Source organism: Desulfosporosinus sp. Sb-LF (assembly GCF_004766055.1).
Lineage (GTDB): Bacteria > Bacillota > Desulfitobacteriia > Desulfitobacteriales > Desulfitobacteriaceae > Desulfosporosinus.
On the sequence record NZ_SPQR01000010.1, the window covers coordinates 57,672 to 109,318 of the forward strand.

General features: G+C 40.7%; 46 protein-coding genes, 1 rRNA gene, 2 other RNA genes, 4 pseudogenes and 3 riboswitches (1 of these 56 only partly in view). Of the genes and pseudogenes, 38 read left to right on the top strand and 15 right to left on the bottom strand.

Going from position 1 to position 51,647, the window contains the following annotated elements; genetic code table 11:
• Positions 1-353: the 5' portion of a [Fe-Fe] hydrogenase large subunit C-terminal domain-containing protein gene (locus E4K68_RS15390; RefSeq protein WP_135379822.1), read on the bottom strand. 3,031 nt of this gene lie to the left of the window's left edge; the window shows 353 of its 3,384 coding nt (coding positions 1-353); it begins with the start codon at positions 351-353; the stop codon falls past the left edge of the window.
• A gap of 519 nt (positions 354-872) precedes the next feature.
• Between E4K68_RS15390 and E4K68_RS15400 the strand changes: the two genes are divergently transcribed.
• The 7 genes from E4K68_RS15400 to E4K68_RS15430 all read left to right on the top strand — a co-directional run bounded on the left by E4K68_RS15400 (position 873) and on the right by E4K68_RS15430 (position 11,486).
• On the top strand, positions 873-2,609 hold the full coding sequence (locus tag E4K68_RS15400; RefSeq protein ID WP_135379823.1) for an ABC transporter ATP-binding protein: 1,737 nt from the start codon (positions 873-875) through the stop codon (positions 2,607-2,609).
• A complete protein-coding gene (locus E4K68_RS15405; RefSeq protein ID WP_135379824.1) occupies positions 2,602-4,455 on the top strand; it encodes an ABC transporter ATP-binding protein in 1,854 nt (617 codons plus the stop codon). The genes E4K68_RS15400 and E4K68_RS15405 overlap by 8 nt, the downstream gene beginning before the upstream one ends.
• A 100-nt stretch (positions 4,456-4,555) precedes the next feature.
• Positions 4,556-6,646: a sigma 54-interacting transcriptional regulator gene (locus tag E4K68_RS15410; protein ID WP_135379825.1), complete on the top strand. Its 2,091-nt coding sequence runs from the start codon at positions 4,556-4,558 to the stop codon at positions 6,644-6,646.
• Between the two features lie 451 nt (positions 6,647-7,097).
• Positions 7,098-8,456 carry a thiolase family protein gene (locus E4K68_RS15415; RefSeq protein ID WP_135379826.1) on the top strand — a complete coding sequence of 453 codons (1,359 nt, stop codon included), beginning with the start codon at positions 7,098-7,100 and terminating at the stop codon, positions 8,454-8,456.
• Between the two features lie 66 nt (positions 8,457-8,522).
• Positions 8,523-9,671 (top strand): acyl-CoA dehydrogenase family protein, encoded by a 1,149-nt coding sequence (locus tag E4K68_RS15420; RefSeq protein WP_135379827.1) that lies wholly within the window; start codon positions 8,523-8,525, stop codon positions 9,669-9,671.
• Positions 9,672-9,702: 31 nt separating this feature from the next.
• Positions 9,703-10,677, top strand: a complete 975-nt coding sequence (locus E4K68_RS15425) for a CoA transferase (RefSeq protein ID WP_135379828.1) — start codon at positions 9,703-9,705, stop codon at positions 10,675-10,677.
• The gene (locus tag E4K68_RS15430) at positions 10,677-11,486 is read left to right on the top strand and encodes a CoA-transferase (RefSeq protein ID WP_135379829.1); all 810 of its coding nucleotides are present in this window, start codon (positions 10,677-10,679) and stop codon (positions 11,484-11,486) included. Before E4K68_RS15425 ends, E4K68_RS15430 begins: the two co-directional genes overlap by 1 nt.
• Before the next feature lie 220 nt (positions 11,487-11,706).
• Here the strand turns inward: E4K68_RS15430 and E4K68_RS15435 are convergent, their stop codons facing one another.
• Together E4K68_RS15435 and E4K68_RS15440 are read right to left on the bottom strand one after the other, a co-directional pair.
• The gene (locus E4K68_RS15435) at positions 11,707-12,576 is read right to left on the bottom strand and encodes a TIGR03915 family putative DNA repair protein (RefSeq protein WP_135379830.1); all 870 of its coding nucleotides are present in this window, start codon (positions 12,574-12,576) and stop codon (positions 11,707-11,709) included.
• On the bottom strand, positions 12,555-13,856 hold the full coding sequence (locus E4K68_RS15440) for a putative DNA modification/repair radical SAM protein (RefSeq protein WP_135379859.1): 1,302 nt from the start codon (positions 13,854-13,856) through the stop codon (positions 12,555-12,557). The genes E4K68_RS15435 and E4K68_RS15440 overlap by 22 nt, the downstream gene beginning before the upstream one ends.
• Positions 13,857-14,079: 223 nt before the next feature.
• Positions 14,080-14,185, top strand: a riboswitch (TPP riboswitch).
• A 14-nt stretch (positions 14,186-14,199) separates the two neighbouring features.
• Between E4K68_RS15440 and E4K68_RS15445 the strand changes: the two genes are divergently transcribed.
• Positions 14,200-14,454 carry a hypothetical protein gene (locus E4K68_RS15445; protein WP_199241792.1) on the top strand — a complete coding sequence of 85 codons (255 nt, stop codon included), beginning with the start codon at positions 14,200-14,202 and terminating at the stop codon, positions 14,452-14,454.
• Positions 14,455-14,895: 441 nt separating this feature from the next.
• Positions 14,896-16,341 carry a DEAD/DEAH box helicase gene (locus tag E4K68_RS15450; protein WP_135379831.1) on the top strand — a complete coding sequence of 482 codons (1,446 nt, stop codon included), beginning with the start codon at positions 14,896-14,898 and terminating at the stop codon, positions 16,339-16,341.
• A gap of 172 nt (positions 16,342-16,513) precedes the next feature.
• Here the strand turns inward: E4K68_RS15450 and E4K68_RS15455 are convergent, their stop codons facing one another.
• Together E4K68_RS15455 and E4K68_RS15460 are read right to left on the bottom strand one after the other, a co-directional pair.
• Entirely contained in the window at positions 16,514-17,023 is a 510-nt protein-coding gene (locus E4K68_RS15455) for a hypothetical protein (RefSeq protein WP_158291439.1), read from the bottom strand.
• 200 nt (positions 17,024-17,223) lie between these two features.
• Positions 17,224-17,439, bottom strand: a complete 216-nt coding sequence (locus E4K68_RS15460) for a small acid-soluble spore protein Tlp (protein WP_135379833.1) — start codon at positions 17,437-17,439, stop codon at positions 17,224-17,226.
• Positions 17,440-17,718: 279 nt separating this feature from the next.
• Between E4K68_RS15460 and E4K68_RS15465 the strand changes: the two genes are divergently transcribed.
• On the top strand, positions 17,719-18,039 hold the full coding sequence (locus tag E4K68_RS15465) for a DUF1992 domain-containing protein (RefSeq protein ID WP_135379834.1): 321 nt from the start codon (positions 17,719-17,721) through the stop codon (positions 18,037-18,039).
• Between the two features lie 48 nt (positions 18,040-18,087).
• Here the strand turns inward: E4K68_RS15465 and E4K68_RS15470 are convergent, their stop codons facing one another.
• Complete coding sequence (locus E4K68_RS15470; protein ID WP_135379835.1) at positions 18,088-18,906, bottom strand: AAA family ATPase; 819 nt, start codon at positions 18,904-18,906, stop codon at positions 18,088-18,090.
• Between the two features lie 269 nt (positions 18,907-19,175).
• On the opposite strand from E4K68_RS15470, the gene E4K68_RS21480 reads away from it, so the two are divergent.
• The 8 genes and pseudogenes from E4K68_RS21480 to E4K68_RS21150 form a co-directional block, all read left to right on the top strand.
• Complete coding sequence (locus E4K68_RS21480) at positions 19,176-19,310, top strand: hypothetical protein (protein ID WP_282432998.1); 135 nt, start codon at positions 19,176-19,178, stop codon at positions 19,308-19,310.
• 181 nt (positions 19,311-19,491) lie between these two features.
• Positions 19,492-20,592, top strand: coding sequence for an ROK family transcriptional regulator (locus E4K68_RS15475; RefSeq protein ID WP_135379836.1), 1,101 nt, complete (start codon positions 19,492-19,494; stop codon positions 20,590-20,592).
• A gap of 560 nt (positions 20,593-21,152) precedes the next feature.
• A complete protein-coding gene (locus E4K68_RS15480) occupies positions 21,153-22,664 on the top strand; it encodes a sugar ABC transporter ATP-binding protein (protein ID WP_135379837.1) in 1,512 nt (503 codons plus the stop codon).
• A 1-nt stretch (position 22,665) separates the two neighbouring features.
• Positions 22,666-23,661, top strand: coding sequence for an ABC transporter permease (locus E4K68_RS15485; protein ID WP_135379838.1), 996 nt, complete (start codon positions 22,666-22,668; stop codon positions 23,659-23,661).
• Positions 23,662-23,789: 128 nt separating this feature from the next.
• A complete protein-coding gene (locus tag E4K68_RS15490) occupies positions 23,790-24,782 on the top strand; it encodes a sugar ABC transporter substrate-binding protein (protein WP_135379839.1) in 993 nt (330 codons plus the stop codon).
• A 288-nt stretch (positions 24,783-25,070) separates the two neighbouring features.
• Positions 25,071-26,111: an NAD(P)-dependent alcohol dehydrogenase gene (locus E4K68_RS15495; protein WP_135379840.1), complete on the top strand. Its 1,041-nt coding sequence runs from the start codon at positions 25,071-25,073 to the stop codon at positions 26,109-26,111.
• A 49-nt stretch (positions 26,112-26,160) separates the two neighbouring features.
• Positions 26,161-27,690 (top strand): xylulokinase, encoded by a 1,530-nt coding sequence (gene xylB / locus E4K68_RS15500; RefSeq protein ID WP_135379841.1) that lies wholly within the window; start codon positions 26,161-26,163, stop codon positions 27,688-27,690.
• A gap of 112 nt (positions 27,691-27,802) precedes the next feature.
• Positions 27,803-27,942, top strand: a pseudogene (locus tag E4K68_RS21150) (citrate/2-methylcitrate synthase); the annotation flags it as partial.
• Between the two features lie 210 nt (positions 27,943-28,152).
• Here E4K68_RS21150 and E4K68_RS15510 read toward each other — a convergent pair.
• Positions 28,153-29,577, bottom strand: coding sequence for a C40 family peptidase (locus tag E4K68_RS15510; protein WP_243450403.1), 1,425 nt, complete (start codon positions 29,575-29,577; stop codon positions 28,153-28,155).
• A gap of 3 nt (positions 29,578-29,580) precedes the next feature.
• Positions 29,581-29,721, bottom strand: a riboswitch (cyclic di-AMP (ydaO/yuaA leader).
• A gap of 298 nt (positions 29,722-30,019) precedes the next feature.
• Between E4K68_RS15510 and ssrS (E4K68_RS15515) the strand changes: the two genes are divergently transcribed.
• A non-coding RNA gene (gene ssrS, locus E4K68_RS15515) (6S RNA) lies at positions 30,020-30,207 on the top strand.
• 340 nt (positions 30,208-30,547) lie between these two features.
• Positions 30,548-31,099, top strand: coding sequence for a LysM domain-containing protein (locus E4K68_RS15520; RefSeq protein WP_135379842.1), 552 nt, complete (start codon positions 30,548-30,550; stop codon positions 31,097-31,099).
• A 233-nt stretch (positions 31,100-31,332) separates the two neighbouring features.
• On the opposite strand, the gene E4K68_RS15525 is transcribed toward E4K68_RS15520, so the two are convergent.
• Positions 31,333-32,328 carry an NADH:flavin oxidoreductase gene (locus E4K68_RS15525; RefSeq protein WP_135379843.1) on the bottom strand — a complete coding sequence of 332 codons (996 nt, stop codon included), beginning with the start codon at positions 32,326-32,328 and terminating at the stop codon, positions 31,333-31,335.
• Between the two features lie 212 nt (positions 32,329-32,540).
• On the opposite strand from E4K68_RS15525, the gene ssrS (E4K68_RS15530) reads away from it, so the two are divergent.
• Positions 32,541-32,724, top strand: a non-coding RNA gene (gene ssrS / locus E4K68_RS15530) — 6S RNA.
• A gap of 284 nt (positions 32,725-33,008) precedes the next feature.
• Here ssrS (E4K68_RS15530) and E4K68_RS15535 read toward each other — a convergent pair.
• The 7 genes from E4K68_RS15535 to E4K68_RS15565 all read right to left on the bottom strand — a co-directional run bounded on the left by E4K68_RS15535 (position 33,009) and on the right by E4K68_RS15565 (position 39,871).
• A complete protein-coding gene (locus E4K68_RS15535) occupies positions 33,009-34,592 on the bottom strand; it encodes a thiamine-phosphate synthase family protein (protein WP_135379844.1) in 1,584 nt (527 codons plus the stop codon).
• 75 nt (positions 34,593-34,667) lie between these two features.
• Positions 34,668-34,781: riboswitch (TPP riboswitch) on the bottom strand.
• 191 nt (positions 34,782-34,972) lie between these two features.
• The gene (locus tag E4K68_RS15540; protein WP_135379845.1) at positions 34,973-35,398 is read right to left on the bottom strand and encodes a DUF350 domain-containing protein; all 426 of its coding nucleotides are present in this window, start codon (positions 35,396-35,398) and stop codon (positions 34,973-34,975) included.
• Positions 35,389-36,756 carry a glutathionylspermidine synthase family protein gene (locus tag E4K68_RS15545; protein WP_243450404.1) on the bottom strand — a complete coding sequence of 456 codons (1,368 nt, stop codon included), beginning with the start codon at positions 36,754-36,756 and terminating at the stop codon, positions 35,389-35,391. The genes E4K68_RS15540 and E4K68_RS15545 overlap by 10 nt, the downstream gene beginning before the upstream one ends.
• Positions 36,650-37,111 carry a hypothetical protein gene (locus E4K68_RS15550; RefSeq protein ID WP_135379846.1) on the bottom strand — a complete coding sequence of 154 codons (462 nt, stop codon included), beginning with the start codon at positions 37,109-37,111 and terminating at the stop codon, positions 36,650-36,652. Before E4K68_RS15550 ends, E4K68_RS15545 begins: the two co-directional genes overlap by 107 nt.
• Positions 37,112-37,133: 22 nt before the next feature.
• Positions 37,134-37,583, bottom strand: coding sequence for a hypothetical protein (locus tag E4K68_RS15555; RefSeq protein ID WP_135379847.1), 450 nt, complete (start codon positions 37,581-37,583; stop codon positions 37,134-37,136).
• 265 nt (positions 37,584-37,848) lie between these two features.
• Positions 37,849-38,760 (bottom strand): ribonuclease Z, encoded by a 912-nt coding sequence (locus E4K68_RS15560; protein WP_135379862.1) that lies wholly within the window; start codon positions 38,758-38,760, stop codon positions 37,849-37,851.
• Between the two features lie 79 nt (positions 38,761-38,839).
• The gene (locus E4K68_RS15565) at positions 38,840-39,871 is read right to left on the bottom strand and encodes an asparaginase (RefSeq protein ID WP_135379848.1); all 1,032 of its coding nucleotides are present in this window, start codon (positions 39,869-39,871) and stop codon (positions 38,840-38,842) included.
• A gap of 313 nt (positions 39,872-40,184) precedes the next feature.
• Here E4K68_RS15565 and truA point away from each other — a divergent pair, with 313 nt between their 5' ends.
• From truA to E4K68_RS15645, 17 genes and pseudogenes are all read left to right on the top strand, one after another.
• Positions 40,185-40,922: a tRNA pseudouridine(38-40) synthase TruA gene (gene truA, locus E4K68_RS15570; RefSeq protein ID WP_199241798.1), complete on the top strand. Its 738-nt coding sequence runs from the start codon at positions 40,185-40,187 to the stop codon at positions 40,920-40,922.
• Positions 40,923-41,029: 107 nt separating this feature from the next.
• Positions 41,030-41,695, top strand: a complete 666-nt coding sequence (locus tag E4K68_RS15575; RefSeq protein ID WP_135379849.1) for an HD domain-containing protein — start codon at positions 41,030-41,032, stop codon at positions 41,693-41,695.
• 115 nt (positions 41,696-41,810) lie between these two features.
• On the top strand, positions 41,811-42,974 hold the full coding sequence (locus E4K68_RS15580; protein WP_243450405.1) for an SLC13 family permease: 1,164 nt from the start codon (positions 41,811-41,813) through the stop codon (positions 42,972-42,974).
• 186 nt (positions 42,975-43,160) lie between these two features.
• Positions 43,161-44,153 carry a DUF4434 domain-containing protein gene (locus E4K68_RS15585; RefSeq protein WP_135379851.1) on the top strand — a complete coding sequence of 331 codons (993 nt, stop codon included), beginning with the start codon at positions 43,161-43,163 and terminating at the stop codon, positions 44,151-44,153.
• Positions 44,154-44,390: 237 nt separating this feature from the next.
• A pseudogene (locus E4K68_RS15590) lies at positions 44,391-45,114 on the top strand (DUF169 domain-containing protein).
• Positions 45,115-45,207: 93 nt separating this feature from the next.
• Entirely contained in the window at positions 45,208-45,414 is a 207-nt protein-coding gene (locus tag E4K68_RS21155; protein WP_243450406.1) for a helix-turn-helix domain-containing protein, read from the top strand.
• Between the two features lie 20 nt (positions 45,415-45,434).
• Entirely contained in the window at positions 45,435-45,734 is a 300-nt protein-coding gene (locus E4K68_RS21160) for a hypothetical protein (RefSeq protein WP_243450407.1), read from the top strand.
• Positions 45,735-45,796: 62 nt separating this feature from the next.
• Positions 45,797-46,318, top strand: a complete 522-nt coding sequence (mobB, locus tag E4K68_RS15600; protein ID WP_135379864.1) for a molybdopterin-guanine dinucleotide biosynthesis protein B — start codon at positions 45,797-45,799, stop codon at positions 46,316-46,318.
• A gap of 94 nt (positions 46,319-46,412) precedes the next feature.
• Positions 46,413-47,612, top strand: coding sequence for a saccharopine dehydrogenase family protein (locus E4K68_RS15605; RefSeq protein ID WP_135379852.1), 1,200 nt, complete (start codon positions 46,413-46,415; stop codon positions 47,610-47,612).
• Between the two features lie 8 nt (positions 47,613-47,620).
• Positions 47,621-48,760 (top strand): carboxynorspermidine decarboxylase, encoded by a 1,140-nt coding sequence (gene nspC, locus E4K68_RS15610; protein ID WP_199241794.1) that lies wholly within the window; start codon positions 47,621-47,623, stop codon positions 48,758-48,760.
• Positions 48,761-48,806: 46 nt separating this feature from the next.
• Complete coding sequence (locus tag E4K68_RS15615) at positions 48,807-49,061, top strand: hypothetical protein (RefSeq protein WP_135379854.1); 255 nt, start codon at positions 48,807-48,809, stop codon at positions 49,059-49,061.
• 304 nt (positions 49,062-49,365) lie between these two features.
• Positions 49,366-49,512, top strand: a pseudogene (locus E4K68_RS15620) (UDP-N-acetylglucosamine--LPS N-acetylglucosamine transferase); the annotation flags it as partial.
• Positions 49,513-49,531: 19 nt separating this feature from the next.
• Positions 49,532-49,756, top strand: a pseudogene (locus E4K68_RS21165) (hypothetical protein); the annotation flags it as partial.
• Positions 49,689-50,147 (top strand): histidine kinase dimerization/phospho-acceptor domain-containing protein, encoded by a 459-nt coding sequence (locus E4K68_RS15630; protein ID WP_135379855.1) that lies wholly within the window; start codon positions 49,689-49,691, stop codon positions 50,145-50,147. The pseudogene E4K68_RS21165 and the gene E4K68_RS15630, both read left to right, overlap by 68 nt.
• A gap of 95 nt (positions 50,148-50,242) precedes the next feature.
• The gene (locus E4K68_RS15635) at positions 50,243-50,575 is read left to right on the top strand and encodes an ATP-binding protein (RefSeq protein ID WP_158291440.1); all 333 of its coding nucleotides are present in this window, start codon (positions 50,243-50,245) and stop codon (positions 50,573-50,575) included.
• Positions 50,576-50,641: 66 nt separating this feature from the next.
• Positions 50,642-50,902, top strand: a complete 261-nt coding sequence (locus tag E4K68_RS15640; RefSeq protein WP_243450408.1) for a hypothetical protein — start codon at positions 50,642-50,644, stop codon at positions 50,900-50,902.
• A gap of 434 nt (positions 50,903-51,336) precedes the next feature.
• Positions 51,337-51,647 (top strand): 16S ribosomal RNA (locus E4K68_RS15645); the annotation flags it as partial.

Here is a 51,647-nt window from a genome sequence, read left to right on the forward strand (position 1 = left end):
CCAAAACTTACGTCAAAAACATTATAAACGCCTATTTCACGTAAAGCAGTTAGCACGTTAGGCATCAATTCAGCATAATTTACAGCTGCCGCAGGTGCAACTAGTATACCTACAGGAACCCCTGATTCGATATCACTAAGAAATTCCGAAAAATCGTCGATTCCAGAACGAGCATAATGACCTTTTTCTCTGCACGCCTTAATACACTCGCCGCAACCAATGCAAAGATCCGCTTTAACTATAATACCGTCAGGCTCTACAATGTTGCACAATTTTACTGGACAAACTAAAATACAAGCGAGACAGTGTTGACACTTATTTTTATCTACCCGAATTACTTCCGGCAACCCCATTACTCTCCACCTCGTTGATCAGTTTTATAGTTAATTCTACACAATTCAAACTTATCCTTTTTTCGCCACCCCTTTCTTTTTACACCGTTTAAAAGCCTGAATTTGCTGATGAGTTATCGTCTAAACATACTTATGCTCCTGGAGTTGTAGCAATAGCTAATTACGGGCCAAATACGAACTGCAGTCAATTCTATATCGGTTCTTAGTCAAAACGTTGCAAGTTCAAACCAAAACCCTGCTTATACGATTTTCGGTAAGGTAGATGGGGGTATAGATATTGTAGAGAAGATTGCCAGCGTCAGGGTTGGCCCGAACTCATCAGGCGAACAGAGTTCACCTCTCGGGTGGCTTTTCTTTTCATTGTAAGTATGGGTGGCCGTGTTCCAAGTTTTAATTTTTTAAAATCAAAAGCAGTAGGATAAGAATAGAGTGGGAAGTTTTATTCATAAGTTGTAAGATCAAGAGAAACACCCCCCTTATGGTTCTATCAACAGAAAAGGAAGGGATTAACAGAACGCCATGGGTATTTATAAACATTATTTTAATAAGTATAGGTTGTCATTTATTATAGCTGTTAGTTGTGTATTCTTTGAAGCTATCTGTGATCTAATGCAGCCTACGATTATGGCCCACATTATTGACGAGGGTGTGCAGAACGGTCAGGTGGAAACCGTAATGAAGCTAGGCTTGCTGATGCTAATGATAACAGCCATCGGAGCCTGTTTTGCGGCCACTCGAAGTATTCTGGCAAGTAAGGTCTCCCAAAGCTTCGGTGCAGATATAAGGTATGACGTATTTACAAAAATTATTGGTTTTTCTGAGATCAGCGCAGATAAAATAGAAAGCGGTTCGTTGATAACTCGGATGACCAATGACATCTCTCAAGTAACGCAATTCATCAATGGTTTGATGAGGATTTTTTTCAAAGCACCTATTACCTGTTTAGGAAGCCTAATTCTTGCAGTCATGTTAAGCCCCCAAATGAGTTTAATCCTGTTTGTCATTGTGGCAATCATCGGATTCTTCATTGTGATCAGCATGAAAATGAGTTATGTACGTTTTGCTAAGGTGCAGTATGCCATCGATAAAGTCAACTCAGTTGTTCAAGAATACCTGATGGGAATAAGACTCGTAAAAGCGTTCGGACGATATGAAGATGAGGAAGAGAAGTTCGATTATGCCAATTCGGATTTGTCCAATAAAACCGTATCTTCTCAGATTGTCATTGCTTATTTTTCACCCCTTATGTCCTTGACCATCAGCTTGGGAATTGCTTTAATCTTATATATAGGAAGCATTCTATTTGGAAACGGTAATATTGAGGTTGGAAGGGTCGCGGCTTTCATTAATTACATGACGCAGATGTTAGCTTCCTTTATTATGATAACCAACATATTTAATGTTTTTGTAAGGACAAAAGCATCGACTGAAAGAATCAATGAAGTGTTAAATAGTGAAGAGGATTTTAAAGGTTCCGGACAAACGGTAAAGCAAGGTTCATGGCAGCTTGAATTTAGCAATGTGACGTTCGCATATCCGAATGGAAGCGGTATACCGACGATAAAAAATCTTACCTTTAAGATTAATCGAGGTGAAACACTGGCCATTATCGGTCCCACTGGTTCGGGAAAATCAACGCTTGCTTGGCTTTGCCTCCATTTTTACGATGTGGAAGAAGGCATGATTTACTTAAATGGTACTGATATTAAAACCATTGACAGCAATAGCCTGAGAGATAATATCGCCTTAGCTCCCCAAAAGAGCATGCTGTTTACAGGGACTGTCTTTGAAAACATTGCCTGGGGTAATACGAATGCTTCAAAAGAGGAAATTATACAAGCAGCCAGGGTGGCTCAGGCTGATGAATTTATTCAAACTATGCCTTTTCAATATGAAAGTAATCTAGGTCAGGGCGGGGTCAATCTTTCTGGTGGTCAGAAACAACGCATTTCCATCGCTAGGGCGTTGGTTAAAAAGGCACCTTTTTTGATTTTGGACGACTGCACAAGTGCACTTGATGCGGTCACAGAAGCGAAGGTTAGACATGCGTTAAAATCTGTGGATGTCCAAAAGACAGTAATTATGATAACGCAAAGGATAGGGACTGCAATGTTTGCCGATAAGATCCTCGTACTTGACAATGGTGTGAATGTCGGATTTGGGGACCATCAAGAACTGCTTCATTCATGCAAAACTTATCGGGGAATTTTCGATTCGCAAATTGGCGGCGACTTGAAGGGTATTACTTATGGCTAAAGGTATCAATAAAGCTTATGAAAACATGCCCAATTTAGGAAGAATGGGTGGCGGAGGGCCACGACGTTTTGCCCCGACAGCAAAGCCGCAAAATACAAAAGCAAGTCTACTTAGAATTCTTAAAATTTTCATGTTGTGGCGCAAATCGATCCTATTGTCAGTCGTGCTAACGATCATATCCTCCATGGTTTCCCTTTTCACACCCCTGTTATTGGGCAAAGCAATCAATACCTTCAATACAAAAACAAATTCAGTGGATACATCTCTTTTGACAGTCATTATTTTGGCGCTTGTCTCATGCTACCTGGTAAGCTGGTTTATTGATACGTTTAATGGTCTTCTGATGGCAAAGGTCACACAGAAACTAGTCAAACATATAAGATCTGAATTCTTTTCCAAGCTTCAGAGGATTCCACTGAACTTTTATGACACAAGGTCACACGGGGATACAATGAGCAGGGTAACCAATGATGTTGATAATATCAGCAGTACTATTTCTCAGACGACAACGCAGTTAATCGCGAGTATTTTTACAATAACAGGTTCATTTATAATGATGCTAGTTTTAAGCCCGATTTTAACGCTTGTTGCATTGGTGTCTATTCCGTTGTTTCTATTACTGACTAAAACTATTGCTAGCCGAAGTCGGAGGTATTTTTTAGGCCAGCAGCATAAACTGGGCGCTTTAAATGGAGTAATTGAGGAAAACATCGTCGGACTTAAAATGGTAAAGGCGTTCAATCGACAACAGACTGTCTTAGCTGATTTTAACCGTATAAACCAAGAGCTCTGCAACTATTCCACAAAGGCTCAGATCTGGTCTGGTTTTATGATGCCGTTTATGAACGTCATTAATAATATAAGTTTTACGTTTATAGCGTGTGCAGGAGGAATACTATCACTAAAGGGAGCGATATCTGTCGGGGTGGTAGTTAGCTTTCTTACTTATTCGAAACAGTTTGGGATGCCGCTCAATAATCTAGCCGGGATGTTTAATAACATTCAGTCAGCTCTCGCAGGGGCGGAAAGAGTTTTTGAAATCATGGATGAAGAGGAGGAAGCCCCTGATAAAGCCGGTATTAAAAAGCTGATTAACCCTAAAGGAGAAGTCGAATTTTGCAATGTATCGTTTTTCTATAATCCCGGCAGGCCAGTTTTGAAACATGTAAATTTCAAAGTGAGCCCTGGAGAAGTCGTCGCTTTAGTCGGAGAAACCGGAGCGGGGAAAACAACCATTGTAAACCTTCTAACCCGCTTTTATGATTTGGACCAGGGGAAAATTCTGATTGACAAGACAGATATAAAGGACATTTCCAAAAAAAACCTGAGAAGCTGTTTTTCTGTCGTTTTACAGGACACTTGTCTTTTTACAGGTACGATCTATGACAATATAAGATACTCAAGGCCAAGTGCAACGGATATGGAAGTTAAAGAAGCCGCAAAACTGGCTCACGCCGATGACTTTATATCCCGCTTGCCGAAAGGCTATGATACGATGGTAACAGGTAGCACAGATAACCTCAGTCAGGGACAGCGGCAATTGCTGGCCATTGCCCGAGCTATTTTATGTAATGCTCCAATCTTAATTCTAGACGAAGCTACAAGCAGCGTTGATACAAAAACCGAAAAGGAAATTCAGCATGCGCTTCTTACGCTTATGAAAAGTCATACCAGTTTTTTAATCGCGCACCGTCTTTCAACCATTCGCGATGCCGATAAAATAATGGTCATTGGCAGTGGGAAGATATTAGAGAGCGGAACACATGATGAACTCATGAAAGATAAAGGTACTTATTATGAGATGGTAATAAGTCAAATGGGATATAACAATAATTTGCAGATTTAGGCAGCAAGTATGTTAATATGAAGAATAGTAAGAAAATACGAATAAGTTTCTACTGGTCTATGGCAAATGAAACGGTAATAACAAATTGAGGTGAATAAATATGCTTCTTCAAGAAGGTACCAAAACCAAAATTTCATATTTGAACCTCGGTGATAATATAGCTAAAGCTGTGCGCATTTTCATGGATCTAAAGATTCCCATAATCCCGGTGTTAGATGGGGAAGGTGGATTATTGAGTGTTTTTAGTAGGAGCAGCCTTTATCGAGCAATCCTAGACGGTGCAACCTATAAAGACATAGTTGATCCCTACCTAATAAAAGAAGTGATCAGTATTTCGGACGATCTCACTGACGATCAGTTAGCTGATTTCGTGAAAGTGAGTCCTGTTGGGTCGGTGCCCGTTGTAAATAAAGAGGGAAAAGTTTACGGACTCTTATGCAAAGCTAATATGGTTATGACCTTATTTAGACACTCTGAACTACTGAACGTGCAGTTGAAAGCTATTTTAGACTCCATGCACAACGGTGTGATTGCTGTCGACAGTGAGGGAATGGTAACTCATATTAATATAGGAGCAAGCCGAATACTAGGCTTGAAGGTGGATACCTCCCTTGGCCAGCCTTTTAAAGAGTTTTTACCTAATTTAGACTTAAACCCGGCACTAATTCACGGAGAGGTTCAAATAGGGCTAAAGTACAAGCGCCACAACATTACAATGGTCGTAAATATTACTCCCTTAAACATTGGAGGGAACATCGCTGGAGGAATTGTGATCTTTCAAGACCTTACGGACTTGGAGCAAGCCGCCAGAGAGTTAGAAACAGTTAAAGCTTTAAACAAGACCTTCGATACGGTTCTTAATATCATCCATGACGGCATCATTGTGGTGGATGAAAGAGGAAAAACTACTCTTGTTAACCAAGCGATGGCGGATTTTTTAACGTTACGTCCTGAAGAGATTATTGGAAAACATATTACTGATATCATGCAGACAAGCAGGTTACACATTGTGGCCAGAACTGGTATTTCGGAAACAAGTGATGTCCTGACAATTCAGGGCAAGCCGTTAATTGTTTCCCGGCTGCCCATAATAAGAGAAGGGGAGGTATTTGGCGCAGTAGGCAAAGCAGTATTTCCCCAACTCGCCGAAGTCCGGGAACTAGTGGAAAAACTACGATTCTTAGAAAATAAAGTGACGTTTTTCCAGGAAGAATTACAAAAAAACAAGACTGCACAAGATATTATGAAAGGCATCGTTGCCGAAAGTACTGAAATGAAAAAACTAAAGGAAGAGATATCGATTGTTGCCTCAAGTAGTTCTACTGTGTTAATTACCGGAGAAAGCGGTACTGGAAAAGAAGGAGTGGCCCACGCCGTTCATCTCTGTAGTGACAGATGCAAAGGACCATTTATTAAAGTGAACTGTGCCGCTATTCCAGAAAACCTAATGGAAGCGGAAATGTTTGGTTATGTTGGGGGCGCGTTTACTGGTGCAGCAAAGGCCGGTAAACCAGGACGCCTAGAGATGGCCGATGGTGGAACACTATTTTTAGATGAAATCGGGGACATGCCCCTGGCTCTACAATCCAAATTATTACGCGTGTTACAAGACCGTGAATTCGAACGTTTAGGTGGTACAAAAAGCATTAAAGTAAATGTCCGTATTTTAGCAGCTACCAATAAAAATCTCAATGAAGCTATTGCTGAAGGAGAGTTCCGAGCGGATCTTTATTATAGGTTAAATGTCATCAATTTGCATTTACCCCCGTTACGGGAGCGCACCGAGGATATAGAACCATTGACCCATTTTTTCATAACTAAATTCAACCATATTCTTAAAGGTAACGTCATGGGCATCGTCGACGATGCCATGAAGATTTTGCTTAACTACTCATGGCCGGGAAATATACGTGAATTAGAAAATGTCGTGGAGAGGGCTGTAAACTATACCCGCAGTGGGTTGATCCAGTTAACTCACTTACCCAATGAAATACTTACCAACAGCTCTCCTGAAAATGAGGTTCTCACTGGAACGATTCGTCACCAGGACAAAATTGGCCGCATAGAACGAAACATGATTGTTGTAGCCCTTGAAAAGGCTGGAGGCAATAAGACAAAAGCCGCAAAACTCCTAAATCTTAGCAGATCGAGGCTTTACGATAAACTTAATAAATATGATCTGAACTATTAAGCGTGTTTCTAGAGACCTGATTAGGGATCTGACCTCAAATAAGCGTCCCGGAAGCGGACACATTTCGAACAAATGTGTCCGCTTCCGGGACGCTTATTTTTAGCCCATTGCGCTAAGATCCTCTCTCCAATGTTCCCTGAAAGTTCCCGTATGAATTTATCTCAATTCATTTTTAAGCCTTTGTTTCAGTGACGCTGATCATTAGGCATGTGGCGCATCGACACCTTGCCTGAATATTTGATCATAGTTTACAAATAACCTTCACGCTTTTACATAACTGAACGTGCCTTATAAAGCTACTGGATGGTTCTTTGGCATACAAATTGCAAATAAAATTCATAGGATTCTGAAATAACCGAATATCGGGTAACGAATGATTTATAGGTGCGATATTCGATGCATTCGGTTTGTGATTCCAAAGAAAATGGGCCAATTGAGGAGGAAATAACATATGTCTAAAGTAACCCAAAAGCTTGAACTTACAAGAAAAACCTATTACAAGGATGCAAAAATCAGTGCTTACGGGGAAAGAAAGCCTGATTATTCAACTATGGGTAGGAAAATCTCTAACACCTATGCCAAACAACGTGAAGTAGTTTGCGTAGAAGCCTGTAGAACTCCCTATGGGAAATCCCTTGGAGCGTTGGTAGAGTATGATGCTGCCCAATTAGGGGCTTTAGCTATTAAAGAAGTGATACGAAGAACCGAAGGCAAGGTCGCTCCTGGCGATGTTGACTATGTCATTATGGGCCATGTGGTGCAAGCCGGTAGCGGTCAAGTTCCAAGCCGTCAGGCTACTCTTCTGGCAGGACTTCCTGAACACGTGCCTTCGATTACAGTTAATAAGGTTTGTTCCTCTGGAGTTAAAACGATTGATCTAGGTGCTCAGATGATTGCCCTGGGAAGAGCCGAGATCGTTATAGCTGGTGGTCAGGAGAGCATGAGCAACATTCCATTTGCACTTCCCGATATGAGGAGAGGGAAGAAAATGGGCTTTTTAAATGCTGACTGTGAAGACCTAATGGTAAAAGATGGACTCTGGGACGCTATCTACGATCGCCACATGGCAATTCATGGATCTGAAGTGGCTGATGAATTTGGTTTCACCCGTGAAGAACAGGATGAATGGGCACTACATTCTCAGCTGGCTGCCTCAGATGCTATGGCTGCTGGAAAACTTGACGACGAGCTCTTCCCTGTTGCTATAAAAAGAGGCAAAGAAATCCTGGAAAAGGATGAAGGGCCCCGTGCCAATTCTACGATCGAAGGACTGGCCAAACTTGGTCCGGTGTTCAATCATGTCAGTTCCGTCACCGGAAAGCCTGGCAGTGTAACCGCGGGTAACGCACCGGGTACTAATGATGGCGGGGATGTTTGCCTGCTCATGAGTCGTGCCAAGGCTGATGAACTAGGTGTAAAACCTCTTTTCACCATCGTTGACTATGCGGAAGTATCACAACCCACGAAAGATATTGCCACAGTTCCCGGTCTTTCCATTAAGAAGGTACTCGAGCAAAATAATATGACGCTGGATGATGTCAAACTCATTGAGATCAACGAAGCGTTTGCAGCTGTGTCACTTGTTAGCGCCCGCAGCATTCTGGGTATGACGAAGGAGCAGATGTTTGAAAAGGTCAATGTTAACGGCGGCGCGATTGCTTTTGGTCACCCTATCGGAGCAACAGGTGCTAGAATCGTTATGACGTTGGCTTATGAACTGAAACGTCGTGGCGGTGGTTATGGGGTGTGCGGAATCTGTGCCGGTCATGCCCAAGGCGATGCTATGCTTATCCGTGTCGATACTGACTAAGTGTTTATAAGTTTATTAGATGGCAAAAGGGTTGGAAAATAGTAAAAGAATTGGAGTGGAGTTAATATGGATTTTAAATTAAGTGAAGAAACCCTAATGGTCAGAGATATGGTGAGAAAATTCGCAAAAACCCAAGTTGCCCCTTTAGCAGAAAAACTTGACAAAAGCCATGAGTTCCCCATGGAAAACTGGAAACAGATGAGAGAATTAGGCCTAACGGGTTTTCCTGTTTCAGAAGAATGGGGTGGCGGTGGCGGCTCTTATCTGGACTTTGCTATCATCGTTGAGGAGTTAGCTAAGGCCTGTGCATCGACTGCAGTTGTAACCAGCGTACACACTGGTTTGGGTTGTATGAGTATTTATCTATATGGTAGTCAGAGATTAAAAGAAAAATATCTTAAAAGACTGACCGCCGGTGAGATTATTGGTGCTTATGCATTAACCGAACCTAACGCCGGATCTGACGCCGCCGCTATAAAATGCAAAGCTGAAGATAAAGGGGACCATTTCCTAGTCAACGGTAGCAAAATATTTATTACTAATGGTGGTCATGCAACAACCTATTGCACCTTTGTTAAGACGGATCCATCACAACCTAAAGGCAAAGGGATTACCTGCTTAATCATAGAAAAAGACACCCCTGGGTTCACTATAAGCCAACCAGTTGAAAAAATGGGTATGCACGCTGACCCAACTTGTGAACTTTATTTTGAAAATGTGAAAGTTCCTAAAGAAAACGTCTTGGGAGAAATCAACAATGGTTTCGCAGTTGCCATGGGGCTACTCGCTGGTGGTCGTATCACGATCGGAGCTCAGGGTTTGGGAATTGCTGAGGGAGCCTTGGAATATACGATCAATTACATTAAGGAACGACAGCAATTTGATAAACCACTGGCAGCCAATCAGGGCGTTCAGTTCATGATTGCAGAAATGGCTACCAAGATAGAAGCTGCTCAGATGCTAATTTACAGAGCTGCATGGCTCAAAGATAACCATTTGCCCCATAACAAAGAAGCCTCAATGGCCAAGTACTTTGCCACGGACGTTGCTATGGAAGTCACTACCAACTGTGTACAGTTGATGGGCGGATATGGTTACTGTTCAGAATACCCAGTTGAACGCATGATGAGAGATGCCAAGATAACCCAAATTTACGAAGGATCGAATCAGATTCAGCGCATGATCATTGGGCGTGAGGTAATCGGCCGTTTTTAATTATTAGTGAACAATTAAGGGGGTTTTCACAATGGCCAGGCCTAAAATTGTTAGTCTTACTGAAGCGGTAGGGCAGATCAATGATGGTGATATGTTGACATTCGGAGGTTTTACTGTTTGGCGTCGACCTATGGCAGCTATTTATGAGCTCATTCGTCAGAAAAAACGCAATCTTCATCTCGTCGAGGTTAATGGCGGAACTCATGATGATATGCTCGTAGGCGCTGGTTGCGTAGGAATATGGGAATCTAGCTGGTGTGGACACGAACTCTATGGGAAATTTGGCAGTAACCTGGCCCGTAAAATTGAAAAAGGTGAAATCTTATATGAAGACTGGGCACATATTCATGTCTTAAACAGGTTGACTGCCGGAGCTAAGGGTCTTCCGTTTTTACCCACCTATGCTGCCATGGGAAGCGATATGTTGAATCCAGAAAATGATAACCTAGGTAAAGCAGGTCTCCGTGATGGATCCAACCCCCATATAGGTAAGTATAAATATGTTATGTATAAAGAACCTTTCACGGATTCTGAGATCGTCTTGGTCCCAGCTGCAAATCCAGACTGGTGTATCACTCATGTCCAAATGGTGGGTGCTGAAGGGACCGTGAGGGTTGATGGATTAAAATTTAGTGATCTAGAAGTTATTAAGGCTTCTAAACACAATATTATTATCGCTGAAAAGGTTGTTTCAGAAGAATACTTGCGCAGGGAACCGACCCGCAATATGTTGCCTGGTTACCTGGTGGATTATATTGTCGAATTACCCTGGGGTGCTCACCCAACCGGTTTGTATGGGGTACATGAACCTGATGGAGAATTTATCGCCAACTTCTTTAAAGCCACCCGCACCCAGGAAGGTTTTGATAAGTGGGCAGATGAATGGATCTTCGGCGTTAAAGACTTCCAAGAATATCTGAGTAAATTAGGGATTACCCGTCTGGAACCTCTGAAAGCCAATCCTTCTCTGGGCTATTCTTCGACACTGAAAAGGGGGTCTAGATAATGGATAGCAAAAAAGAATATTCTAAGCCTGGCGAATTTAAACCCATGGACCTCTTGGCCTGTGCCGCTGCTCGGGAAGTACAGGATGGCGAGATCGTCTTTGCAGGCACTGGCTTACCTATGTTGGCTATCATGGTGGCTCAGCATACTCAAGCCCCCACAGCCGTTTGTATTTATGAATCGGGTTCTATCGACGGTAAACCCATCGACCTGCCGACCTCTGTGGCGGACGCTCGTTGTAGCTACCAGGCTGCAGTTGCCGATGGTCTCACCGACGTGTTTGGCCAACTACAATCTGGCAAGGTTGACTTGGCTTATCTGGGTGGTGCTGAAGTCGATCTCTATGGGAACGTTAACTGCACCTTTATGGGCGGCCCCACGGGTAAAAGGCTTACAGGTAGTGGGGGTAATTCTGATATTCATTCCCTAGCCAAGAGAAGCGTTTTGATTATGCCTCAGTTCGGTCAGAAACGTCGTTTTGTGGAAAGAGTCAGCTATATCACCTCGCCTGGATGGAAAATTCCTCATTGGCCCGATAAAGAATGGGTTCCCAAGCGGGAGGTCTACGGTCCGGCATTCAATGGTGGACCATCCGCTGTAATTTCTGACATGGGTGTCTATCGCTTTGATGAAAACGGCGAGATGTATCTAGATACTGTTCATCCTGGTTTTACCGCTGAGGATTGCCGTGAAAACTGCAGTTTCGATCTTAATATCTCTAGGGTTAAGGGAGAAACTCTGACTCCTACCTATGAAGAATTGGATCTGCTCTATAAAACTATTGATCCGGAAGGAATCATCATGAAATAGTGGACAATGATGTTATGGCAACCAAAAGAGGTTAACTCATTACTCCTAAAGTGGGGGTGAGTTAACCTCTTAGTTTATGCGAATTTAATTACCCAACGACCAAGAGTGCGAAACTAGATTTCGCAAGGATCTAACTTTTGTACCGTAATGTATTTAGAAATTTATACCCTAATTGATCAATGTGAAACAAACTCAAGGTGGCAAATGAAAAGATACCGTCTTACTTGCGAGTTGGATATTGGAACGGGGAAGCTAAAGCACCTATCGAAGTTGGTAGTATTTCAGTAGCAGTTTCCGCTACACGCCACTGATCTGGCCCTTTAGATTTAGCTTGTTCAATACTATCATCCAATTCGGTCATGTGATCCCAATACCGTTTCGGCATCAGTGCCATACGACACTGTGGATTATTTCTACTTTCAATGGCAATCGTTTTATAGAATTGCTTCCATAATTGACGGTACTCAATTTCAGTACCGTCAACTTCTGGCAACGTCAACTCGTCGGCAAAGATCAGCTCCGCTTTTTGTGACCGATAAATTAAGGCCATACTGTGAGTTTTATCATAAATCATAAATGTTTCGTTCCGGAATCGGTCGCAAAAATGCACTGATAGAAGAGGCAACACAAAGTTTTTAGGTTCAATTACCGCCACTAACACTTCGCCATAAACGGAAAAACGAACAAATCCCATGAACTTCTGACTTTCAGACGTTAAATGGCGTACAGCTTTTTGGAGGGAACAAACCGTATCGTCCGTGAGCATCGTCATCACCTTGCACCCATACTTAAAACCCAAACGTAGGAAATGATAGATTAACAATTCTTTATTCGGAGCACATGTTAAAAAACCAAGCTTAATCAACTCCTGTGCTTTAGAGGATATCTTTGATGGAATCGAGTTAAAAACCCTGTCTGCCTTATGTTCGTCCGTTTCAATCCATTTCGCCGTATCAAAAAGGCTCTGCTGTACACCTGGGGGTCGGATGATACTGGGATTCTCCTTTTGCTCGTAGCTTTCAAAAACGCAACACATCAGCCCTTCAAAACTACCATCATAAGCGTAGACTAAATCTGTCCTGTCAGGCATTGTTGCACATCCTCTCTCGTAAGGAAAGGCTCGTTAAATAGCGACAGCTGTTCAGGATAAGGAGACGGAAGCTTGTGTTGATCAGCCATAAGGGCTCTAATGGCTCCATCGGACGTTATTTTTAAACCCTCCATGATTTTTCCCTTACAGGTAATAAAATACTGTGCGCGTTTTAGGACAATACCCATCTTTTTAAGTCCAGAAAAATCGATCGGGCCAGTTCTCCTAGCTGTAAGAATACGCATCGCACTTGTCACGCCGATTCCAGGCACTCGTAAAAGCATCTCATAGGGCGCTTTATTAATCTCAAGAGGAAACTTCTCTAAATGGTTGAGTGCCCAATTGCATTTGGGATCCACTTGTAAATTGAAATTAGGATTTTGTTCATCAAGCAGTTCTTTAGCTTCAAAGCCGTAAAACCGTAAAAGCCAGTCGGCCTGATAAAGCCGATGCTCTCGCACTAGAGGTGGTTTGATATCTATAGAAGGTAGTAGTGAATGCTCAGCCACCGGTATATAGGCAGAGAAAAAGACTCTCTTAAGATGGTATTTTCTGTAAAGCCCTTCGGTTAGAGTTAATATCTTATGGTCTGTGTCGGGAGTCGCCCCCACAATCAGCTGTGTGCTCTGTCCGGCTGGCACAAATTTGGAAGCATGACGAAATTTTACTAGATCAGTACTGCTTTCCTGGATTTTAGTAGTAATCAGTCCCATCGGACGTAGTATGGACTCCTTCGTCTTGTCTGGGGCCAAGAGCTTTAGACTCTCCTGAGAAGGCAGCTCAATGTTTATACTCATCCGGTCAGCCAAAAGTCCCAAGCGGGTAATGAGCTCACTATCTGCTCCTGGTATTGCCTTGACATGAATATAACCGCCAAAGTGATAAACGTTACGCAATATCTCAAGAGCCTTAATCATTTGCTCAATCGTATTGTTCGGATTTTTAATGACCCCTGAACTCAGGAATAAACCCTCTATATAGTTCCGCCGATAGAAGTTGATTGTAAGTTCTGCGAGTTCTGAAGGCGTAAACCCGACTCTTACGATATCGTTTGACATGCGATTGACACAGTATTTGCAATCAAAGATGCAGACATTCGTCATCAGTACTTTTAGTAACGATATGCATCGCCCATCGGCCGAAAAGCTATGACAAATCCCAGCTTTTGCTGCGCTACCTATACTGCCTTGCTTGCCACTTCGGTCTACACCGCTGGAAGTGCAAGCCACATCATATTTAGCTGAGTCTGACAAGATTGTCAATTTATTATAAATATCAATGTTCAACACCCCTTACCTAGCAACTATTAAACACTATAATATGAAACGTATGTTCTTGTCAAAAGGAAAAAGGGCAAACACGTGTAAGAGTGTGATCGAGCAGGAGGGCGAGCACATATCAATAGAAACCTTTTAGATTTGCCATCAGAAATAGGGGTGTTAATCATGGCGGAAATTAAAGATTGCACTGAAACACTCAATGTGTTAGTGTAATATAGACTTAATATGGTAACAGGGGAGCTGGAGTTTTCTGGCTGAGAGGGGCAACTTGCCCGACCCTCAACCTGATCTGGGTAATGCCAGCGGAGGAAGGATTTGAGAATAGGGACGCCGCATTACTGCGGTGTTTTTTTATGCTCAGTTCCCCTGCAGTCTCGCACGGCGGACCTTAACAAGGCATACCGTTTTATTGATCACGCACGATATTGATGAGGCTATTCTTCTTTCGGACAGAGTCGTTGTTCTAAGCCAACGTCCCGCTCAGATTATCCAAGAGTTTAAAATCCCATTCCCACACCCGCGTGATCCGGATGAGCTGTTGCTTTCTAGTGTTGCGTTAGATCTTAAAAGGCAACTATTGCACCTACTCATCCCTTAATCACAAGAATTTCTCGCTAAAAGCAAGACACTTCACGAGAGAAAGATTATCGACATGTTAGCTAACAGCCAAACCGAACAGTTGTGCCCCGCACTTCGGACTTCGTCGCAACCATCCTTGATCGCTAACCGATCCGGGCGATGCGAGGGCCTACTTTTGATAGCCCGATCAAGGATGATTATCGTCTAGATCGGGTCATTTTAATCCCTAAGCTGGAGATGTTTGTGCTCACCATACATTCATCGAGAGAGTACAGGAAGTATGGCCCGGCATTAATAGATAGGTTTATCCAACATAAAGGGTAATAGGTAATAGGCGACAGCTAAGTATGAAGGAAATTGAATGTTTCAGGGCCTATTCATTTATACTATAGGAGATCGAGCTTAGGAGAATTTGAAAAAAGCGTGCATCAGAAATCGTAATAATGAAAGAGATGACTAAATGATCGATCGTAATTTTAACGGATATCAATTAAGTAGCGAGTTATTAAAAGCCATTAGTTTGTTGAATTTCATCAGTCCCACCAAAGCCCAGGAACAGGTGATCCCGGCTGTCTTGGCCCGAAAGGATATCATCGTTAAGTCCCAAACTGGTAGCGGAAAGACGGCGGCCTTCGCTATTCCTATTTGCGAATTAGTGGACTGGGAACAGAATAAACCGCAAGCCTTAGTGCTCACACCAACCAGAGAACTTGCAGCTCAGGTCAAAGAAGATATGTTCCATATTGGCCGATTCAAAAGGTTAAAAGTTGCTGCAATTTATGGGAAGTACCCTTTCCACGTTCAGGAAAAGGAACTTAAACAAAAAACCCATGTTGTGGTTGGAACCCCAGGTCGGTTGATCGATCATATCGAAAGAGGGACTATTGATACATCCAATATAAACTATCTCGTCATCGATGAAGCCGATGAAATGCTGAATATGGGTTTCATCGAGCAAATTGAAACCATCATTTCCAGCTTGCCTCAAGAACGGGTGACGATTTTATTGTCAGCGACAATGCCTCAAGACATTAATGTTTTATGTAATAAAATCATGAAAGACCCAATCTGTATGGAAATCGAAGAACAACATCCAGCGACAGATCGGATCGCTCAAGAACGATATCAGGTCGATCAAACGGATAAAATGCAGCTTCTACTAGATCTAACGATTGTCGAAAACCCGGATAGCTGCATGATATTTTGCAATACCAAACAAACGGTCGATGAGGTGTACGCTGAACTCGTAAAGCTAAACTATTCTTGTGAGAAGCTTCATGGGGGAATGGAACAACGGGATCGATTGAGCGTCATGAATGAGTTTAAGCAAGGATTTTTCAGGTATCTATGTGCAACAGATGTTGCGGCCAGAGGTCTGGATATCGAGGACATTACCTTGGTCATTAATTATGATATCCCATATGACCGAGAAAGCTATGTTCATCGGATCGGTAGAACAGGCCGCGTCAACAAGTTGGGTAAAGCCATTACGTTTGTTACCAAAGAGGAAAATAAATTTTTGAAGGATATCCATGACTACATCGGAAAAGAGATACTTTTGAAGGAAAGACCGGAAGAAGAAACGGTGCGTCAGTCGAAACAATATTTCATGGCGAAAATCAAGACGCCGCCAGATATCAAAGAAACAAAAGGCGCGCAGCTGAGCACTGAAATTATGAAAATCCATGTGAATGCCGGGAAGAAAACAAAGATGAGACCGGTCGATATTGTTGGCACACTATGCAGTATTCAAGGAATAACTGCGGCTGATATCGGGATCATCAATATCCTGGATGTATCTACCTTTGTCGAAATCTTAAACAATAAAGGTGAGCTGGTGCTGCAAGATCTGCAAAACACTCCGATCAAAGGTCGGCTTCGGAAGGTAAGCAAGGCGGATAGGTGAAAGGGAGACTCTGTAGTTTTGTAGTGCCAAGAGAAGAGAGTCATAATTCAGCTGGCTTCCGAACTTTGCCAATGAACTACGGAGGCCTTTTATAGATGACACCACATAAACAATTTCATACAGCGCCTAAACTGTTGGAAGGGTGCTGAACATCGCGGCAAAAAGTACTTAATCAAATATGTACGAGCATGATACCCACCAAAACGCACGCAATGACCAAATGCCACTGTTTTATTACACTGACCTTAAGAACTTTGTGCTTATACATTGCACCAGATAGAATGACCAATAGCATAATAATGAGTGCGATATATCCGGTAAAGTTGCGACTCGGTCTACCGAGATCATTGACGATGAAAAAGATACTATGACCAAGGCCTATAGCAAATGATATCCAGCCGAGCGCAATGTGTGATTCTCTCAAATGAAGAATTGTTAAACCGCTTTTTACTTCTTTTACCTTTGCGATTTTCTTTTTACTCAGCCAAAAAATAACAGAACCTATTGCCAAGATTATTGAGATGAATCCCATCTTGTTCCAAAATCGTTCTTGCGTTCGGATAGACCAGTCGTTTATACCGTAACAGGATAACCAAATTGCATATAAGCAGAATAATGCACAACAAGAAGACCATAAGACTGTATCTGAGCAGAAAGTCTTCTTAGTCTGTAATATATTCAAAAATAATCCACCTCCAAATTTAATTTTAAGTTTATGCTATAAATTTTAGCAAGTGGTTAATTAATTGTGAAGTTTTTGAGAATAAATTGCTCATTTCAACCTCTTTCTACAAAATTAGAGAGAAAGAGGTTGAAATGAGCAAAGCTCCTTCCTAAACCGGAAGGAGCTGCTTGATTGGGTGGAACGCAAGATAGAAAGCTTTAATGCTGAGCTTCGTCTCTTTTTTCCGCTATGAAACTCTTAATACTTTCTTTGCGTCGATCATTTTTAGCTTCAATATCATGCTTCTCATCCGCTGTAATCTCATCTGCATGCTCGTCAAGGTAATCTTCAGCTTCATGCAAATTTGCTAGAGTATGATCGATATGTTCTTGCAGGTGCGCCTCATTATCCGCCCGATTATCTGGTTTAGCCAATTTAATCCCTCCTATCCATCATGATTCTCTTTATGATGACCTAAATTGTAAGGAACTATGCACGCCATCGGCAATACTAAATTGAGGAATATCTGGGGAAATAATTGAGGTTTTAAAATATGTAGTATCAAGAGTATGGCTCGAAAGAGCAAGGTGCTTCGCGTATCGACGCGGAGCACCTTGCTCTTTATTTGGGGAATTTTCTTAGTGCAGGGGGGGCACCTTCAACATATAATACAAAAACAAAGATTATTTTGTAACATGTGAGGGGGTAGCAACGTGAAGGATATCTTTAGTATTTTTACTGAACGGAGAATTCAGGAAGCGATTGCTAGGGGGGATTTCAAGAACCTTCCTGGTGCAGGAAAACCTTTAAAAATTGAGGGTCTGTACTTTTTACCTCGAAAGCTTAGAGCAGCATACATTGTTCTGAAAAATTCAGGCTATATCGATCAAACCACTAAAGGTTACGATCATTTGCCACCGTCTACAACTGGCGCTTCACACTTATCTGATGGAAATCCTTCTATTTCTAGACAAGATCTTTCTGAAAAGGTCTATAATCATAACGTCATGATGGATTGCAGACATAGGAGATAGAAAGTATCTGGTGTGCATGAGCTCTGGCAAGTGAATTAGTGATGTCAATCATGCTATGGCAAATACTTCCTTTACAAAAGAAAGATACTCTGGTGCATTTTTAATATCAGGTTCACCATTGGATTGAGCTAACCCATGTCGTATGGCACGTTTGATAATTGTGTCAAAAACCTTGATATCTGGGGTTTCAGCAAAACGTTTCCGTAGTTCTTGGAGCATCACATGATGAAGGTTAGTATGGTCTTGGACCATCGTAGGTAATAGCCCTAAAATATTTACCTTTGCACCTTGTTCCTGAATACTCTTGATTAAAAAAAGTGTGTCGTAGATGCCATCAATAGATAGACCCTCCGGAAGGACAGGGATGATAATATCTGTGGAGGCTAAAAGGGAATTCATAGTTGGTATGTCATTGCTCGGAGAAGTATCAATTAGTATGTAATCGTATTGAGTTTTTATCTGACCGATTGCATTTTTCAAAAGGTATTTGGGGGCGGGAAATTGCTTGCTATTAAGATGTGCCATTACTTTTGGGCTAAGATCAGAAAGAGAATTGTTTGACAAGTACAGATCCACTCCAAACGCATTCTGCTTGATGTCTTTCATTTTTGCTTCGCCAATTAAAACATCAAAAATTGTTTTCTTTAAGTCAATCTTCTTGATTCCAAACGAAAATGCAATGTGACCTTGAGCATCCATGTCGATGATAGCCGTCTTATATCCGAGACTAACTAACCCTACTGCCATGTTTGTGACGGTTGCCGTCTTGCCAACCCCACCTTTCTGCGAGGCAACAGAAATGATACGTGCAGTTTTAACAGTATTAGGAGTATTAGCGATATTAGTAGTTTTAGTATGTTTAGCCATGTGACAACAACCCCTTCTTAAACTATTTATGGTTTATTTTACCATATTATACAAAGGGAGTATATACTTTGATTAAGTAACGTAGAGTAAAGTAAAGCCAAATTAACCTAATGCAAGGCCTAGGCTCCCTTAAATAAAGGCAAGTGTAAACGAGGACTCAGATTTATCGAGCGACAATTGTCTCGCAGAAAATCCTTAGTTCCTATAACAAACTCTTAAATGAAGCGGATGCTTTGGCTCTCGAGGATAAAGATATTTTTTATGAGTTTATGAGCATCTGGAAGTTGCTTGAAGAAGTTAAAGAAGAGTCGACTAAGAAAACAATGTCCAATCAACAGCTGCTAAGCGAACGCCCAGCGGCTGTTGATTGGACATTGTTTTCTTACTTAGTTTATCTCTCATGAATCCCAGTTTTAAAGTTAGAAAAATCGCTCAACATTCTTTGCTGACCTTAAATGTGAGGGGAATCTCAAAACCGACGCGATTGCAAAGTCAATAAAAATATACTATTATTAAATAACATTATGAAAAGACATTTATGAAAGTCGGTGATTAGATAAATTGGCAATTAATAGAGTAAATAGCATGGAAGTGAAAAAGATCAATCGAAATGCTATATATAAATTTTTGTATAAGCATGACCCTATTTCTATACAAGAAATCGCTCATACGTTAAATATGAGTTTACCCACCGTTACACAAAATCTTAAAGAATTGCAAGAAAGAGATTTGATTATTGAGACAGGGTTATTTGAATCTACAGGAGGCAGAAAAGCAAAAGCAATTACATACAACAATCTTAAATATGCTGTTGGATTAGATATTACAAGAAATCATGTAGGAATTGTATTAATTGATTTAAGCGGAAAAGTGATTAAAAACATACGAAATCAGTATCCATTTGTTAACTCCAAAGAGTATTTTGAAGGGGTTGGTAATTTAGTAAGGCACTTTATAGAGGATTGCACAATAGAAAGTTGCAGAATTTTAGGTGTGGGTATTGCCTTGCCTGCAATATTATCAGCTGATAAACAAATGGTAAATTACGCTACAGTTATCGATTTCAAAGGGGGAAGCGTAAAAGATTTTTCTGAATTTATTCCATATCCATGCATTTTAAGTAACGATGCTAATGCGGCTGGATTTGCAGAATTATGGAACGAAGAAGATATCCAAAATGTCGTATATCTTTCTCTTAATAATAGTGTGGGTGGATCTATTATCATCAGTAAAAATATTTATTCAGGGCAAAATCAACGTAGTGGTGAGTTTGGACATATGACAATTGTTCAAAACGGTCGTACTTGTTACTGCGGACAAAAAGGTTGTGTAGATGTATACTGTTCAGCAAAAGTTTTATCAGATAGCACAAACGGGAATATTTCTGAGTTCTTTAGACTTTTACGATTAAATAATGAGCCTCAAAAAGCTCTGTGGGAAGAATATCTTACGCATTTAGTGGTAATTATTAACAACTTAAGAATGCTCTATGATTGCAATGTTATTCTAGGTGGATATGCTGGAGCATATATGGACGAACACATAGAACATTTAAGAGAATTAGTATGTAGAAGAAATTCTTTTGAGGTTGACGGAAGTTATCTACATGTCTGTAAATATAAATTGGAGGCTACTGCCGTTGGAGCAGCCTTACAACATGTTGAAAGCTTTATTAATAATGTTTAGTTTATTGTCGGGGTTGTACCAAACCGTTATGAAGTGCTTCCTTTAGTACGAATTCTAAACTATGATATCATCTTTACTGGATATTTTAGTAGTTCAGGCAAGATGATATTTTCATGTCTAAAAAACTACAGACAGCTTTATCTATCGAAATATGCGTTTAAGCTGGGCCTTAGGGCTATTTTAGGCACCACATATTCTAGCTCACTCCAAAATTTGAATACTGCTAACATTGAAGCTACGCGAATAAATAAGGTTGTTCCATAAGTGGAATACTTAGCAATAAAGGAGTATTTTAACTAATATTTTGTCAACAATTGGAAAAATAATTGGATTATTAAGTAAATTCCAAATATTATATTATAGTTGTTGACTTAAGTCAAAAAAGCGTTATAATCTTATTAAAACCAATTTACAAAAGTGTTATATAAATCATAACAAATAAGTAAAGTTTGTTTTTAAAGGGTTTCTGTTAGGAGAAATATGGATGTAAGAGATTCTATTCTGATTTCGGGATCAGCATGAGAAAAATATTAAACAAATAATCTCATGGGGGAAGAAAAATGGAAGAAACTATTAAGTTAAGAGTATCGCAGATTGAGAAATTATTTCCAGGGGTAAAAGCTCTTGATAAAATTGATTTTACTGTCAAAAAAGGTTCCGTCCATGTTTTGTGTGGAGAAAATGGGGCAGGAAAATCAACATTAATGAAAATCATTAATGGTATTTATCAACCAGATAGTGGACAGATTTACATTGACGAAAAACCAGTGAAAATAAATAATCCTATCCAAGCGAGAACCTTAGGTATCTCAATGATCTTTCAAGAGATGAGTTACGTTCCAGAGATGACGGTAGAAGAGAATCTATTTCTTGGGAATCTTCCTGTAAATAGATTTGGTAATGTTAATTGGAAGGAGGTAAGACAACGCACTAAAGAGCTATTAAAGGCAGAAAATTTACCTTATTCTCCTACGACACCACTCAAGGATCTAACGATATCAGATATTCAAATGTTGGAAATTATTAAAGCTATTTCTTATAAATCCGATATCATCATAATGGATGAGCCGACCTCAGCGATCACACTTAAGGAAGTAGACAAACTATTCCTTAAGATAAGAGAACTAAAAGCTAGAGGAGTAAGTATCATCTATATATCTCATAAGTTGGATGAAGTTTTCCAGATAGCTGATGAGATAACGGTGTTAAGAGATGGAACAGTTGTAGAAAGCCACCCTAAAGAAGAACTGGACATCGAAACGGTTATCGCCCTGATGGTGGGACGTAAACTTACCACGACATATCCAAAGGAACAAGTAGATATCGGGGAAGATATGCTTCAGGTCGAAAACATGAACTGCACAAATGTGTATCATAATATTAATTTTCATGTTAGAAAAGGTGAAATTTTGGGTTTTGCAGGGCTAATGGGTGCTGGACGAACTGAAGTTATGCGTTCGCTATTTGGCCTGGATGCGAAAACATCGGGTGTTGTAAAAATCAAGGGTAAGGAAGTTACTATTAGAAACGTACGGCAGAGTATTGATCATGGTATGGTGATGCTTTCTGAGGATAGGAGAAGATACGGTATTATTCCTATGCGATCTGTTAAGGAAAATACAACTCTATCCAACTTGAAAAGCGCTTTTTATGGTTTCAGGAACCATAAAAAAGTTGAGAAGAAAATTGTCTCCGATATTCTCAATAAAATGAGAATTAAAACACCAACCATTGATACACCTATTGCATCATTGAGTGGAGGTAATCAGCAAAAGGTAGTTCTTGCCAAATGGATGATAAGGAATCCAGATATCCTAATTTTGGATGAACCTACTCGAGGTATTGATGTAGGTGCTAAATTTGAAATCTATAAGCTCATGACTGATTTGGCCAAAGACGGTAAAGTAGTTATCATTGTTTCTTCTGAACTTCCTGAGGTAATTGGTATGTGTGACAGGATTTATGTCATGGCCAAAGGGACTATTACAGGAGAGATAAATCGAGAAGATTTTTCCCAAGAACTCATTATGAGGTATGCTACTGGAACTTTAACATCTGACGGGGTGAACTAAAATGAAAATAAGAAGCAATTTTTGGAGTACAGTAAAAAAGAAATATAGCATTTATATGATTTTGATTGCATTATTTATTGTTTGCTCGTTGGCAAATCCCAATTTCCTGTCGGTAAATAACTTAACCAACATTTCCAGGCAGTTGTCAGTAACCACTATTCTGGCACTGAGTGCGACCATGCTTATCATAAGTGGAATGCTGGACTTGTCATCAGGGTCTGTCCTTGCACTTGCAGGAGTATTTGCAGTATCTGCCTATAAAACGACAGGTTCTTTGTTAATAGCAGTAGTTGTTGGAATTCTGACTGGGGTTATATGTAATGTAATTAATGCCATTATGATTAGTACTTTTAAAGCACCTCCTTTTATTGCTACATTGGCAATGCTTACAGTAGCTCGTGGTGTGGCACTCCTATTTACGAAGGGACAAAATATTCTTCAGCTTGGAAATTTTGTAGAGTTAGGACAGGGATCAATCGGGATAATCCCCATTCCTATTATTTTTCTAATAGTCATTGCAATTCTGACGTGGTACTTATTAAATCATACCCGGTTCGGACGTTCTCTTTATGCTGTCGGAGGGAATGAAGAAGCGTCCATTGCTTCAGGGATTAACGTTCACAAGGTTAAATATACTGCCTTTATTATCAATGGTATTTTTGTAGGGCTTGCTGGTGTTCTATTTATGTCCCGTGTCAATGCAGGTCTTCCAAATGGGGCTATCAATTATGAGTTTACTGCTCTAACAGCAGCAATTATTGGTGGAACGAGCTTTTCTGGCGGTGTTGGTACTGTAGGAGGAACGCTTGCCGGTGCGTTCATTGTAGGATTTTTAGATAATATTATGAACCTAACCAATGTAGATTCCTATATGCAGCAAATAGTTCGTGGCACAATTATTGCGCTTGCTGTAATCTACGATATCCGCACCAGGAACCGTAGAGCAAACAGTATGTTAGGCAGAATAGAGGATAAGGGTGTTGTAGAAAATAAGTAAAAACATCAGATAAGGCTTCTAATTGGATAGCACTTAATATTGTTAAACGCGGTCATTTAACCAACAACCTAGTTATAAGCCTTGCTGTTAATAAATAAAAAATATAACTATAGAGGATGGGGTAAAGAATGAGAAAGAAACTGTTAAGTGTAGTATCTATGGCACTCGTAGTAGGTTTATTAGGTGGATGTGCATCAACTAAGCCAGCAACACCTGCTCAGACTGACACGGCTAGTGGCCAGAAAACCTACAAGGTTGCTTATATAGCACGAGCTCAATCAGATTCATTTGCGGCTTGGCTTGCAAATTCAGTAAAAGAAGAAGCCAAGAAATACCCAAATATGAAACTTGAGGTTTTCGATGGACAGGCAAATGATGACAAAGAAAACTCCATGATTGAGAATGCCATAACCAACAAATTTGATCTAGTAATTGTACAGCCAAATAGTGGCGAATCTCAAAGACCCTATGTAGAAAAGGTTGTTAAAGCTGGTATATTCGCCATCACAACGAACGCACGTATTTCTGGTATTGAAGGTGCATCTTCAGTAGATGCTCAACCATATGAGCAAGCAGCGGTTAATGCGCGTGCAGCTTTAAAACAAATTCCACAGAATGCAAAGGTAGTTGTCTTAAAAGGACCTTCTGGTAACTTCCATGCAGACGAAAGACGTAAGAGCTGGCAGAAAGAGTTCTTTGACAAACGCCCTGATGTTAAAATCGTTGGTGAGCAAATTGCTAATTGGAACAAAGATGAAGCTATGAAGTACATGGAAGACTGGGTACAGGCTAATGACAAAATTGATGCTGTCATTTCTATGAATGATAACATGGCCGCTGGAGCACTTGAAGTTGTTAAAGGCAACCCAAAATTTGCAAATATTCTTGCCTATGGTGTTGATGGAACTGCTGAAGCATTACTACTGATTAAAGATGGCAGAATGACTTCTACGTGTTTGCAAAATGCTAATGAACTCGCAGAGAAAATGCTAGATGCAAGTAATAAGCTATTAACCGGTAAAGAAAAAGTGATTAATACAGATATCGGTAACCCACTCGTTACCAAGGAAAATGTTGATCAATACATTGAAATCCTAAAAAAATCGGGATCAATTAAATAAGACATTTTGGCTCTCTAGAGTCCACAGGACATTCTCCCCTTAGGGATGAATGTCCTGTGGGCAAAACGCGCAGTGCAGGCACCCTTCCTTCGTACCTATTAAGCTCCGATTTTTCGTTAATAATATTGCTGTCTTGTTGGGTAGATGTCATGCCTATTCATTTTGTGAATATGTGCTAGTGGCCGATTTCCTCCCTAAAGTTTCTATAATATAGTTCACTTCTACTATAGCGTTCATCTCTACTTGCACCTTTTTTAACTTAATTTATCACTTAAGGAGGGGTACTCAATGAAAAATAGAGCAGCATACATGACTGGTCTCAACAAATTGGAAATAAGGGAAATTGAAGTCCCTGTACCGAAAGAAAAACAAGTCCTTGTAAAACTCGAGTATGTTGGAATTTGCGGTTCTGACGTACACTATTTGGAACATGGGAAAATAGGAGATTTTATTGTCGATGGAGATTTTATACTTGGTCATGAATGCGCAGGCACAATCGTAGCCATCGGATCAAAGGTAGAAAACCTCAAAGTTGGAGATAGGGTCGCCTTAGAACCGGGATGTACATGTGGTGAATGTGAATTTTGTAAGACTGGCAGATACAATCTTTGCCCAGATGTAGAATTTTTAGCTACACCGCCCTATCATGGTTGCTTAATGAACTATATAGCATTTCCGGAAAATATGGCATTTAAGCTACCAGATACGATCACCACTAAAGAGGGCGCACTCGTTGAACCATTAGCAGTTGGTATGCATGCCGCAAAGCAAGGTAATGTTAAGTTGGGAGATTCAGTGGTGATCCTCGGCTCAGGAACTATTGGTCTAGTAACGCTTCTGGCGTGTAAAGCGTTTGGTGCAACTGATATTACAGTTGTTGACGTTATTCCAAAAAGGCTTGAATATGCTAAAAAACTGGGAGCTACGACTGTAATAAATGCTACTGAAGTGGATGTTTTAGCTGAAATTGATAAAATTACGGATAAAAAAGGCGTCGATATTGTAATAGAGACTGCAGGGTCTGTCCAAACAATTACTCAAACCCCATATCTTATAAAAAATGGTGGTTGTATAGTCCTTGTCGGCATGGCACCTCAGGATATTATCGAATATAACTTTGCAAAAATCTTGGCTAAGGAAGCAGAAATTAAATCGGTTTTTCGTTACAGAAATATCTATCCTCAAGCAATCAATGCGATTGCAAAGGGCATTATTGATATCTCTGGGATTATTACTCATGAGTTTGATTTTGATGACGTTGCCCAAGCATTTGACTTCGCCATTAACCATAAACAAGAGGTAGTTAAAGCAGTTATAAAAATCGATTAGACGATTACACCAAATTTTGGGGACTTCCATATCAGGAGGGATGCGCGCGATGCAATATTTACTTGGCGTTGATTTAGGAACTTCGGGTACAAAAACTGTGTTGTTTGATTTTGTTGGAAACGTAATTTGTTCAAAGACGATAGAATACCCATTATATCAGCCAGCTAATGGGTGGGCAGAGCAAGACCCTTCTGATTGGTGGAATGCCACATGCGATGGTATTAAATACGTTATTACTAAAAGCGGCATAGATGCCTCTGAAATTTCGGGTATAGGTCTTTCAGGACAGATGCATGGGCTTGTAATTCTCGATAGAAATGGCATCGTTTTAAGAAATTCGATCATTTGGTGCGATCAACGTACAGACAAAGAATGCCAGCAGATGAATAGTATAATCGGTGAAAAACGACTCATTGAAATTACAGCTAATCCTGCGCTTACAGGCTTTACCGCTTCCAAGATACTTTGGGTTCAGAACAATGAACCTGAAGTATATGAGAAATGTGCACATATTTTACTTCCTAAGGATTATATCCGATATATGCTTACGGGTGAATTTGCTACAGAAATGTCAGATGCCTCTGGTATGCAACTCATGGACATACCTAAACGTTGTTGGTCTGATGAAATATTATCCAAGTTTAATATCGACAAATCTATGCTGGGGAAGATCTATGAATCTCCAGACGTTACAGGTAAAATACACAGAAGGGCAGCTGAGTTGACGGGACTCCGTGAGGGCACAATCGTTGTGGGCGGTGCAGCCGACAACTCTGCAGCTGCTGTTGGTACAGGTGTTGTAAGGGCAGGTAATGCTTTTACTACTATAGGTACTTCCGGTGTCGTGTACGCAATTTCGGATGATGTTTCCATTGACATTAAGGGAAGAGTGCATACTCTATGTAGTGCTGTGCCAGGGAAATGGACGCTCATGAGCTGTACTTTGGGTGCTGGCTTATCGTTAAAATGGTTAAGAGATACTTGCTGCAATGAGGAAATGATCGAGGCTGAAAAGCTAGGAGTTGACCCCTATGTTGTTATGGGTCAGTTAGCCCAAAAAGTGATGCCCGGAGCAGGTGGACTTGTTTATCTACCTTACTTGATGGGTGAACGTTCTCCACATCCGGATCCATATTGTCGAGGGGTATTCTTCGGATTGTCCGCTTCGCATGATCGAGCTAACATGATTCGAGCAGTCATGGAGGGCGTAGCATTTTCCCAGCTGGAATGTGTCGATGTATTCAAGGAAATGCGGGTAAATGTCGACGATATGATCGCCTGTGGTGGTGGTGGAAGAAGTCCTGTTTGGAGACAGATGCTTGCGGATATGTACGGTTGCTCTGTTAGCACGATCAAAGCGGATGAAGGGCCTGCCCTCGGTGTAGCAATACTAGCGGGAGTTGGAGCAGGTATCTATGATTCTGTAGAAGCTGCTTGTGACAATTTAGTCAGTAAGAAAAGTATCCAAACCCCAAATCTGTCAACACGTAAGGTGTATGAAGACTATTACGAGCTTTATAAGAAATTGTACACTGATTTACAGCCGTCGTTTAAGTATTTATCTAAACTCCCAAAATAAAAGACAACAGCCGATCCTCTCAAACCACCAGTCGCCTTTTAGTGACTGGTGGTTTTATACTAAGCTCATTCCTGTCTAGAAGCAGGATCGCTTTTTTAAGGGTGATTAGGATGTGACTTACGTCGTCACTTCTACCGGTGCAGAGATACCTACTCTGCTATGGCCGCAGCTATTGGTGCGCTTAAGGGACCGCGACATGGAGGGCTTAACATTAAGGTTGTCCAGATGATACCGGATATTGAAAGACAAATTGAATCATTATCTATTATTCTATTACAAGAAAGAAACAAGGCTGGAAGCATGAGACTTCCGACCTTGTTTCTTCGTAAACTGTTCTACCCATTTTTGACGTAGGCTATTGATAGCCAGCTCTGCCCATTTGGAATTATACACACCTAATCGCGTAAAAGAATTGGGAAATCGTCACCTACTGCGGCGCGTACCCTTCTATGTAGAGGGGCTCTAATACCTGCGAGCTCCGAGATAACGGGAGGAGTAAAAGCTATCACTAAGACTTGATGTAGTAACCCCACTACTAGGGTTACTGGCATGAACAAAACGTCCTCCCCCCATATATATGCCCACATGAGATGCACCCGTAGTATACGTTGTAAAAAATACTAAATCGCCTGGCTGAAGATTATCTCTGCCGACCGCAACTCCCGAAGCGAATTGTGCATACGATGTACGAGGAAGTGATATCCCAGAACTTGCGTAGACATACTTGGTAAAAGATGAACAGTCAAAGCCACTTCGAGTTGTTCCGCCAAAAACATAGGGCGTCCCTTGCAAACTGAGGGCGCGATCGACGATGGTTGAAGAACCATTGCCTCCCCGAGAAACAGCCAAAGCTACTTTGACAGGCCGACTACTAGAACTTTTAGCAACGACTTGATTGACAGGAACTTGAATAATCTTTTCATCTAATACTTGCTTGGTAACGTCAATACCATTCCTTTGCTCATAAGAATAGGTAACTAATTTTGAGCCATTACTGCCTTGTTCAAGGACTTTTGTTTGACCGGTTCCTAAACTGTTATCAGCTTTTGTTTCGACGTCATAGGGAATTGTTTCTTGACCTGAATAGGTTCCCTGACTCACGACAGTAAGATAAGGTGTAGAGTCAACAAGCTTAATCAGTTGACCTGGCTTCAACTTTGTATCTTTAGTTGCTCCCGGATTACCGGCTAATACTTCGTCTGTCATCATATTGTTTTTGCGAGCGATAAGCCACCAAGAATCACTGGAAAGGACCGTGTAATCCCTTGTCCTTACTTTACCGTCAAGCAACACTTTAAACGCTTGATCAAGTTGTTTCATTTGATCTGGTTGAACTTCTGCCTCTTCGACACTAACTTTTTCAGCAAAATTTACGGAAGTCACCTTGTTTTCATCACTGGGTTTAACAAAATAGGCTTCATAGTCTTTTAGAACTTTATCGGAATCTTCTTTGCTGGGTAATACTGCGATAGTAGAACCGTCTGCCTCTAACTTGTAACCATCAAGATAAACCTTTAATTTATTGTCCAACGTCTTTTCGCTCAAAGTAGATTCAAGATAGACCGCGGGATGAACTCTGACAGTTTCATAACTGATTTGGTCATGCGTTTTGGCAATCAGCCCGAATGGCTCGCCACTTTGTTTGAGAAACGTGTCAATGAGATTTTTACCAGTATTAACATTACGGACTAAGCCGATCTGTTGACCGTTAATCATGACAGCAGCTGCAGACGTCGTGGTCGAAAGAAAATAGGTGAGCCCGCCAGTTAACATAATTGTAATAGATAAACTACCGATGACTAGCGGTGATTTCCAAGATATTTTTCGTCGAGTGTCGTGGAGAACTTGTTGGATAAGCTTTTTGTTTTGAGTCCAATTGAAATTCAAATAATTTTCACCCTTCTTAGCTTACGAGGTTAGTTGACGGATTCGGGCATCAAGGTGTTAGCCCGACGCGTATGGTATGCGCGTTTCACCCCATAAAAGTATCCCCCGCTCTAGGTGTGAAACTAGATTCAGCTTTTATATCTTTACTTTGAAAGCATAGCAATTAATATTCGACAAGATATGCATATGTCCTCTAAATCTATTTATGTAATATATGGCATTGTATCTTATAGGCCGCCCAGATGCGTACACAGGTGAGGATAATGTGCAATTATCTTCCTAGATATAACTATCGATTTAAACGAGCGTTGCAAGGTATATGATACGTGAGGGGATATAGTGGGACCAGGATATAGATGTCATTATAGCCAATAATCAACTAATGCATTAACAGATGTATCTTGCTAAAATAGCAATATGCCGCAAGGAAATGCGTTAAATATACTTCCTGCGATGTACGAAGACTTATGTTTGGTTTTGATCCTATATAGATGACCGGGAGTTTAATAATCTTTCCTAGTAGGTCAAGCCCTTTTTAGGAAAAGGGAAGACTGAACTGTAAAGTGAAGACGCCCACCTGCGAGAGCAGGGTCAGAAACCAAATTAGTCCAACGGCATTGTGGGGTTAAATACTATTTTTGGGGTCACCGGTTCAATCCCGGTTAATGGCTCCAGCAAATCAAGGACTGGCGAAATTGACAGAAGCGGAAGTTTAAGGGTGTGTAGTTAACACCGATCTTATTTAAGAGACGATTTATTAGAATCGTCTCTTTTTGCTATATTTACATCGCGAACTAATACTGTACATGGCATGGAACAATGTATTCGGATGGATTGACCAGTTTAGTCCAACTCGGAAAGTCACTGTGGCGAATATGTACATCAAAGATATTGTAGATGAAGTACTCAAAAGTGTCAGTGTAGAAATTCCTCCATATTATATAGCCAAATCTATAAAGGGGTGATAAGAATGCCACGCGTTCCTGCCGCATGCCCTACCAATTATGCCGGACACTATACTGTCAATCCTGGGGATACAATGTTTATCATATCGAGTATTTTTAGGATCAATTTATCGGAACTCGTCAGAGCAAATCCTCATATTACTGACCCTAACGTTATTTTTTCGGGTGATATATTATGTGTTCCAGGTCAAATTCCCTTTCCTTGCTGTGTCACACTGGATCTTGTTCAACCCGCCGAATTAGGTGTAGCGGGAGTAGCTCTTGTTTATACTAGTTTCGTAGGAACACAAGCAATCAGTGTTATGGCGGTGATGGATGCTCTACCTGTTGGGTTTGATATATTGATTGCAGAAGTAAACCTTCCTAATCAGGTTACTTCACGCCAACAACTATACCCATCACCTCAAACTCCGCCTACTTTTTCAGGAACTACCTTTTTTCCGACTGCCGCATCATTGACACCGGATACAATAATAAGGGTTTTTCCAGCCAATAGTGCTACGGGGAACCAGGGATCCATAAAATTGCAGGGAAGTTTAAATCGTTGTCATAGATAAACATACTTTTGACCCTATAGGTATTTCATTTATGACCTAACGCAGCTTGCAACTAAAACTCCGCTTAATTGACAACGCAAGGAACCCTCCTATTTCCATCAGAAATAGGAGAGCCGCCATCTAGAATCATTTTTCAATTAGACCTTTACAAGGGATGCCAGCCACCTGTTCCGAATAAACAAACATCAAGCATAAATATGTCCTCAATAACCAATGATTAAAGGCTTTTAGCGTTAATTGAGCATGCTATTGATAGCCTGCTCTGCCCATTTGGAATTTTGAAGGATCGCCCTTCCTACACCAATGAGGTCTGTTTTCTTTTCAGCTAGCAATTGTTCGGCTGCTTGTACTTCGGTAATTCCACCCGTGAGAATTACCGGAATGGAGACTATCTTTTTGATGGCTTCGCTGAGCGGTGCAAAATAGCCTTGTCCGCTAAGGTCAGGTACCATATATCCTGAGAAACCGCCGGAAATATCAAGAATATTTACACCGGCCTTTTCAAATTCTTTGGCGGCGACTTGACTATCCTCGATAATAATTCCGCCCTCTCTAAAATCAGACGCACCTAATCGTAAAAGAATTGGGAAATCGTCACCTACTGCGGCGCGTACCGCTTCTATGACTTGCAGGTGGAGACGAATACGATTATGTACATTTCCACCATATTCATCGGTACGTTTGTTGGTTAGCGGGGAGAAAAATTGATTGAGAAGGTAACCATGGGCGGAATGGATTTCTACGCCATCGAAGCCAGCCTCCTTAGTACGTCGAGCTGCATTTTGAAAGGCACTGATGATATTCGCAATTCCCTCGCGGGTAAGCTCATTTGGCATACCCCCTCTACGTGGGTGTGAAACTGCTGAAGGAGCTACTGGGGTAGTTCCGGTAATTTCTTGAGTAGTATTGCTTCCAGCATGATTTATTTGCATCATAGTCTTAGAGCCATTACGGTGAATGACCTCCGCTAATTTCTTTAGGCCTTCAACCATGCTGTCGTCTGAAACGGAAAGCTGTAGGTCACTTGCTTTCCCATCTAACTTGATAAAACTGTGTTCAATGATTATAAGCGAAAGGTAGCCGCCTTCGGATTTTTCTGCATAGTAGTCTAGAATTGACTGGTTTACTTTCCCATTGGGATCTGCTTTCGCGGTAGCCATGGGTGGCATTACTAAACGGTTAATTAGAGTTAACGGGCCTGCTTGTAATGGTTTAAGTAAATGGGACATAAATTCAACCTCCCTAGTTGTATATAACCATATGTTATAGCTGGGGAATTGTTTTGGCAAGTAAATCGAATCTGATTTAATACTACAGAAAGACTAATTGGGGAGTATAGAGAGACAGGATATAGCTGTCATTATAACCAATAATCAACTAATGCATTAAAAAATTTATCTTGCTACAATAGCAATACGCCGCAAGGAAATAACATTATATATCCTTCCTGCGATGTACGAAGATTTTTATTTGGTTTTGATCCTATATAGATGACCGGGAGTTTAATAATCTTTCCTAGTAGGTCAAGCCCTTTTTAGGAAAGGGAAGACTGAACTGTAAAGTGAAGACGCCCACCTGCGAGAGCAGGGTCAGAAACCAAATAGTCCAACGGCATTGTGGGGTCAAGAAAACATAGGAGCAGGTACATTTTCGTGAGAAAGAATGTACCTGCTCCTATGTTTTCCTTTTTTGTTTGCCTATGCCTGTGGTAGGCGAGATTGAGTCGATTTTCTTGGTGACTTTTGATTAATTGAACCCCCAGAACACCGGCTAAGAGGCCAACGATGTAACTGATATCAGTTCCTCCTAAGTAATGTGGGCCATGTAACCTGTATAAAGAGTGGAGGACATAAGGGAACAGAGAGCAGGAGCAGAAAGTTTTTATAGGTATCTTCAAAAGTTCTCGCCCTTAGTTTAATAATGAGTTTATCTTTAATATCTTTTCAGTCAATTCATCAAGGGTTTCGGCTAGGATCAGAATTAGAATCTCCAAGTTTATTCTATCAGGAATGGAGATAACATCCGGGAGTATATCAGTTTCCATAAACATTCCTTCCAGATCCCGAATAAAATCACCTTCATTTTGCCTGTAGTCTAAGGCAGTAGGCATTTTGGATACCGTTAAACCCGCCTTACTAGAAGCCTGAAGAATAGCAGGGGTGTTTCTCAGATTAATAAGGCAACGTGTCTGAGGGGAATATTTGCGAAGACTTAACAATGTTTCACCCATGTTCACGGAACCTCCGAGTTCAGGTAGACCCAGTGTAACGGTGGTGTTTTTATAACGGAGAATTCTGCCTGGAATACCGGCTATTTCATCAAGTGATTTGCTCATTGGAGATGCATAGGCAATGTTTGCCCCAATTTCCGGTAGCATTCTATAGATGTTCTCTTGACAGAGTATGCTTACACATGCTTGGAGCTCTGTACATAGCTTTATTGAAGTTCCATTTGTTTCTTGAATTGAAGGGCTCTCTGGTGAGAGCAGTGGGCTAAAAAACACATCCCAGAATTTATCAATCGGAGGCGGAATGAGTTCATATTTTTCACCGTTATCCATATAGTAACAACCTTTGTCTGGGGACGTGACTTTACCCACTATAGCAGAGTCTATCCCTTGTTCGGCAAAAGCGGCCATCAATTCGGCAGTTTTTTTAGTAGAACAGGTTAAGACCAATGTTCCTTCACTGATGATTTCTAATGGATCAAGCTTAAAATAATTACACAGAGCAGCGATGTCTTCAGGAACAAATATCTTATTCTTATCAATTAGCATTCCTTTACCTGAAGCCTGGGCTACCTCCCATAAACCTCTCATAACGCCACCTTCTGTAGCGTCATGCATGGCGTGAACCCCACCAACAGTCGACGCTATGTGGGCATCCTTTACAACAGATACATCTTTCATTCTTTCCGCAGCTTTGTTGACTAGAGAAGGGGCTAAGACGGTGGACAGAAAATTTTTATGTTCATAACCAAGTAAAGCTCCTGCCTCGATCGCAGCACCTTTGGTGATTAGAACGTCATCACCTACTTGAGCCCCCTTAGGCGAGATATACTCATCAGCGAGCCCCCAAACCGTAATTCCTCCGATAGTAGGTACGACTACTGCCCCGTAATATCCTGTATGTCCACCAACGATGGAAATTCCTAATTCGCTGGCATATTTACTGATACTCTTAATCAGTTCTCCTGTATAATTGTCTTCTGTACCGGGAGGTAGAAGTAGGGAATAAGTCATAAATTGGGGTTTAATTCCCATTACCGCAACATCACTTGCTCCAATATGCACAGTGACGTATGCGAAATCATCAGCTGACATGGTCATACTAGGGAAGATGGGATCTTCGGCTATAGCCATATAACGATCGCCAATTTTGAGAATCGCCGCATCGACACCCATACTTGGCCCAATGATGACCTCGGGTTTTTGTTCTCCAGTAAAGGATAAGATATTTTTTTCAAAGAAATCATCATTTACTTTTCCGATCATTTGTTTTGCCTCCTCTTTAAAAAAATAAAACCGCAATCCTAAAATAGGTTGCGGTAAAAACATTTGTAATGATTCACATTACTGATTTTTCCATCCCTACGCCAGCATTATCCGGGTCAGGTTATAGGGTCAAAGACTTTATTGGGTCTTTATCTCAGCCGGCCTCATCCAGCTCCCCTGAAAAAACATAATTAATTTGTGGCGGTTAATCTATACACTTAATATACTTCTATATCTATGAGGATTCAATGCAAAAATTGGAATAAATTTTACTGGAAACGTTTCGAGAGGCAATACATAATGTGAAAGATTCTATAAGGGCTCAGCTTGGAAACATGAGTTACGGCTTCTAGCCTTGAGTCTATCCTTAGGTTAAGAAATTAATAACTAATTAACGAAGCCATTAGTATTCCCGTTGCTATACTTAAACAGAAAGAGAAAATACCGACCGCCACATTACCATTAGGTATTTCACGACGTACCTTAATAGTAGGGGTTAATAATTCAAAGAGCCAGTATACGATAATTAAGAAGACGGTTCCGGTCAGTGTCCAAACAGTCATATCTAGGAGGTCTACCGAGTGATAAATGGCTGATGCAAGGAGAATAGCAAGGCCCAGAATCTTACCTCCTAAATCAAATGCCACGGCTTTGGCAGCAGCGACCTTCTGCGGATTTTCCAGATCATCCCCGAAAGCCATAATCTGAAATTCTTTGTAGGGTGTTGTGTATGTAAAGAGCATCACAGCTAATAACATCAAAGGAATCGTGACCCCTAAATACTTAAGAAAGTTAATCAGATACATTTACCATCTTCCTCCTTAATAGTTTTTAGACATATAGGCAAGAAACACGAGAGATTGCCGGTGATTCGCTCCCCGATACGGGCACTTACAGCTGAAGCTTTGCCTCCGACCAAAAAAGAACCCCATAGCAGCCTTCCTTGATAAGGCCCACTCAAAGTATTACTTTCAACCACTTCCATATCAACCCTTTTCTGATAAATCATCGGTTGATCCCAATAGAAGTCATCCTTATCCTTTTCAACAAGTTGGCCGTCCGCTTCAAATAGACTAACAGCCCCACCCTCTCGGCCAAAGATGGGCTTGGTCACATATGGTTCCTTGTTTAGAAACCGGTTTTCCATATAGGTAGGAAGCATATAAGTCTCAATCCACTGATGTTCTTCAGTCGTATAAAACTCACCAGTTTCATGTAAATTCCAGATCAAGCTTTGAAGTGCCTTGGTTTGCGCTACAAATGCTGAGGGTGGATTGATAATTGCTAGTTTACCTCTAGCTACCAAATCAAGGACGTGTGCCCCCGTCGGGTATCGATCTCTCTCATCATTGTCTTCAGCGAGTTTCTCTAAGGCATGAAGACGATACCACACATCAATGGGTACGAGTTGCTCCTCGGCCAGAGCACACAACCGGTCTTCAGAAATCCTCAAGTCCTCGAGCGCTACAAACTGTGCCGACAGGCCGGAATGATTCAATAAATACTTCACGGTGTCCCGGTCCTCATCATGCCAGCCCAAGGCGCTAAAAACTATGGAGTTAGTAGCATAACCCTGTTTTTGATACGTTTCAATTATACTACCGAAAGCTTCTTGTATTTGCCCATTAACTCCTTCGTTCGGGTTTTCTACCCCGAAAAACCTGCAAGCTTTGGCGTTAACAAAGAAAGCTTCTACGACACTGGTCGGCGTATCTGCGTTAAATTCAATCATTTTAATCCCTTCGGCCGTCTGCACAAAATCAAAGCGACCGATCACCGTCACCATTTCGGGCTTAACGAGCACTCGAACGGCAAGCAATGCTTCCTCAGGAATTCCTAACTCTCGTAATAATGCATCATCTGCGCTCTGTACGGCAAGTACAGTTTTTGCATAAATACCGCCTAAGGCCTCGGTTGCAAAAGCAATCTCTTGACGGAATTGCTGAGTAATTGGATGAATTACTGCCAGTCCGTACTCCGTTCCATTCATCCAATCCCATGAAAAAACTGATCTAAGCGGACCGTAAAGCTGTTCTCTTAGTTTCTCATAGGGCAGCTCAGCTGGCACTCGATCCACCTCCGCCAATCCCGCCATGAGAACCACTCGTAATTCCTGTCCCTCCCGCCGCGGAACTACTCCCACCCGATGTGCTCGTTGAGCCACTACGCCCCCAGGGGGAAACTCCTGTAATGCCTGATTTACTTTTAGTGGTGCCTGAACCATCCACTTCATCCGAGTTAGAAGAACTTCCAGAAACTCCAGAGCCACCCGATGAAACACCAGGATTCCGTACAGTTCCAGAGCCAGATCCACGTCCACTAAAAAATCCAAATGGCCCTAAAGGACCGAAGGGACCGAAAAAACCGCTGAAGAATCCCTGACTGTGATTGTCTTGCAGAACGATCGGATTGCCATCTTTATCGTAAACAACTTTTTGTTCTGTAGGAGTACATCCCGAGGTGCCTAGTACCAAGGCTGTTGAAAGAAATAAACTTACCATTTTAGAACTCTTATTCACTTTTTTTCCCCTTTCTTGTAAATTAACTCGTCTTTTTTACATAGAGAACATAGGTCTGTCTATCCTCATCCACTTCTAAAGACGTTTGCTCCCACTCCACGCCTTCTAACGTCAAATAGTTGCACTGACCAATTATGGCGATATCTGTTAAATCACTCAACTCCATGTTTTGTATTATAGGATATTCGTTGGCATCCTCTCTGTATTCTCTGATTTCCATAACGATAAAACCCATTCCAACCGTCGAACGACGATTCATGGGAATCGGAATTTCATCGGTTGCCTTTTTCACATAGATGACATGGAGTGGCGGTTCAATTGCATTCGATGTTTTCTCATACACTACGCCATCTTTAATAAAATAGTCACATAGAAAACGGGTCACTATTTCATCTCTGGGGATAGAGTTATAATGATAAAGCGCTGGATAACCATTTTCGATGTCAAGTAGACGATACTCAAGTTTGGCCATTAACTTTTATTCTCCTTTCCTTTCGTACGAAACATGGTTAACAATCTGGAAGTGTATTTCCACTTTCGTACGAATCTTTCCTGCTATGTACCAAGAATATCTTGGTCAGCTCTAGTCTGACACGGAAGTGATCGTAGATGAGCCATATATACACGGCATCGCAGATGTCAGGGATCAATAGAAAGTGTGGTAGGAATAATGTTAATTAGAGTTTGGCTCTAAAGTAAAATAGCTCATTGAAACAGGGCATAGACAATAAAGTATATTAATCAATATACTTTATTGTCTTAGTCAGTAAATCCCTTCCCACTATAGTATTTGTAAATATTGTTCTCGCAGACTCAATATAGTCTTCTGGCCTTGTTAATGAGGGGCTATAGTGAGTAAGCCAGAGTTCTTTTGCTCTTCCTTGTTTTGCGAGTAATCCAGCTTCAGAAAACAGCATATGCTTTTTCTGCACAGCTTTGCACAAGTTGTCTTCATCACCATACATTCCTTCACAAATAAAAAGGTCTGAGTCTTTAATAAACTCAACTAAGTCTTCTGTCGGCCTTGTATCAGTACAATAACAAACTTTAATCCCTTTCCTTACTTCACCAAGAACCATTTCGGGGCTTAGAGTTTTGTTTTCAAGTGTAATTGTCAAACCTTTTTGAAGACTATTCCAGTAGTTTACAGGAATGTTTAATTTCTTAGCACGTTCAACATCAAATTTATTCCGCCTTCTAAGCTCAATACAATAGGATAAACAGGGAAGAGTATGATCAACAGGTATACTCTTAATTTGAATATTGCTGATGCATGTCTCGGCACTTTCGATGTCTGAAAGCTCGATTAATCTCAAATCATAGGGTAATACAGGTGAAATGACCGTTAAACCCTCAACAATTTTCTGTATTCCTGGAGGCCCCATCAACGTTAACGGTTCTTCCCTTCCTGAATTACCTATTGAAAGAAGTAGTCCGGGTAGTCCAGCTATATGATCCGCATGATAATGGGTAAAGAGAATGGCATCAATCGCTTTGAACCCCCATTCGGCCATTCTCAGCGGGATCTGAGTCCCTTCACCACAATCGATTAGAATCATTCTTCCATTAGACTTTAACAGAAGGGATGTCAGCCACCTACCTGGCAGTGGCATCATCCCCCCCGTTCCCAACAAGCAAACATCAAGCATAAATATCTCCTCAATAACCAATGTTTAAAGGCTTTTAGCGGTAATTGTACTAACCTCTCTGAAAGGGTAGACAGAGTGTCTACATAGTTCGGGCCGGTTTATTAATAGGTTTTAGATTGAATACAGGAGACACTTTTCCAATGGTATCGCCGAAATTATTTCTATTAGCAAGTTCTCTATACTTCCCCAGGGAATTGAGTTCTTCCTCATCTAGAACATTTAAATCTTCAAGGCACCTCATAACAACTGGCCACAAAGCTCTGCTGTAGTTCCCATCTTCAATTTTAATGGCTAACCCGATATCCCTACCTTTAACACCGATGCAATAAACTCCCTCTGCGCCGAGCTTACCTACAAGTTTTCCATGGGTATGTTTTAACAACTCTGTACAAAAACCATCGGTTCCTGCCAGCATTTCAGGGTGTTTATTCATTGCCCTAAATATTTGCTCACAGGCATGCTTATATCCTTCATCTAAATCGTGGGGATTTGCGAGTTTGGCAAATCCAAGTGCCATATTGTAAAGTGGCATGCCATAGACTGGCACTGAACATCCGTCAGTTCCTAGAGAGATATAGTTTTCATCAATTTCACAGATGCTTGCAACAGTTTTCAAGATGTCCTTTTGAAGACGATGGTTTTCGTGGGTATAGTCATGGATACTAAGACCTAAGTGAATGCAGGTGGCAAGCATGCCGGCGTGTTTTCCTGAGCAGTCTGAATTCGTTGGATTAAGTTTGAAATTCTGTGAAACGAGTTCAAGGGCATACGCCTGATCAATTGAAAGGGTAGTTCCACATAGAAGTGAATCAATAGATAGGCCGATCTTTTTCAAAATTCCTATAACTGTCTCCCGATGGAATTGTTCTCCATAATGTGATGCACACATAATAGAGAGCTCAGCATCACTGAAACCAAACCTTTTTGCTGCACCGCTTAAGATAACATTGATTGTTTGAAGTGGTTTTCCGGCGGATCGGATAAAGGTAACCTTATAAGGATCTCCTATATATGATAAAACTTTACCACTTTTGTCTACTACGACAGCATCTCCTCTATGACAGGATTCAACTAAGGGTCCCCGTGATACATTTATAAGTATTTCCGACAATTTTAATCACTCCATATCAAATAGACAATTATCTATTGTACTTTATACTATACTCCCCTAAAAAATAGAGCAATACATCCGTAATGGGGTCTGATCATTGCCCTGTAGAGTTGTGCCGTTTACAATAAGTAGGCCTTGCATGAGTTTATGGTTCAGTGGTGAGACTATTATGGAAAACATAGACCTCACTAAATACACCTCTGACGATTATTGTAGTATACTAACATGTATCTATAAATAGATACAGAGGGAGCGTGAACTCTTGCGTTTGGAGCGAAAAATGGTACCTGAAAATAAATTAAAGGTGGAACTTATGAGGAATTTAAAAATGACGATAACTTATGACGGGTTCAAATATAAAGGATGGCAAAAACAAAAAGATACTGATCTAACGATACAAGGTAAAATTGAAGCTGTCTTATCAAAGATGACGGGAGAGGCTATTCAGCTAGTGGGTTGTGGAAGAACTGATTCTGGAGTACACGCTGAAAATTACATTGCAAATTTTCATACTAAGTGTGCTTTTAGTATTAACACAATGTTAGATTATTTATATGAGTATTTACCAGAAGATATAGTGGTAAAAACCATAGAAAATGTAGCTGAGAGATTCCATGCTAGATATAATGTAAAATCCAAAACTTATGTCTACAAAATAAATAACAACAAGTCCAGAGATGTGTTTAATAGAAAGTACACATATCACCTTGCGGAGAAACTTAATTTAATCGAAATGAGAAATGCTTCAGAGGTCTTAATTGGCAGTCATGATTTCCAGAGTTTTACTAACTCCAGAAATAGTGATAAATCGATGGTCAGAACGATTAATTTTATCAATATAATTGAAAAGGATGGACTTTTAACAATCGAAGTTAATGGAGATGGATTCTTGTTGAATATGGTAAGAATCATTGTGGGTACACTTATTGAAGTAGGTAAAGGTAATCTTAGACCAAGTGATGTTGAAAAAATATTAAATGAAAAGAAGCGATGGGAAGCGGGTCCCTTAGCTCAAGCAAAAGGCTTATTCTTAAGAGATGTCCAATATTAATATAACGGTAAAGGCATTCAAGAAATTGGGTGTCTTTTGTTATAGAGAAAAAATTCTGAGTTTCCAGAATGTAGGATGCAAGAATAACGACAAAAGGAAGATGAAACATGCAAACATTTCTTGAATTCGAGACGCATTTAATGAGTGATAATAAACCTTCAAACTACTTTGCGGAATTAAGCAAGACAGGAATATTCGGAGTAAAATACCCTTACACATTACTGGGTGACCTAATGAGAGTTCCCCAATCTCCGCAACATCATCCAGAAGGTAATGTTTGGAATCACACAATGTTAGTTTTAGATAATGCAGGGAAAAGGAGACATCTTAGCCAAAATCCGAAGGTGCTCATGTGGTCTGCTTTGCTCCATGATTTGGGTAAAGCATCCGCAACGAAGTCTATAAAGGGGAAAATAACCTCCTATGACCATGATAAATTGGGAGAGAGGCTTTCTGTTAAATTTCTCAAGGAATTTACTAGTGATAATGAGTTTATTAATCAAGTATCGAAAATGGTAAGGTGGCATATGCAAATACTCTTTGTTACCAAGGGGTTACCTTTTGCGGATGTTGATAGGATGGCTTCTGAGGTTTCCATCGAAGAGGTAGCACTTCTTGGATTGTGTGATAGGTTGGGAAGAGGAAATATGACCCTCGATAAAAAGCAGGATGAAGAGAAAGCAATAAAAACCTTTTTAGAGAAATGTAACAAATATTTAGATCGTAAAACAAAGAAGGGTCCAGACCAGGGTGCAGTTCAAGAACGACTATAGAACCAAGATATAGATACAAGTCAGCGAGATGCAGAGAAAGTTGGGTTGAATTTTGCTTTTTTCGGCCATAATCCTATCATTGACCTTGCTTGTTTTTACCCTTGGAAAAAGCCCAGTGTTTAGAGTAGATAGAGCCGGTGCATCAATTATTGGTGCATCCCTGATTATCGCCACAGGAGTAATCAGTTTCGATCAGGCGGCTCGAACGATTGATTATCGGACAATCGTTCTTTTGTTTTCTATGATGATAATGACGTCCTACCTAAACGTTTCTGGGTTCTTCCAAATGGCTGGAAACCAGTTTCTGAACCGTTTACATACTAAAAAGCAATTGCTGATCATGGTGATTGTCACAACAGGGATTTTGTCCGCCTTTTTCATCAATGATATTGTCTGTTTACTTTTTACCCCAATTGTAATCATGATTTGTAGGCAAGTAAACTTAAATCCAGTTCCTTACTTGCTCGGTGTAGCTACCGCTTCAAATATTGGTAGCGCTGGCACATTGATCGGTAATCCGCAGAATATCCTGATTGGCAGCCTTTCCCGAATCCATTTTGCTTGGTACATGATGTTAGCCATGCCGCTAACACTGCTTGGGTTGGCACTTATTTACTTGACGATAGTAAGGGTGTATCGGATGGAACTGATCGGCCCACTCCCGGAGTCTCTTCCGTTGACCGGGGCTATTCACTGGTATTTAATAAAGAAGGGCTTAGCTGTAGTCGTTCTAGTTTTAGCTGGATTTTTAGCAGGATTCGATCCGGCGATTGTGGCAAGCTCAGGAGCTGCTTATTTGCTAATAACTCGACGGATTAAACCTAATAAAGTCTATTCAGGAATTGACTTCAATCTTTTAGTTATTTTTATCGGCTTATTCGTAATTATTGGTGGGGTAGAACATAGCGGCCTGCTAATGCTCCTGATTAATATGCCATGGATGAAAAATATCCAAAGCCTACCTGTGTTTTCAGCTTTGACCGTGGTACTTTCCAATGTGGTAAGCAATGTACCCGCTGTCATGTTGCTGAAATCCTTGATCCCCCCAGAAACAGGTGCTATTTGGTGGGCTGTAATGGCAATTTTTAGTACGCTTGCAGGAAATCTTACTCTGACTGGTTCAATTGCCAATTTGATTGTGGTAGAGCTTGCTAAAAAGCAAAACGTGGAGATCGGTTTTTCAACCTATCTAAAAATTGGGTTTCCCTTGACCGTAAGCATGGTGATGATTGCTCTTGTTTATTTTACAATGTTGATCGAAGTTTTCCATGTTTCTTGATGAAAGCAGTGATGTTGTGGGGTTGGCGTTTGGCGCTAACCCTTCTTATTTGTTAGGGTACAGATTTGAACAGTCCGAATGAGTGGTTCATTGAATACAGTAAGTAAAAGAGAATCTGCTCATTTAGTGGCAAGGAAAGATTCAGCCGAAAGTAAATAGAAAAAATCTAAAAAGGGTTGAAAAGAGATGAAGAAGATATGGCGGGTGCTTTACAATTGGTGGAAAGGCTTTAGGCGCTTGTTCCGGCGATTTCGTAAGATTCAGCCAATATTTAGTAGTTCTTTCATTCAATATTGGTATTGCCAGAATTGGGACTGTGATCGATGGATTGAAGAATATCGAATGTTACAAAAGATAGGCATTCACGAAATAATCCTTCAGAGTACCGTCGATACAAAATCATATTACGCAGTGTATCCGACAAAAATGGAAGGGTATTCAAGCAACAGTACTGATATGATTGAAACGGCCTTGTCTGCTGCTGATAGCATTGGCATGAATGTCCGAATTGGTTTGGGGTTTAACAATGACTGGTGGTCAATAGACACACATGAGCAAGAATGGTTAGACCATGAGGCAGAGGTTAATACAGTAATCGTAAGAGAAATTGCAACAATGTATGGTGGGCATCGAGCCTTTGCGGGTTGGTACATTCCCTATGAAATTCACCCTTTGATGGCTCTGAATAATGTCCAACAAGCCAATTTAAATTTATTACTCAAAAAAATAGCTGGAAGCATTCATTCAATTAGTATGAAAACGATTATGATCGCCCCGTTTTATAATGGTCGGTTGTCAGGGCCTGTGACCTTGACACTTTGGTCCAATTCAGTTCGTCATATTTTTAATGATACGGGGATTGATATCCTTGCTTTGCAAGATAGTATCGGAGCTGGCTTTAACACGTTAGGGGATTTGGACGAAATCTATTCCTACACACAAAAGGCTGCCAATGAAATTGGCCTGAATCTTTATGCAGTCACCGAAACGTTTGAGGAGACTTCGGGAGGAAATATACCAGCTCCGCATCGTCGAATTCTTAAGCAATTATCGAAGACCTCAGATTATGTTAGTGGGTTCGTAGCCTTTAGTATTAACCACTATCAGAATGGGAACGAGCCAACTCAGGTAAACGGGTATGAGCATTATTATCGATACTTTCTCAATCACCTAAAGTGAAGGATCCGCCGATTCCCGTCGCTTTCGCCCGAGATCCTTCCCACATATCTCCAAAGTTCATTTAACTGTTAAAAGTCTTGAACTAGCTCACCCTAATGAGGGTAGGCTAGTTCAATATTGTATCCATGACATCAAAATCATAGGAACATATAATCAGTTAACAAAGGTAGTTGCTATATCTACAATTGTGATAACCACAATATATAGCATAGGAATAAACAAACAATTATAAAGGAAGTGTCAAAAGATGAAAGTGAGATCGCCAATGCCATAAAACTCAGAACCCAACCGGTTGCCGTATTTCGAACAGATATAAAACCTGAGGGCGCTCTAGAATTTCAGGAGGGAAGGTGGGGCTGCGTAACCTCAATGTTAAATGCTGCAACAAAAGGTCGCAGCGTTGTATTTGACTCTAAAACCACTGGCTGTGGGGGAGGAGCAGTGGGCCTAGGCTTTAAATAGTTCGAATTGGATTTTATGGAGTATTTTTTGTCTACTGGCGGGGTAGGTGAAAGAAGGAGAATTTTATAAAAAGAATCCTGTGCTAGCCGCAAAGTTTTTAACCGGATTACTGTTCGTCACTCCAAAAACGTATATTGTCTTCAAACCTTTGGAAGAATTAGTTGAAGGAGAAACACCGGAGGTTATCATTTTCCTTGCCAATGCTGATCAACTTTCCGCTCTGGTGTATCTTGCCAATTACGATAAACCGACCTAAGATAATGTTAAAGTCGATTTTGGCGCCGGCTGTCATCAGTCCGTACTTTATGCACTAGATCAAGTGGAGGCTGAGAATCCGAAGTGCTTTATAGGGCTAACTGATCCCTCGGCACGTAAATTCATTGACAAAGATATCCTTTCGTTTAGCATCCCCTTTAAACGGTTTTTAGAGTTAGAAGAGCAAGTAGAAGAAAGCTTTTTGACGACAAAAACCTGGTTGCAAATTGCAGAAAGAATTTAACCAAGCGGGAAAGGGGCTATAGCCCCTTTATTTTTTATCTGATATTTGTGCTTTAATAGTTTTACTGTTTACGAAATGAAAAAGGAGTAATCTATGAAAGATTTTAATATCGACAATTCTTTAGGTTTCATAGTCGCAAAAACCAACTATTTTATGAAATCCTATTTTACTAAGTTAATAAAAGGCAACAATTTAGATATAACAACAGAACAATGGGCAATCCTAAATGCTGTGTATCATAATCCAGGAGTATCACAAACTGACTTGGCCCGTTCATGCCTTAAAGAAAAACGAATGTAACCAGAATCTTGGACTTGTTAGTGAGAAAAGGATATGTAATTAGAAACATCGATCTAAATGACCGCAGGATATATAGCATAATGATGACAGAGTCAGGTGAAAGTGTCCTTGAACAGCTCATCAATATTTCGGATAATGCAAATAAAGCGTTCATATCTGATTTAAAAAAGGATGAATATCTTGAGCTTGCTCGCACATTAAAAATAATCTCGAGCTCGATTCACGGATGCAACCCTTCTAAGGGTCATTCAAAAGTGAAAATTTCAAAGAGATTGTATAGGGACTTGGAGGATATGACGGTCGAGATACAGGAAAACTAATAGTTAATTAACCATAAGAAATGAAGGGAGAAGTGGTTTTGAAGCCGGAATACGCGATAGAAATGAATCACCCACAACAAATCCCTGTCGTATCAGTTGTCGGGAAATCCGATGTGGGAAAAACTACGCTACTTGAGAAGCTTTTAAAGGAAGCTAAATGTAGGGGATGGCGAGTTGCTACGGTAAAACACGATGTTCATGAGTTTGATATGGACAAGCCAGGCAAAGATACTTGGCGACATGCTCAGGCGGGTGCAGATATGGTGGTGATCTCTTCACCCCGAAAAATTGCCATTTTGGAAAGCGTTGACGAAGACAAGCCTCTTGATGAAGTAATAAGTCGGATTCGTGGGGTAGATCTAATTTTCACAGAAGGGTATAAGCGCGCAAATAAGGCGAAAATTGAGGTCTTTCGTTCTGAAGCACATCAAGAGCTCCTTTGTGAGCCTGAGGAGTTGATGGCTATTGCAGCGGATATAACATTGGACAAGGGTGTTCCATGTTATGGTTTAGATGACGCCAAAGGGCTGTGTGATCTGATTGCAGAGAAGTTTAGCGTCAATGCCTCGGGATGTCATGAGTAGCTGATTGTATTCTCATTTTTTGTCGTATTATTGATTATTTGTAGTGGTTTATGTATAATTTGCATTGTTGTATAAGTGATTGGAGGGTGTTTAAATGGGAAAAGCTTTGATTATTGGCGCTGGCGGAGTTGCCAGTGTTGCTATTCATAAATGTTGCCAGAATCCAGATGTATTTGAAGAGATTTGTATCGCGAGCAGAACTGTCGAAAAATGTGAAGCTATCAAGAACAAATTGGTTGGGAGCGGCACAAAAATTCATACGGCTCAGCTTGATGCGGATAATACAGAAATGGTCATTGATTTGATAAAAAGCTTTAAGCCGGATATTGTCATTAACCTTGCGCTCCCTTATCAGGACTTAACCATTATGGATGCCTGCCTGGCTACCGGTGTTGATTATCTTGACACTGCGAATTATGAACCACCTGATGTAGCTAAGTTCGAATACAAATGGCAGTGGGCTTATCGGGAGAAATTTGCTCAAGCAGGTATCACTGCGCTGTTAGGAAGTGGTTTTGACCCTGGAGTTACAGGCGTCTTTTGTGCCTATGCCCAGAAACACTATTTTGATGAAATTCATTCTATTGATATTGTGGATGCCAACGCTGGCGATCATGGATATCCTTTTGCTACAAATTTTAACCCTGAAATAAATATTCGCGAAATTACGGCGAACGGAAGGTACTATGAAAACGGTTCGTGGGTCGAAACTGTTCCTCTTTCTTTGAAAAAGGTTTATGACCTCCCGGAGATAGGCCCAAAAAGCATTTATCTTATGTATCATGAAGAACTAGAATCTCTAGCCATTAATTTAAAGGGAATTAAGCGGATAAGATTTTGGATGACTTTCTCTGACAATTATCTTAATCACTTACATGTCCTCGAAAATGTTGGCATGACTTCGATTGAGCCCATAGATTTTGAGGGGCAACAGATCATTCCTTTGCAATTTTTAAAGGCTGTGCTTCCTGATCCAGCTTCCCTCGGGCCAAGAACGAAAGGGAAAACGAATATCGGTTGCATTATGCAAGGAATTAAAGACGGAAAGCCCAAGACCTATTATGTTTACAATGTTTGTGATCATCAAGAATGTTATGCAGAGGTTGGTTCACAGGCTATATCATATACAACTGGGGTTCCAGCCATGATTGGAGCAATGTTAATGCTCAAAGGTATTTGGAAAAAACCCGGTGTCTTCAATATTGAAGAATTTGATCCCGATCCGTTTATGGAGGCTTTAAATAAGTGTGGTCTACCGTGGCAGGAAAATTTCTCGCCAACTCTCCTTGATTGAGGTGTATAATGGACATTGATATCAGTGCCCTACCAACTCCTAGTTATATTGTCGATGAAAGACTCTTTTTAAGAAATCTTGAACTACTGCATTCCGTGCAACAACGTACGGGATGCAACATTCTTCTTGCTTTAAAAGGATTTTCCATGCATTCGTTATTTCCTTTAGTTGGCAACTATCTTAAAGGTGTCACAGCAAGCTCCTTGTTTGAGGCTAGGCTGGGTTATGAAGAGATGGGAAAAGAAGTTCATATTTATGCTCCAGCATATGTTGAGGGAGAATTTGATCAAATCCTCAGCAATTGTGATCATATTACCTTCAATTCATTTGATCAATGGAATCGGTTTAAGGACAAAGTAAAAAACGTTAAAACAAAAAAGATAAGTTGTGGCATTCGTATCAATCCGGAATATTCTGAGATAGAGACGCCGATTTATGATCCCTGCTATCAATATTCAAGACTCGGTGTAACGTTGTCTAATTTCCGGCCAGAAGAGCTTGATGGCATTGAAGGACTTCATTTTCACACCATGTGTGAGCAGAATTCGGATACCTTGGCACGGACGATTCAAGTGGTGGATCAAAAGTTTGGTGAATATATTAAAACAATGAAATGGCTCAATTTAGGTGGTGGACATCATATCACTAGACCTGATTATGACATTGAAACCTTGGTCCGTTCAATAACGTTTCTTCAGGACAAATACGGAGTAGATATATACCTGGAACCGGGTGAGGCTGTGGCTTTGAACACTGGATTTTTAGTTGCCGAGGTTCTTGACATAGTGGATAATGGCATGGAAATTGCTATTTTGAACACTTCGGCAGCATGTCACATGCCGGATGTGCTCGAAATGCCTTATAGACCTAATATTATCGATGCCGGAAAGCCTAATGAATATGCCAATACCTACAGACTGGGTGGTCTTACTTGTCTTGCTGGAGACATCATTGGAGATTATTCTTTCAAACAGCCTTTAAAACCGGGTGATAGGCTTGTATTTTGTGACATGGCCCACTATACTATGGTAAAGAATAATATGTTTAATGGTGTGAATCTACCTTCCATCGCACTTTTCAATGAAGCAGAAGGCATTAAAGTCATCAGACAATTCGGTTATGAAGATTTTAAAACCCGTTTATCCTGAGAAATTAGTTGCTATGATAAATATACACCTGCTGGTGAGGTTTTTTATGAATGATTTAGCGGATTATAAAAGAGCCAATAATAAGAAGAAGTATGTTGAGGATTTTCCAGAAGGGATTTTAGATGTAATTGAGACGGATTATCCTAGTGAATATTTTTTGTTATTAGAGGATCGAACCCAGATAACCACCTTGTTTACAAAGGAAGAATGGATCGACATCTTGACAAAGTCGAGAAATTCCTACAGATGTCATATTCAACGAATGAATTTAACGAGAAAATATTCGGCTCAAGGAAATTGACCTATTTCATAATTTTCGGTGTCTGCAATCATTCGTGTTCTTAGGGTTTAGGCTGTGCTCATGCACAGTCTGAACCTTTTTTTGCGTTATGAGTTGTCATTGGGATTACGAAAGAATACGTCCAGAGGATCATGTTGCGAAGAAACTTGAAACAAATAGAGACATTCAACTCTAAACTCTGAAAATGAAATGACAACAGATTAATTTAAGAATTTCCTAAGATTTTGGCTTGCTTTTATTAAGAACTAAGCCCTTATAATGACTCAAGTTGTTGGTAAACAGTTGTCGAGAGGGAGGACTGGATTTGAAGCACTTAAGGATTCTTGTATTCTCCGCAGCGTTTGGAAACGGACATTTGCGAGCGGCTGAAGCGGTTATTGAAGGGATACGTATCAAGGAACCTTTAGCAATAGTGACTCATTTGGATTTCGGTGATTTTCTGAGTAAGCGGTAACCCTAGTTTATATACCGCAATCTTAATTATTTTAGCAACTCAATTTGTGAAGCAGCATGTGATTTTAGATCTCTTATCTGCAATAGTTTTAGGTGGACTGATTTTTGATCGGATTTTTTACGTGAACATGGAGGGAATGCGCTCATGGCTAAAGGACACCTGCCGGTGCTATATTGGCATTCATTACGTTTATCGCCTTGTTTTATGTCCTAGCACGAAGAAAAATGCGTTACATCGATGAATTGGCTGGAGGAGTCTTGGAAATATCTAAGGGCAATCTAGACTTTCGAGTACCCCAGAAAAGCCAGGATGAGCTTGGGTCGTTAGCGGGTAACATAAATCATATGGCTGCTGAGCTTAAACTTAAAATCGAGGAAGAACGGCGAGCTGAGCGAACTAAAAATGAACTTATTACAAATTTCTCTCATGATTTAAGGACTCCCTTGACCTCGATCTTGGGTTATCTAACTTTGATTAAAGATCGGAAATTTGAAACTGACGAGCAATTTAGCGATTGCGTTAATATTGTTTACAATAAATCAGAGAAACTAGGGGGGGTAATCGAAGATTTGTTCGAGTATACCAAGCTCGCCAACAAGGGAGTTAAGTTGATATTGAAACGGTTTCCTTAAATAAGTTATTAGAGCAGTTACTTGAAGAGCATACACCTAGCTTCGAGGAAAACAATTTGGTCATAATCAAGGAGATTCCGCAGGAGAAGGTCTTTGTGAATATCGATGTTAATCAGACAGTTCGTGTTTTTGAGAACCTACTGCTTAATGCCGTAAAGTATAGTTATAAACCTGGCGAAATTGTTGTAAAAATTTCAAAGGAAGTTAATGGTGTCTTCGTGATTATAAAGAATGCCGGAGAACACATTCCCCAAGCTGAACTTGCGCGTTTATTTGATAGGTTTTACCGGGTTGAACAATCGCGGACTGCAGACAAAGGAGGCGGTTTGAGATTGGCAATCGCCAAAGGGATCGTAGAGTTGCAAGGTGGTCAGATATGGGGTGAATGTAGTGGGGAAGTTATCCGCTTCATCGTTAAGTTGACGTGAATGAGTTACTGAACGTTGGGCACCGTTTTAAAGTGAAGTTACTTTTAAACAGGTTTATAAAAGATTGTGTGCATAGAAAAATACTGCGAATCAAAAGCTATAGACAAACAGGTAACTGTTTTAAGTTTAGTGGAGGTGTTTTTAGCTGTGCGAGAATGGAAAGATTTATCTAACGATGAGAAAGAGATCATTACAACGATGAAGATGCAGGGTATTACCCCTGAAGAACTACTCCAAAGGATGCGTAACTCTGGGAGAATGAGTGAACAGGGCATTGAAGGCTTAAGAAAGGCCCTTGAAGATGTCAAGCCGTTTCTTGTTCATTAGGAATCAATAGTAGCGGTGCAACAACATGAATTTTTCTCTCATCGAAACCGGTGAGAGTTTTTTATTTGTGACTTCGTCCACTATCCTTAGTACCTAAAGTACCTTAGTGTGGTATGAAGCAATGCATAAAAAACTGTTGACAACACATGATAAAGGGAGTATTCTAACTGAGCGCCACAAAGACGCAAACCGATTGAAAAAGGTAAGGGGTAAAACCTTTGAACTAATCAATCAGAACAAACAAATTAGTGATTGACAACGTGAGTTGAAAATGCTAAGATGTGATTCCGGCCCAGACGGGTGCTGGAAACAAAGTTTAAACCATGGTCTTTGAAAACTAAACAACAAGGACAGCCAATGAGAGAAACTCGCAAGAGTTTCAAAGAAACAATGAGCAAGTCATCATCTTCTTCAATACAGAAGTTGAAATAACTTTTTTGGAGAGTTTGATCCTGGCTCAGGACGAACGCTGGCGGCGTGCCTAACACATGCAAGTCGAACGGAGAATTTCAATAAGTTTACTTAGCGAAATTTTTAGTGGCGGACGGGTGAGTAACGCGTGGGTAACCTACCCATAAATCCGGGACAACCCTTGGAAACGAGGGCTAATACCGGATAATCTTAGAAGCTGGCATCAGCGTTTAAGGAAAGGTGGCCTCTGAAAATGCTACCGATTATGGATGGACCCGCGTCTGATTAGCTAGTTGGTGGGGTAAAGGCCTACCAAGGCGACGATCAGTAGCCG

Excerpts from the sequence above, each read along its gene's own strand:
- E4K68_RS15495 (WP_135379840.1), top strand. The coding sequence starts at position 25,071 with ATGAAAAATAGAGCAGCATACATGACTGGTCTCAACAAATTGGAAATA.
- E4K68_RS15555 (WP_135379847.1), bottom strand. The coding sequence starts at position 37,583 with ATGGCCAAACTTGAGTATCGTCTACTTGACATCGAAAATGGTTATCCA.
- E4K68_RS15475 (WP_135379836.1), top strand. The coding sequence starts at position 19,492 with ATGGAAGTGAAAAAGATCAATCGAAATGCTATATATAAATTTTTGTAT.
- E4K68_RS15525 (WP_135379843.1), bottom strand. The coding sequence starts at position 32,328 with ATGTCCCATTTACTTAAACCATTACAAGCAGGCCCGTTAACTCTAATT.
- E4K68_RS15420 (WP_135379827.1), top strand. The coding sequence starts at position 8,523 with ATGGATTTTAAATTAAGTGAAGAAACCCTAATGGTCAGAGATATGGTG.
- E4K68_RS15535 (WP_135379844.1), bottom strand. The coding sequence starts at position 34,592 with ATGATCGGAAAAGTAAATGATGATTTCTTTGAAAAAAATATCTTATCC.
- E4K68_RS15585 (WP_135379851.1), top strand. The coding sequence starts at position 43,161 with ATGAAGAAGATATGGCGGGTGCTTTACAATTGGTGGAAAGGCTTTAGG.
- E4K68_RS15490 (WP_135379839.1), top strand. The coding sequence starts at position 23,790 with ATGAGAAAGAAACTGTTAAGTGTAGTATCTATGGCACTCGTAGTAGGT.
- E4K68_RS15410 (WP_135379825.1), top strand. The coding sequence starts at position 4,556 with ATGCTTCTTCAAGAAGGTACCAAAACCAAAATTTCATATTTGAACCTC.
- E4K68_RS15540 (WP_135379845.1), bottom strand. The coding sequence starts at position 35,398 with ATGTATCTGATTAACTTTCTTAAGTATTTAGGGGTCACGATTCCTTTG.
- truA (WP_199241798.1), top strand. The coding sequence starts at position 40,185 with ATGAGGAATTTAAAAATGACGATAACTTATGACGGGTTCAAATATAAA.
- E4K68_RS15450 (WP_135379831.1), top strand. The coding sequence starts at position 14,896 with ATGATCGATCGTAATTTTAACGGATATCAATTAAGTAGCGAGTTATTA.
- E4K68_RS21155 (WP_243450406.1), top strand. The coding sequence starts at position 45,208 with ATGAAAGATTTTAATATCGACAATTCTTTAGGTTTCATAGTCGCAAAA.
- xylB (WP_135379841.1), top strand. The coding sequence starts at position 26,161 with ATGCAATATTTACTTGGCGTTGATTTAGGAACTTCGGGTACAAAAACT.
- E4K68_RS15480 (WP_135379837.1), top strand. The coding sequence starts at position 21,153 with ATGGAAGAAACTATTAAGTTAAGAGTATCGCAGATTGAGAAATTATTT.
- E4K68_RS15400 (WP_135379823.1), top strand. The coding sequence starts at position 873 with ATGGGTATTTATAAACATTATTTTAATAAGTATAGGTTGTCATTTATT.
- E4K68_RS15485 (WP_135379838.1), top strand. The coding sequence starts at position 22,666 with ATGAAAATAAGAAGCAATTTTTGGAGTACAGTAAAAAAGAAATATAGC.
- E4K68_RS15425 (WP_135379828.1), top strand. The coding sequence starts at position 9,703 with ATGGCCAGGCCTAAAATTGTTAGTCTTACTGAAGCGGTAGGGCAGATC.
- E4K68_RS15430 (WP_135379829.1), top strand. The coding sequence starts at position 10,677 with ATGGATAGCAAAAAAGAATATTCTAAGCCTGGCGAATTTAAACCCATG.
- mobB (WP_135379864.1), top strand. The coding sequence starts at position 45,797 with ATGAATCACCCACAACAAATCCCTGTCGTATCAGTTGTCGGGAAATCC.
- E4K68_RS15405 (WP_135379824.1), top strand. The coding sequence starts at position 2,602 with ATGGCTAAAGGTATCAATAAAGCTTATGAAAACATGCCCAATTTAGGA.
- E4K68_RS15415 (WP_135379826.1), top strand. The coding sequence starts at position 7,098 with ATGTCTAAAGTAACCCAAAAGCTTGAACTTACAAGAAAAACCTATTAC.
- E4K68_RS15520 (WP_135379842.1), top strand. The coding sequence starts at position 30,548 with ATGCCACGCGTTCCTGCCGCATGCCCTACCAATTATGCCGGACACTAT.
- nspC (WP_199241794.1), top strand. The coding sequence starts at position 47,621 with ATGGACATTGATATCAGTGCCCTACCAACTCCTAGTTATATTGTCGAT.
- E4K68_RS15470 (WP_135379835.1), bottom strand. The coding sequence starts at position 18,906 with ATGGCTAAACATACTAAAACTACTAATATCGCTAATACTCCTAATACT.
- E4K68_RS15560 (WP_135379862.1), bottom strand. The coding sequence starts at position 38,760 with ATGCTTGATGTTTGCTTGTTGGGAACGGGGGGGATGATGCCACTGCCA.
- E4K68_RS15605 (WP_135379852.1), top strand. The coding sequence starts at position 46,413 with ATGGGAAAAGCTTTGATTATTGGCGCTGGCGGAGTTGCCAGTGTTGCT.
- E4K68_RS15435 (WP_135379830.1), bottom strand. The coding sequence starts at position 12,576 with ATGCCTGACAGGACAGATTTAGTCTACGCTTATGATGGTAGTTTTGAA.
- E4K68_RS21480 (WP_282432998.1), top strand. The coding sequence starts at position 19,176 with ATGAGCATCTGGAAGTTGCTTGAAGAAGTTAAAGAAGAGTCGACTAAG.
- E4K68_RS15575 (WP_135379849.1), top strand. The coding sequence starts at position 41,030 with ATGCAAACATTTCTTGAATTCGAGACGCATTTAATGAGTGATAATAAA.
- E4K68_RS15615 (WP_135379854.1), top strand. The coding sequence starts at position 48,807 with ATGAATGATTTAGCGGATTATAAAAGAGCCAATAATAAGAAGAAGTAT.